Origin of the sequence: uncultured Pontibacter sp. (assembly GCF_947495565.1) — a bacterium.
Lineage (GTDB): Bacteria > Bacteroidota > Bacteroidia > Cytophagales > Hymenobacteraceae > Pontibacter.
The window spans coordinates 1-57671 of sequence record NZ_CANLZM010000002.1 but is presented as its reverse complement, the minus strand read 5'-3'; the positions used below and the strand labels follow the sequence as shown (position 1 = coordinate 57671).

The following is a 57671-nucleotide window of genomic DNA, read 5'->3' as shown; positions in this document are numbered from 1 at the left end:
TCGTCGAGTTTTTTAATGTACAGTAGGGGCATAAGCAATAATGTGCGGTTGCAGCGTTTTTAAAAGTATGGCACGGCTGTTTAGCTGTATTTGTTGTAAATTTAGGCTAAAATTAAAGAAACCAGAGTATAGGCAGCATGGCAAGCAAAGTACAAGTTGAGAAAAAGGCAACCCTTACGGGGCACCGCGACTGTGTGTATACGTTGGAGCAGGCAGCCGAGGAGCATCTTTTTTTCTCAGCCGCCGGCGATGGCATGGTGGTGGCCTGGAACCTTTCGGACCCGGAGAACGGTGATTTGGTGGCGCGGGTAAACTCCTCGGTGTACGCGCTGTGCTACCTACCGGAGCGGCACCTGCTGCTGATCGGCCAAAACACAGAGGGCGTACAGGTTATAGATTTAGAAAGCAAAAAGATACTGAAGTCTGTGCCACTCCCGAAGGTGCCCATTTTTGATATTGTTTATACTTCAGAGGCAAACAAAATATTTGTTGGGATGGGGAACGGAGGCGTGGCCGTGCTGAACGGGGAGAGTTTTGAGCTGCAGACTATCATTCAGAAAGCTGAAAAAAGCGCCCGTAGCATAGCTTATAACAAATATACCAGCGAACTGGCCGTTGGCTACAGCGACCATGCCATCCGGGTGTTTGATGCTGAAAGTATGAACCTGAAGTATGAACTTACCTCGCATACTAATTCTGTGTTCACCTTAGCCTACTCACCGGACGGAAAGCTGCTGCTGAGCGGTGGCCGCGATGCACATTTGCGGGTGTGGGAGGTAGGGCAGCAGTATGCAGAGCAGGGATACCTGATCGCGCACATGTACACCATCAACCATATAACTTACAGCCCGGGCGGTGCATATTTTGCCACCTGCAGCATGGATAAATCCATAAAAGTATGGGATGCGCAGACCTTTAAGTTGCTGAAAGTGATTGATAAAGTGCGCCATGCCAGCCACGGCACCTCGGTAAATAAATTATTTTGGTCGGCTCACCAGAATCAGTTAGTTTCGTGTAGCGATGACCGCACCATTTCGGTTTGGGATATAAATTTTTGAGTTATGAAGATTACACCGTTAGAGATCAGGCAAAAAACTTTTGAGAAGGCATTTAGAGGATTAGACAAGGATGAAGTAAATGCATTTTTGCTGACGCTCTCGCAGCAGTGGGAAAAGCTGCAGGATGAGAACAAAGACCTGCGCATGAAGTTGGACGCTGCACACCGCGAAACCCAAAAGCTGCGCGAGGTGGAGTCATCGCTTTACAAAACCCTTAAAACTGCCGAAGACACCGGCAACAGCATTTTGGAGCAGGCCAAGAAATCTGCTGAGCTTCAGGCCCGTGAGTCTGGCCTGAAAGCTGATGAGATGATGAGCAAGGCCCGCAACGAGGCCCGTCAGATGCTGGAGGAGGCGCAGCGCCAATCTGAGCGTGTAATTGCCGAAATGCAGCAGCACGTTAAGTCGCTGGACCAGGAGTGCCGCCAAATGGAGAACTACATGGATCACCTGGTACGCGACCTGCGCAACCTGGCCAACGAAACGCTGGAGAACGCCGACAAAGCAAAGGCAAAACCTAAAGCAGGCACACACAGTATTCTTTCAAAAGCAGCCAACACAGAAGTAACAAGTTCGGAGCTGCTCAAAAACTTGAAAGACATGGATAAGACATCAGACAACACTTCATATCAATTACCAGAGTCTACGGCAGCTAATGCGCCTGTGGCTGTGGTGCAGAACACAAATGGTTACGACCCGCTAGGCGATCCGGCACCGGACGTAACGCAGCCAAAACCAGAAGTACCGACTCCTATAGAGCCAACGGTGCCGAACGTGCCGTCGCCGGAGATAGAGCAGCCGTCGCCAGACTATCCGGGCCGCGTACCAGCGCCAGATATTGAGCAGCCTGTGCCGGAAATACAGCCCGTTCAGCCAGACACTCCGGAAATACAGCCCCCAATGACAGAGCCATCTCGTAATGCGTTTGCTGCCAATGGTGCTGCTGTTCAGCCAAAATCCGGTGGTTCTTTTTTTGACGAAATAGGCTAAGCGGCAGTGGGGCAAATTATGCTGGAGGGCATGGAGTTCTTTGCCTTCCACGGATACTACGACGAGGAGCAGAAGATCGGGAACAAGTATGGTATTGATTTGGAAATTAACACTGACCTGCGCCGCGCTGCCGAATCTGACAACCTACACGAAACCGTAAATTACGAGGTGCTTTATGCTTTAGTGCTGGAGGAAATGAAGATTCAGGCCCGTCTGCTGGAGCACCTTGGCCACCGCATCATCGACAAAGTATACGAGCGTTTTCCGTTTGTGCAGTCGGTGAAGGTGAACGTGTACAAGTATAATCCACCGCTTGGCGGCATCTGCAAATGGGCTAAAGTTAGTCTGCAGGAAGCAAGATAGAAATTTACTTATTGATGAAAAGCAGCTGGTTCAGGTTTGAGTCAGCTGCTTTTGTTTTAGGAGGAGTTTATACTTTAGCTGCTGGTGCAAGTATTTATATATGTGTCTTTTTATGGTGTTGAGTTTGCAACTCAACAGGCCTGAAGAGTTATACTTTAGCCGCTGTTCTCTGCAACTGGAAAGAAGCTATACTTGCTAGCTGCTGCTTATCCACGGCTTTACATCCTGCTCGTTACATCTCTAGCTTTGGCTCCCTCAAGGCGGGGGGAGGGGCCCTCTTTAAGGGAGGCCTCGCCTTCGGGCATCGCGCTGTGTACATTTCCTTTGCTCCTTCGTCGCAATTTCGCTGAAGCGAAACCAGAAATCTACAAGGCGCTCAACCCAAAGGCTGGGATCAGTTTTCGATAGCCGGTGCTGACGGAGCTTCAACAGAATTCCCCTCCTTGGACAAGGAGGGGCAGGGGTGGTTGGACCCGGCGCTGCAGGTACTCGCTCCCTTGTTTTGGGGGTAGGGGCCCTCGAGAAAAGGAGAGGGTTGGGGTGAGGTAAAACTTCCCGCCTTAGACAAGGAGGGGCTAGGGGTGGTTGGATGATCACTTACACCAACTTCAATAACTCTACTGCTGCCGCAAAGGCCGATTTGTTACCAGTTTTTACTTCTTCGGCTATACCTGGCAGTTGCTGTTTTACCTGCTCGTGGGCATAAAAATTGTCTTCTAAACCTTGGCGTATAGCTTCGTACATCCACTGCAGGTTTTGGTCGTGGCGCTTTTTCTCAAAGTAGCCGTTGCTTTTGGTGAGGTTCAGGTAATCGGCAATTGTCTGCCAAATAGTGTCGAGGCCGGTATTTTGTAGGGCGGAGCAGGTACTGACTTTAGGCATCCAGCCGGAGCCGGACAGCGGGTATAGGTGCAGCGCGTTTTGGTATTCGGCTCGAGCGGCTTTGGCCTTTACAATGTTTTCGCTGTCGGCTTTGGTGATAGCAATGGCATCAGCCATTTCCATGATGCCGCGTTTAATGCCTTGTAGTTCATCACCGGCACCAGCCAGCATCAGCAGCAGGAAGAAGTCCACCATGGCGTGCACTGCCGTCTCCGACTGGCCCACACCCACTGTTTCCACAAAGATGGCGTCAAAACCGGCGGCCTCGCAAAGTATAATGCTCTCACGGGTGCTGCGGCTCACGCCTCCCAAAGACTTGCCGGCAGGCGAAGGTCGAATGAAAGCCTGAGGATTGGTTGATAGAGAATCCATGCGGGTTTTATCGCCGAGAATGCTGCCGCCGGAGCGTTGGCTGGTTGGGTCTATGGCCAGTACGGCCAGTTTCTTACCCTGATTCCTAATTAAATAATTGCCGAAGGCCTCGATAAACGTACTCTTCCCAACCCCTGGTACACCGGTTATACCTATGCGCACCGAATTTCTGGCATGCGGCAGTACATTATTAATCACTTTCTGCGCCAGTTCCTGATCGGAGGCCAACCTGCTTTCCACCAGCGTAATAGCACGGCTCAGCATCACACGGTCGCCGGCTAAAATTCCTTCTACATATTTTTCAGGACTGAATCGTTTGGCCAAGGGAATTAAGGTTTGAGGTGAATAAATCATACTCTTTTACAAAAATAAGATTTATAGGTTGCCACGCCATCTTAAGTATAAATCATACTTATAAGTATAAAAAATAAGGCCAGCCTCTATGCAAAAAGCTAGCCTTGATTCCTAGTTATAAAATATACTTTACTTGCTGAGGCCCTGCGCAAAGTTTGGAAGGCCCAGGTCGCTTTTCTGCTTGCCTAGGTGAAAGCCATCATCTACATAGTTGGCTGCTTCACCTTTTGCATTTGGGTTATTGATGACGCCCAAGTAATAATTATCTTGGCGGGCTACGTAGATTTTACCGTCAGGCCCCACCTGCAGCGCCCCTACACGGCGGCTTTGCGATGTGCCAACCACCACCGCCGACTTAGCAATAGCCTCCGGTCCGCCAGCTTTCAAATCAAACTGAACCACCTGTGCCTTGCCGCCGCCTATACCGTTTGCCGTGCCGTAAAGTTTGGTGCCATCCGGTGAGAACACTGCACCGTAAGCTTCCTCAAAGCCTTTCAAAAGTATAGGATCAGATACCTTGCCGGTGCTGCGGTCGAAGTTTAGTATCTCAAAGTTACTTTCGGCATCCCAAAGCGCAGACACCAGTTTGCTGCCGTCCGGCGAAGCATTTAGGTAGCCGATAGCTTTTCGGTTAGGTCCGCCGTGCACAGTGCCCACCATGCTCAAAACGGGCTTTGTTTCCACCCCTTGCTCATTTACCAAAAAAGCCATGTACCCGTTGCTGTTCCAGCGATGCGCAATAACCCACCAATCTTTGTTGTTGCTGTGGCGCACGGCTTTTAACTTTTCGGTAGCCGGAGCAATCAGAAAGTTGTTTCTGGAGGTGATGTCTCCTTTGCCTTCCTGCTTTGCCATGTCTACCACAGTATAGCGAAGGCCATTGGACTGCGCCTGGATATCGGTGGTAAAGATATAATAGATGTTATCGCTGCCGGGCTTCGGAAGTATAAGTGCCGATTGTGTGGATGACTTGCCGCCCATCAGGCCATTGCCGTTGGGCATAACGCGGTGCTCTTGGTTCCATACGGTAATGCCGTTGGTGTAGAAAAGCAGGTTTCCCTCGGCGTCGGATATGGTGGCGCTGCCTTCTTCGGTAAATAACCTGCTGTTGGTGGCAGTAGCGGAGTCGCCTTTAAAAATAATGCCGGCACCTTTGCCAAAGTACCAATTATCACGCTCGCCCTGCGCCAGTGCTGCAAAGCTGCTGAGCGAAAGTATAGCGGCGGCGGCAAGGAGTCTTAATCTTCTCATAGGTTGATGGTTTGCTCTTGTTAATGATGTAATTGCAAACGTAGTGCCAAGTATAGAAGTAGCGGTTTATTCACTTTTAATTTAAGGTTGCTTAAAGAGAGGTTGTCATACTTTGGGCTTGCCTGAGCAGAATTGTTCTAAGCTTAGGAGAGGGTGCGGTTTCTTTTATGGTTATGCTGCTGCTGAAGAGCTACTTCAAAACAGAAAGAGGCGCTTAACTAGCGCCTCTTTCTGTTTTGAAGTCAATAAAAATGATCTGTGGTTTACCTCTGCAACTCTAGCTCCTGCAGCTCTGCCTCTAGGAGTTGCGGGTGCAATGAGAAAAGCTTCAGGAGCACACCGTTAGTCCACCCAAAGCCATCCTGGTTCGGGTACTCGCCACCGCCAGCCTGCAGGCTGATGTCCGTCACGTTATACTTCTCCATCAGCTTGCCTGTGTTGTGGAACACGGTCTCGTTTAACTCGACCCAGCGCTGCGCCACGGTATTGGCTAATTTATCATGCTTGTAGTTGCGTAGCGCCTGAATGCTCATCCACTGCAGCGGTGCCCATCCGTTTGGCGCGTCCCACTGCTGGCCGGTGCGGTGCAATGTCGTTACCAAACCACCCGGCTGCAGGAAATCTTCTTCCAGCTTCTGCGCCACGGCCTTAGCCTGTTTCTTATTAGCCATACAGAAGTAAAGCGGAAATACAGCCGCCAGCGAAGGAATATTAGTAGTAGTGCCTTTCACAAAATCATAATCATAGAAAAAGGCAGCCTCATCGCTCCAGTTATACTTCAGCAGCGCATCGCGGCGTGCTTTGGCGCGGCGCTCAAATTCCCTGGCTTCAGCTTTGTTGCCGTTTAATACGGCCATCTCCTGCAGCGTAAGTTCCACGTGGTAAAGCAGCGCGTTTAAATCTACAGGAATGATATCAGTGGTGTGGATAGTGCTGAGGTTCTGCGCATCGGCAAACCAGCGGCTGCTGAAATCCCAACCAGACTCAGCGGCAGCCCTAATATTGCGGTAAATCTCCTCAGGGTTTCTGCCTGACTCCTGTGCCAGCTCCACATCCTCGCGGTACGATTCTGGTCGCGGCTCCGGCTGGTCATCCCAGTAGCGGTTCAGAATACTGCCATCGGGCATGCGCACTACGCGGCGGTGCGTCGGGTTGGCGGCTGATACTTGATCGGCTCCGTCCATCCAGAAATCATACTCCTGCCGCAGGGTAGGGGCATAGGTTTTAAGCACCTCCCGGCCTTTCTGCTGTGCCAGTACCCGCAGCATAAGCGCGTAGAACGGTGGCTGTGAGCGGCTGAGGTAGTAGGTTCGGTTGCCGTTCGGAATATGGCCGGTGGTGTTAATCAGGTGCGTAAAATTATCAACCATACTTTGGATAAGCTCCGTTTCGCCGCTGGCCTGTAAGCCAAGCATGGTAAAGAAGCTATCCCAGTAATAAATCTCGCGGAAGCGGCCACCCGGCACAATATACTTCTTCGGCAGCGGAATCAGGGAGCCGCCGTCGGCGCCGGGTTCGCGCGTGAGTATAGGCCACAGGCGCTCAATATGCTGTGTTACCGACAGGCTGGTGTCGGTGGTGAAGCCGGAGGCCGGCTGCGGAGGCATCTGGAAATACTCCTTTACAAAAGCCTCTAAGCTGAAGCCCGGCTGGTTTTTCTGTTGCCTGTAAGCCTCCAGAATTTGTTTTGGAGGCGCCAGTGGCACAGCATCCGGAAAGGTTTTAGAGTCCGGGAAAACATGATGCAGCTGCACTTGCTCGAACAGCTCACCTAAATCCTGCTCCGGTCTGTAAAGCTCCTGCGCCCGTAGCGGCTGTATAACGAAGGTGAATGGTAGTAGTAGCAGAAGATAAAAAATTAGAGTGCTAAAAGTAATCCTCATGTCATGCTCTGTTTTTTTTGTAAGTGATTAAATACTCATACGTGTTTCAGAAGCAAGGTGGCAAGTATACTATTCGTAGGGGTAACGTACAAACGAAACCTGGCCCATGGCATCTTTTTCGTATTTGGCTACAGTATATTCTTGAAATCGTTCTTCAAAGTTCTGCTTGCCAGAATATAATTTTTTGGGTAAGGGATTAATATTCAAGAAGTAATATACTTTGGTGTTGCCATACTTAGTATGCGGCATAAAGTCGCCGTAGGCCTGCATCTGTGTCCAGAGCGTATCCTCTACACTAACGGCATAGATGCGGGTGATGGGGCCAGTATTATTCTCGTTTCGGTACATGGCTATCTCTTTAAAATTGCCCTTCAAATCGTTTACACTAGGTATAGACAGTGTGTCGTAGATGAACCAGCCGATGAGGGCAATGGCCAGGGCTATCAATATTGTTTTTATCTTCATAAGGGCTAAGGTAAATAGTTATGCTGATGAAAAACCAGCGCTGAAGTATAAAGTTTGGAAAAAGCCGCAGCTGTTCTATAAGTATGGCAATGCTCTGGCGCGGAGCTTAGCTCCGTGGCAAAGTATTGATGCGAATCTTAGATTCGCTTTTATCTGTAAGCACGGAAGTAACTTCCGCGCCATGAAACTCAAAAAGCATGCAACTTATCTTTGTAGTTCCTCGTGCTGCTTTTTATGAGCGAAAAGTACAAGGCAAAAGATACGGAGGGTATATACTTCGTCACCATATCTATAGTTCAGTGGGCTGATGTGCTTACGCGCCGCGACTACTGTGAAATTATCTGTACCAGCCTTGCTTACTGCCAAAAAGAGAAAAACCTGACCCTCTCATGGTGTATCATGACCAACCACCTGCATCTTATTTGCTCATCTCCGGTACTGGCAAACACTATAAGAGATTTCAAAAAGTATACTTCGAAGGAGCTATATAAATCGATCAAGCAAAACCCACAGGAAAGCAGAAAAAGATGGCTGTTATGGTTGATAAACTCAGCGGGAGAGCTAAGCAGCAGATACGAGAAGTATAAGTTTTGGCAGCCTGGGTATTACCCCATTTTACTGCACGATAACCAGATGATGGATCAGAAATTAGACTACCTGCACCTGAACCCTGTGAAAGCTGGTTTTGTGGAGGAGCCAGAGCATTGGTATTACAGCAGCGCCAGGGATTATGCCGGTGAAAAGGGAAAGTTAGACGTAGTGCTGATCGAGTAATACCTAGCGCGAAAGTTGCTTCCGTGCTAGCAGATAAAGGCGAGTCTTAGATTCGCTATTATTGCATGTCACGGAGCTAAGCTCCGCGCCGGTAGGAGATAAAAGTATAAGCCGCAGCTGAACAAATCAACTGCGGCTTATACTTTTATCTCCTAAACGCTCTAACTGCCTACCTCTTTAACTCCTTCAATCAGTTTCTCCAGGATGTTCTGTGCAGCTACCGAGATGATGGTACCAGGTCCGAACACACCCACGGCGCCAGCTTTAAAAAGGAAGTCGTAGTCCTGCGCAGGAATCACACCGCCCACAATCACTAGAATATCCCCCCGGTCGAGTTTACGGAGCTCCTCGATCAGTTGAGGTACCAGCGTTTTATGGCCGGCTGCCAGCGAGGAAACACCTACCACGTGCACGTCGTTTTCGGCGGCTTGCATGGCTACTTCGGCTGGGGTCTGGAACAGCGGCCCAATATCCACATCAAAACCGAGGTCGGCGAAGGAGGTGGCAATTACTTTGGAGCCGCGGTCGTGGCCGTCCTGGCCCATTTTGGCGACCATGATGCGTGGCCGGCGGCCTTCTAATTCCTCGAACTGATCGGCCATGGCTTTGGCGCGTTCGAAGTTTTCGTCATCGGATAGTTCTGCGGAATACACGCCTGATATTGCTCTTATTACTGCTTTATGTCTGCCAAATACTTTCTCCAACGCATCGGAAATCTCGCCTAAAGTAGCTCTGCGTCTGGCAGCTTCTACGGCCAGTTCCAGCAGGTTGCCCTCACCGGATTCAGCCGCATCGGTTAAAGCCTGTAATGCATTTAACACACTACCTTCATCACGGCTCTCTTTTATACTTGCCAGCCTGCGCAACTGCGACTCGCGCACTGCGGTATTGTCAATGTCCAGAATATCAATTTCCTGAATCTGGCTCGGCTTATACTTGTTCACACCCACAATCACATCTTTGCCAGAGTCGATGCGGGCCTGCTTACGGGCAGCGGCTTCCTCGATGCGCATTTTCGGCAGACCGGTTTCAATAGCCTTAGCCATACCGCCCAGTTCTTCCACCTCCTGCATCAGCGCCCAGGCTTTGTGCGCAATCTCGTGCGTCAGCGCCTCCACATAGTATGAGCCGCCCCACGGATCTACTACTCTGTTGATGTTGGTTTCTTGTTGCAGGTAAATCTGTGTGTTGCGGGCAATCCGAGCCGAGAAATCGGTTGGCAGGGCAATGGCCTCGTCCAAAGCATTCGTGTGCAAACTTTGCGTACCACCAAGCGCAGCGGCCAATGCTTCCACACAGGTGCGGGTTACGTTGTTGAACGGATCTTGCTCGGTTAGGCTCCAGCCGGATGTCTGGCAATGCGTGCGCAAGGCCAACGATTTCGGATTTTTCGGGTTGAACTGTTGGATGAGTTTGGCCCACAGCATACGTGCGGCGCGCATCTTAGCAATCTCCATAAAGTGGTTCATGCCGATGGCCCAGAAGAAGGATAATCGCGGCGCGAAATCATCTATGTCCATACCCGCTTTCAGGCCAGTGCGCACATACTCCAAACCGTCGGCCAAAGTATAGGCCAGCTCAATATCGGCGGTGGCGCCGGCCTCCTGCATGTGGTAGCCCGAGATGGAGATGGAGTTGAAGCGCGGCATGTTCTTGGAGGTATACTCGAAGATATCCGCGATGATTTTCATACTTGGCTCTGGCGGGTAGATGTAGGTGTTGCGCACCATAAACTCCTTCAGGATGTCGTTCTGAATCGTCCCGCTCAGCTGCTCCGGCTTCACGCCCTGTTCCTCGGCGGCCACAATATAAAAGGCCATGATCGGCAGCACAGCGCCGTTCATGGTCATGGAAACCGACATCTGGTCCAGCGGAATCTGGTCGAAAAGGATCTTCATGTCCTCTACCGAGTCGATGGCTACCCCGGCCTTGCCCACATCGCCTACCACGCGCGGGTGATCGGAGTCATAGCCGCGGTGCGTGGCCAGGTCAAACGCTACCGAGAGTCCTTTCTGTCCGCCCGCCAGGTTGCGGCGGTAAAAGGCGTTGCTCTCCTCGGCAGTAGAGAAACCGGCGTACTGGCGTATTGTCCAGGGCTTTTGCACATACATGGTGCTGTAGGGGCCGCGCAGGTATGGCGGCAAGCCAGCGGCAAACCCGGTGTGCTCAAAGTGCGCGGCATCCTCCGACGTGTAAAAGCTTTTTACGTCTATCTGCTCGGGTGTTTTCCAGGTGCTCGGCTGCAACGGGTCCTTAGGCGCTTTGTCAGAAGCGGTTACCTTGTTTATATCTATTTTAGAAAAGTCAGGCTTCATGTTTTAATTTTGAATGAGTGTTTGAGTGAATGAGTGAGTTTTTTCCCGTTCATCCGCTCATCAAAATCATTGTCTATTGTTCAGAATGAGTTGTTGGTGAAGTATAACTTTAGTTCATACACTCAATCACTCATTCGCTGATTCACTATTAATCTTAACTCGCGTGCTCCGATGTTACTACCCAGCGGCTGTTCAGCTTCTTCCATACTTGCGAGGATACACCGCCCATCAGCTGCTTACCATCCAGCGCTATTTTCCAGCGGAAAACAAAGTATACGGCCTCTTTGGATACCTGCTCAATGTGCAGCGGCTCATATGTGTAAACGCCCATTTTGCTGCGGTCTTTGAAATCCTGCAGAAACATGTCGTACACTTCCTGGTAGCCTTTGTCAGTGCCGTTTTTACTGATCCAAAGCATGTCCGGCGAGTTCCAGTAATAGGTCATCGCGGTTTCCAGGTCGCCGTTGTTCCAGGCAAAAATCTGCCCTTCCAGCGCCTTTTTTACTTCTTGTACGGCATCGCCTTTGGGCATGGCAAAAGCAGAAAGTGTAGTAGCAGTCATCAGCAGCAGGATAAAGTATAGCTTACGCATTATTGTCGTCATCTTGAGCCAGGCGTCGCTGCACCGCAGCTAACAAGTTCTTCATATCGCAGTCCTCGAAAATGAACTCATCGTAGCCATTGGCCATCATCTCTTCTTTCATGTGCTGCGGGTCATCGGCCAGTATGATGGTTGGCTTTGCATGATGGTTCCGTAACCTTGGGCCGAACTCGCGCACGTAATTTGCCTCCGACGACGACACCACCACCACTTCGGCAGCACTGCCCGTCAATTTGTCGGAAGCCTCTTCTACGGAGGCGAACTGCTGCTGCACTGTCTCGAAGCCGGCACAACTGAAGAACTCCTGCGCAAACGTAGCATTCACATGGCGTTCTTCTGTGTGGCCGATCACGGCAACGATAGCCTTCGGGCGGCGCTTGCGCTTACGTTGGTGCAATTCTGTAGCCATCCGCATTACCTCCGTAGGGTAGGCGGCGCGGGTGGTGTCGAAATCTGCGCTTTGGATTAACTCCTCCGGATCAAAATTTATACTTTCCTTCGGGTTCGGATACTTGTTGGTGCCCACCAGCACATCGCGGCCTGTGGCAATATTGCGGAACTTACGGCGGCTCACCTCCGTGATGCTGCCAAGTATAAACCCGCTGTCATAAGCCTTTTCAAAGCCGCCTTTTTGTTCTACTTCGTTAAATAGTGCCCAAGCTTTCTGAGCCAGCGCATTCGTGAGAGACTCCAGGTAATAAGACCCAGCGGCCGGGTCTACGGCTTTATCCAGGTACGCTTCCTCCTTCAGGATAGTAGACACGTTGCGGGCAATACGCTCTGAAAACTCGTCTGATTTCTTAAACGTGCTGTCGAACGGCAACACGGTCAGCGAATCGCAGCCAGCAATTACAGCGGCCATAGCCTCGGTGGTGGTGCGCAGCATGTTCACATAAGGGTCCAGGGTAGTTTGGTACCAGCTGGAGGTGGCGCTGTGGATGCGTAGTTTGGCGGCCAGTGCCGGTTCTGCCTTATAAGCCTCCACCACAGCGGCCCACAGCAGGCGCAGCGCCCGCAGCTTGGCAATCTCGAAAAAGTAGTTGGTGCCCGAAGCCATTACGAACTGCATGTTGCGCAGCACCGTCTCCAGCGGCTCGCCGGCAGTTGTGAGCTTGTCCAGGTAAGCTACGGCTGTATTTAAAGTATAGGCTATTTCTTGGGTAATGGAGGCGCCAATACTGCTAAAGCTGGTGCCGTTTACGGTGATGCCGTAAAAATCCGGACTATCCTTTGTCAGCTCCAGTACCTTGATTATCGCTCTGCTCTCTTCGTGGTCGATCTTGCTCTTGACAGAAACCGGATCAAAATTGATAAAGCCTTTCAGGTTCCGATGCGAAATTTGGTGCGCCTCCAGTTCCTGGTATAGCTTTAGCAACAAACAGTCTGGCTGCTCTTTAACAGCATAGCTGATCGCGTTCTTAGTCAGGTCGATTTTATTCACCAGATAAGCAGCATCAAAAAGCTCTGGGTTGTGCACTATAAAGTAGATTCCCTCTGCTCCCCTTTGTAAAGCGTCAGCGGCTTTTTCTATAGCATGTTTGCTATCGCCCTGCACTTCTATTTGCTGCACGTTCAGCCAGCCGTTGTTACCGGTTTTGTTGCCGCGCAGAAACGGGAAGTCGCCGGGCCTCTGCTGCACAAAGGGCAAATCGGCAATATCTTCTTTGGCATAGTATGGTTTTATGTCGATACCCTCGTAGGTATGCCAGGTAAGGCTCTCCAGAGGCGTTTCGCGCAGGTCCTTGCGTGCTTTTTGCTCCCAATCAGCCGTTGTGCCTGGCGTGAACTCGGCAAACAGGCGCTCTTGGTTTTGCTGCTCGTCAGTCATCATGCTTTTGTTGTAATTTTATGTAAAGATAGACTTTTATACCATACGATGTAAGGCAGATCCAGTGCTATATCTGATTTGTGCCATGCTTCAGTTCAAGCGTTCTTGGTAGGCTTGGTACATCCAGTAACCCACCAGCAGCCAGAGTATAACAATTACGCCGGCCATCACATAATTGGGCTGCCGCTCATGCATCTGCTCCCTGGCCTTGTGGCGGTGGTAGTCTAGCAGGGGCGGCGGAATCAGCTTAATGGAAAGCCAGATGCCCAGTGGCAGTAGCAGTAAATCATCCAGATAACCAATCAGCGGTATAAAGTCCGGAATCAGGTCGATGGGGCTGAAGGCGTACGCCACCGTAACCAGCACCATTACTTTTGCGGCAAAGGGCATGCGCGGGTCCTTGGAGGCAAGGTATAAAGTATAAATATCCTCTTTCAGTTTTCGTACAAGCTCTTTCCATTTCCGAAGCATGGTTGGTTGTACGGGAGATGAGGCACAAAGTAAGCAGGAAGTATAAAACTGAGAACAAGGCTTGGCGGGAGGTTTATACTTGCCAGAAGCAACAAGGGCAACCATAGCGGCTGCCCTTGTTGCTAGCTTTTATTTAGATAGCGAGTTATAGTAACTTACCAACTGCACCAGGTCTGGAGCGGATGTGAACTTAGTATTGTTCTTTTTAAGGAATGTCTGCATAGCTTGCTGCCTGTCTCCAAACAAAGCCAGGTTATGCTTTTTCTTTTTGGTGATCTCCAGAAGGTTGAGTTCACCTCCTTTTTTTATGTAAAATGACTCCTTCTTTACAATTCTATCACTTTTAGTACCCGCATTAAAGGCCACGTTATAGTTTGCGTTAATCGTTTCGGTGTCTAGCATCCGAAACAGGCTCATCCCTTCATCGCTGATGAGTACCTCAACAAAGCCTGTTGCGGGAGCTCCTGCTAGGGTTAAGCCAGCGTTGGCAGCATTTAGAAAAAGCCTCTCGCCGGCAGCTCGGTCATGTAGCTTAAAGGCATCTACTGTGGCGCTGTTAATAACTCGGAGCTGGTCGGGAGTTGGTTCTGGGGTATTTTCTGTATTGATGAGAAACTGGTTGTTTTCAATATCATACTTAAACCTTTCTGCCTCAAGCACACGGTTGAGCGTTATGAATAACTCACCGGAAGCCCAACTGTCTGTTAGGTAAACATTACCGATTACGGACGGAGTTACTACATCCAGGGCATCAGTGCGCACAGAGCGATACTGCCCAAGGCCGGTTCCTACATTAGTGGCAAGGTCGCCGATGTAGGCAGGCATGGAATTGCCCTTCCCTGAAAGTATAGACTGTGCATCGGCTCCGCCTGAAGCGAGGAGTAGCACAAAAGCAGGGGCAAAAAGTTTAATAGCTGTTTTGATCATAGGAGTAATTTAAGGTGAAGATGCTCTAAAAGTTATAACATTTTTACCTTTAGAGCAAACGGCTTCTTAACGATACGTGATTTTCTTTTTACCGTACCACCAGTTTGCCGCTGCCAACGGGTTTATAGCGGCTGTAGATAGTATAAAAGTATAAACCTGCGGAAAGTGAGGCAGGCCTGGTGAAAGTGTTCTTGCCCGGCTTTAGCCGCAGTACGCCTGCTTTCTTGCCGCCGGCATCGAGCAGGTGTAAGAACATGCCCGGCATGTCAGGTGCTTCTACTGCAAACTGATCGGCAACTGGGTTTGGGTAAAGTATAAAGCCGGCCCCTTTCAACTCATCTTCGGAGGCAGTTGGTTCAGCATCTCCAATGTATAGGTAAGTAAATTCCCAGTTGGTGCCAGCAAACAGATCGCCATTAGACCAATTGGCTTTCTCTGGAGCCATCGCCGACATAGCAACTATATAAGGCTGCTCCCGCACCAGTTCCTCCCCAGGAGTAAAAGAGATAGTAATAGCATGTCCATCGGCAGAGTCGCGGATTGCTATGCTGATAGGCAGCAGGTCCAGTGTATCAAGCTCACTGTAAAGCTTAGGTAGGGCAGGTGCGTTGCTATCCGGGTGTCGGCGCATAAAATACTCTAGCTTAAGCGGCTGACCCGGCATCACTTTTACGGAGCCGTCATCGTTCTGAGAGAGCTGGTTTTTGTTCAGCAGTTCCAGGTGCGGCTTTTTGTCCTTATCAACTATGGTTACTTCAAAGTCTGCAACACCTAAACCTTGCACAACGCCATCGCGGTACTCGATTGTTTGAATGGCTATGGTATACCTGCCCACTACGGCAGGTGCATCCCATATCAGTTCCCCGTATTCATCCAGGGTTAACCCCTCTGGCAAGGTATAGCCGGCAATATCCACCAGTTTACCTGCGGCATCCTCTTTTTTTGGGGCAACAAGCTGATAAATGATTCTATCGCCGTCGGCATCATAAGCTGCAAAATTATGCCGGAGAGGTTTGCCCACCACCCCCTCCAGTAAGGGTAAGCCAGCTAAGTTTATGCCATGCCGGTTGCTGCTCAGCGGGTTTACGTTAACTGTTGTATAAGTATAAAAACCTACTTGATCTGATGGGGCCGGGATATTAAGAATGCTGTTGTTTCTGTTTTCGCCAGCCCAAACTACAGTGTAGTGGTTGGGTATATTATAGGTGTAAGTCCAGTGGAAATGCTCGATATCATAATCCTTGTCATACTTAGCTACGGTGTTGCGTGGTACAATTACTGTATTTCCATCGCCCATGTGCATAACTGCTTCCGGGTCTTCAGCAGGAGAGGAGTGATTGGTATAGACTGTTAGCGTAAAGTTAAAATTTCTGGGATTCTGCGGATCAACGGTATAACTAATGTAGGCGCCTTTTATATGTGTGGCCTGCACAAGTATAGGCAGAAGAAGCAGCAGCGATAAAACGCTGATAAGCAGTTTGGTTTTCATAGAGGAGGAGTTAAGCAGGTACAGCTACAATATACATCATTACTAGCCAATAAGTTAATGTTTTATTGATTTAATTATAATTTGCTATACCCGCAATTTTCCTTTGCCGCTCCTCCTCAGAACCTATACAACTTGGTTGGTGTTGGGGAGGCTGGTAACTTTAGGCCCAAATCCTGATCACTCTTATGAAAATCAATTTCCCTAAAGCGATAGCAGTATTGGCGCTCTCGCTAAGTATGGTTGGCTGCCAGCGCCCGTGGGTAGCCTCGCCTGCGCTGGTTAACACCGATGTGCCGGTAGACCAATCCATAACTCCGGACCCAGAACTGGAGGCGCAGATCGCGCCTTACCGCAAAGAAGTAACCGTAAAAATGTCGGAAGTGGTGGGCACCGCGCCTGTGGCCCTGAGCAAAGGAGATTACGAGTCGGCGTTGGGCAATTTTGTCGTGGACCTGCAGCTGGAGCAGTCGGCCCCGCTATACAATAAACCCATTAACCTATCGCTGGCCACCAACGGCGGCCTGCGCGTGCCGCTGCCGCAGGGCGAGATAACCACAGGCCATGTGTTTGAGCTAATGCCCTTCGAGAATGAGCTGGTGGTGCTGACGCTGAAAGGCGAGACAGTGCAGCAGCTGTTTACTTATGCGGCAGATCGTAAAAACGCACTTATTGGCAACGCTACCTATACCGTGCAAAACGGCAAGGCCACTAATATCAAAATAAGCGGAAAGTCATTCGACCCAAGTCAGACTTATACTTTAGTAACCTCTAACTACCTGGCCGGCGGCGGCGATGACCTGAAGATGTTGCAAGATGCCATAAAGTATGAAAATGTAGGCCTGCTGCTCCGTGAGGCTATTCTGCAGCAAATACGCCAGCTAAATGCCGCAGGCAAACCTGTAACAGCCGAAACAGGAAACAGAGTAACCATCCTCCCTTAACAAGACTTTTAAAATGAGAAGAAGAGATTTTCTTAAAACTACAGCAGTAGGGGCGGCTGGTATTAGCCTGCTGGGCGTACCGTTCTCGGCGGAGGCGGCGCAAAGTATAAACCTTACCATCCTGCACACCAACGACCAGCATTCGCGCATCGACCCTATTCCGGATGATGGGCGCAAATATGGGGGGATGGGCGGTATGGCCCGCCGAGCCAGCCTGATCGAGCAGATCCGTAAAGAGGAGCCAAACGTGCTGCTGCTCGACTGCGGAGATATCTGGCAGGGCACGCCATACTTTAACTTTTTTGGCGGAGAGCTGGAGTATAAACTTATGAGCCAGATGAAGTATGACGCTGCCACGCTCGGCAACCATGACTTCGACAACGGCCTGAAGGGATTGGAGAAAATGCTGCCGCACGCTCAGTTCCCGTTTTTGAGTGCCAACTACGACTTCAGCAAAACCATACTTAAAAACCAGTTTGCACCATACAAAATTTTTGAGAAGCAAGGTATAAAAGTAGGTGTGTTTGGCCTAGGCATTGAGCTGGCGGGGCTGGTGAGCCAGAACAACTACGCCCAAACCGTATACTTAGACCCTGTAGCCACGGCCCGCGAAATGGTGCAGGAGCTGCGCGAGAACCAAAAGTGTAATTTAGTGGTGTGTCTTTCACACTTGGGTTACAAATATGACGACGGCAAGATAGATGATGTAACACTGGCACGGCAAGTGGATGGCATCGACCTGCTCCTGGGTGGCCACACGCATACCTTTCTGGATCAGCCGGAGGTAGTGCGCCATGCGTCAGGCCACGAAACGCTTGTAAATCAGGTAGGTTGGTCTGGTATTTTCCTGGGCCGCCTCGACTTTAGCTTCAGCAAAAAAACACTGCAAAAAACTGACGTGAGAACGGCGGTTGTGCCTGTAAACAGACCTGTAACAACTTCGTGAAAAAATAATTTTTTGTTTACAGATTATTGAGCAAATTTGTAACCCCCTGCCAATAAAAGGAGCCGTTTGTTACACCAATCATATCTTATGTAGTTTTGGAAAACTGGATGATCAAAGACTGTTCAACTGTATGGCATAACTGCCTCCAGGTGATAAAGGAAAATATTGGCGAACAAAGCTTTAAGACTTGGTTCGAGCCAATAAAGCCTGTATCCCTGCGCGACAGCGTACTTACCATACAAGTGCCCAGCCAGTTCTTTTACGAGTGGCTGGAGGAGCACTATGTGCAGCTTCTGAAAAAGGTCATCTATCAGGAACTTGGCAGCGAGGGGCGTTTAGAGTATTCTATCATTGTGGATAGGGGCAACGAGTCCAATAAGCCGCAAACGGTAAATATCCCTACTAAAAAGATACCGCAGGCGGTTGTTAACTCTTATAGGCCGGAGCAGAACTTCATTAAGAGCCCGTTTGAGTCGAAGACGATTGACCGCAACTTCCTGAACTCGCAGCTGAACCCGGCTTATACTTTTGAGAACTACATTGAGGGAGATTGCAACCGTTTGGCGCGCTCGGCAGGTTATGCTGTGGCCAACAAACCGGGAACAACCTCTTTTAACCCGCTCATGATCTATGGTGGCGTGGGCCTTGGCAAAACACACTTGGTGCAGGCCATCGGCAACAACATCAAGAACAGCAACCCTGAGAAGTTTGTGCTGTACGTTTCTTCTGAGAAATTCGTGAACCAGTTCATCGAGTCTCTCAAAACAAACAACGTCCAGGATTTCGCCAACTTCTATTTGCTGGTTGATATCCTGATTATTGACGACGTGCAGTTTTTGAGCGGTAAGGAAAAAACGCAGGAGATGTTCTTCCACATCTTTAACCACCTGCACCAATCTGGCAAGCAGATCGTGATGACCTCGGACTGTCCGCCACGCGACTTGAAAGGCTTAGAGGAGCGCTTGTTGTCGCGCTTTAAGTGGGGCCTCACCGCCGACCTGCAAAGCCCGGACTTCGAGACGCGAATGGCCATCATACATAAAAAGATGCAGAGCGACGGCATCGACATTCCGGATAACGTGGTGGAGTACCTGGCTTACAGCGTGGACACCAACGTGCGTGAACTGGAAGGCGTGCTGATCTCTTTAATCGCACAGTCATCGCTTAACCGCAAAGAGATTGACCTGGAGCTTGCCAAGCAGGCCCTGAAGCATATTATTGAGGATGTAGAAACAGAGGTAAACCTCGACTTCATCCAGAAAACCGTGGCCGAGTACTTCCAGGTAAGCCTGGACTCGCTCAAAGCTAAAACCCGTAAGAAGGAAATTGTAACGGCGCGCCAGGTAGCTATGTACTTTGCCAAGGAGTTTACCAGCCACTCACTTAAGTCTATCGGTTACCACTTCGGCGGCCGCGATCACAGTACGGTAATCCACTCGGTACAAACTGTGTCTGATCTGATCGATACGGACAAGAAATTCAAGGCCAGTATTCAGGAGCTTCAGAAAAAATTTAAATCTAAAGCAGGTTAAGCTGCAAAGTATAATATCAGTAATATAAAAAAGCGGCGGCCATACTTTGCAAAGTATGGCCGCCGCTTTTTTATACTTTAAAATGCTGTTGTTTATACATTGTTGCCAACATTATCTGTCAGCTCAAACTGGTGCATTTCTGATAAATCCCGAATCTTGTTCTTAATCCGGTCAAGATCACGTTTCTTACGCACCTGCTTCAGGTCCAGGTATACTTGCTGTCCATCGTGCAGGGTAACGCGCAGCGCCAGCGGCGTAATGTGCACAGCGGCAATGTCAGGTATCTGGATGAGGTGCTTGGTGCGAAATACCCCGAATTTCTGAACAATATACTGCGGCGTAACCTCAATGTAAGACTGCACCCCAAAAATGGATGTGTTTTGCAGTACCACATAAAACAGGAAAGCAACCGCCAGGCCTAGAAAGGCATAATATAAGTAGTTCTGCTCATACGTACGGTCTGCCGAGAATACAAGCATAGCGGCCCAGGCCAACCAAAACAGTGTAAGTATAATTTGCACTGTAAAAGAGAGTTTCGCATTACGCGTGGGGCTTAGCTGCACAATCAACGTCGATCGGGCACTACTACCAGATACTGCCATTACTATAAGATTTCGTGAAACATAATGAGCCGGGCACAGCTCACCGCAATATAATAAATTTATTCCTTAAGCGTGGCCTGCAGCGTGATTTCGGGTACTGCATTTAGCGCTTTAGATACAGGGCAGCCCTTTTTTGCATCCTGCGCCAGCTGCTGCAGCTTCTCATTGTCCAGGCCGTCGGCTTTAACTTCCGTGTTCAGCTCAATTTTAAGTATAGTTGGCGCTCCGTCCTGCTCACCTAACGTCACAACGGCTTTCGTTTCCACATACTCGGGCGTAATATCTGCCTTCTCTATCAACGCACTCAGGAACATAGAAAAACAACCGGAATGTGCAGCTCCGATCAGCTCTTCAGGTGATGTGCCGCTGTTGCTGTCGCCGAAACGAGAAGCGTAAGAGTATTTAGAGGTGAAAGCCCCGTTGCCGGCTTTTACTTCACCCTCACCGCCTTTAAGGCCTTTGTTCCAACGTGCTTCTGCTTTGTGTTTTCTCATAGTTTATAAATGTTGTAGTCCAAATTGTTTATGTATAACTAATACTGAGATTAATAGTTAAGGTTGGTACGGCAGAATTTGTAAGGAAACGCGTTTAAGTTGGCGGCAGGTGTGGCATTGCTGCATTATCTGGTTATCTTTACTTTCTACTAAAACTGATTGTATGGGTGTTAGAGCGTTGTTGAGTAAGCCTTTTGCGGCTTATGTGCACCGGAAAAATCAAAGTTGGATAGAGCATCCGGCAGAGGCACAGCAAGCTGTTTTCAAGAATATTATAACTAAAGCGCAGCAGACAAAATTTGGCCGTGACCATGGCTTTGGCACTATAAAAACGCACGCCGATTTTGTGCAGGCAGTACCCGTACGCGATTACGAGGGGCTGCTGCCATACTTCAATCTTGTAAAGCAAGGTGAAAGCGATGTGTTATGGCCCGGCAAGCCGCTGTACCTGGCCAAAACCTCCGGCACTACTTCCGGCACCAAGTATATCCCCATCTCTTCTGATTCTATCTCTAACCACATAAACGGTGCCCGCGATGCGCTTTTGGCGTATGTGCACGAAACAGGCAAATCCGCTTTTCTGGATGGCAAGATGATTTTCCTGTCGGGGAGCCCTGAGTTAGAAGAAGTTGGCGGTATAAATACTGGCCGTTTATCAGGCATTGCCAACCACCACGTGCCGGGCTATCTGCGCACCAACCAGCTGCCCAGCTACCGCACCAACTGCATCGAAGATTGGGAAACCAAGCTCGACCAGATTATAGAAGAGACGATAGACCAAAACATGACGCTGATCTCGGGCATTCCGCCTTGGGTGCAGATGTATTTCGATAAGCTCATCCGGCAGACGGGCAAGCAGGTGAAAGACATTTTCCCAAACTTCGGGCTGTTTGTGTACGGTGGCGTTAACTTTGAGCCTTACCGCAAAAAACTATTCGAATCAGTTGGGAAGCAGATAGATTCTGTGGAGACTTTTCCGGCCTCAGAAGGCTTTTTTGCCTATCAGAACAGTCAGGTAGATCCGGGGCTGCTGCTGCTGCTGAACTCCGGTATTTTCTACGAATTTATACCCGCCGAAGAGTACTACAACGAAAACCCCACCCGCCTGACCATTAGCCAGGTAGAGCCGGGCGTAAACTATGCGCTGGTAATTAGCAGTAACGCCGGCCTCTGGAGCTACTCCATCGGCGATACAGTAAAGTTTGTTTCTGTGAAACCTTACAAATTAGTGGTAAGCGGGCGCATCAAGCATTTTATTTCGGCGTTCGGGGAGCACGTGATAGGTGAGGAGGTGGAGAAAGCCATGAAACTGACCATGCAGAAATTTAAGGAGGTGGAGCTGGTTGAGTTTACAGTGGCACCATTTGTGAGTCAGGACCAGGGCCAGTCGTACCACGAGTGGCTGGTGGAGTTTTCGCAGAAGCCGATTAACCACGACGCCTTTGCCGAAGAGCTGGACAAGCAATTGCGTAAGCTTAATTCTTATTACGATGACCTTATAACAGGCAATATCCTGAAGAAGTTAAAACTCACGGCGCTTCCGAAGCGGGCCTTTCAGCAGTATATGAAGTCGCAGGGCAAACTGGGCGGACAGAATAAAGTACCAAGGCTAAGCAACGACAGGAAACTGGCGGAAGGACTCTTAGGAGTTACGAATTAAGAATTACGAATGAGTAAGAACATAATCGTAACAAAGTCATTTGCCTTTGCCGTTCGCATTGTAAAGCTATATGAGTACTTGAAAAAGGGAAAACAAGAATTTGTGCTGGCAAAGCAAGTGTTGAGGAGTGGCACCTCTATTGGTGCGAATGTAGAAGAGGCTGTTGCAGGGCAATCGGCAGCTGATTTTATTCATAAGCTAAGTATAGCTAGGAAAGAGTCTAGAGAAACCAGTTACTGGCTCATGCTTTTTATGAGACAGGCTATATAGCCGAAACTCAATTTGTAAGTATACATGCCGATTGTGGGGAGATAATTAAAATATTGAACAGCATCATCATTACGAGTAAAGCGAAGCTTGATGGAAATTCAATTCGTAATTCGTAATTCTTAATTCGTAATTAAATGAAGAGAATCGCCATACTTGGCTCCACTGGCTCCATCGGCACACAGGCCCTGGAGGTAATTAAAGCAAATCCGGAAGCATTTGAGCTGGAGGTGATCACCGCCCACAGCAACGCCGACCTCCTTATACAGCAGGCGCTGGAGTTTAAACCGAATGTAGTTGTTATCGCCCGCGAAGACCTATATGAACAGGTGGCGCAGGCGCTGCAGCAGGAGGATATTAAAGTATATGCCGGCAGCAAAGCCCTGTGTTCGGTAGTAGAAATGGGCACTGTAGACATGGTGCTGACCGCCATGGTGGGCTACGCCGGCCTGCTGCCAACCATACATGCCATCAAAGCGGGCAAGCAGATTGCGCTGGCCAACAAAGAAACATTGGTAGTGGCCGGACAGCTCATTACCAGTCTTGCCAAAGAGTATGGCGTAAACATTTACCCCGTAGACTCAGAGCACAGCGCTATTTTCCAGTGCCTGGCCGGGGAGTTCCACAACCCGATTGAGAAAATCATACTTACCGCGTCCGGTGGGCCGTTCAGAGGAAAGACCGCAGCAGAACTGGCCGCTGTCACCAAGGCGCAGGCCCTCAAGCACCCGAACTGGGACATGGGAGCAAAAATCACCATCGACTCCGCATCTTTGATGAACAAAGGGCTTGAAGTGATTGAAGCGAAATGGCTGTTTGGGTTAAGAAATGAGCAGATCGAGGTGGTGGTGCATCCGCAGTCAATCATCCATTCGTTGGTGCAGTTTGAGGATGGCTCCATCAAGGCGCAGCTCGGCCTGCCCGACATGAAGCTCCCGATACAATACGCCTTAGGGTATCCGGAGCGTCTCAAGTCTGATTTTCCGCGCTTCAGTTTCCTGGATTACCCGCAGCTTACCTTTGAGCAGCCCGACCTGAAGACTTTCCGTAACCTGCAGCTGGCTTTTGATGCCATGGAGCGAGGAGGCAACATGCCTTGCATTTTAAACGCTGCTAACGAGGTGGCCGTCAGTGCTTTTCTACGCGATGAGGTTGGGTTTCTGCAGATGCCCGACATCATCGAAAGCTGTATGGCAAAAGTTGCGTATATTGCGAATCCTTCTTACGAAGACTATGTTACTACAGATGAAGAAGCCCGTAAACAGGCTGCAGCATTCTTAAACAAATAAACTATACTTTCTGTTGCCTTTGCCAGCAGCACTATTAACTCAGAAATTTTTCTTTTTAGATGGATATATTGATCATGGTGGGCCAGCTCATACTGGGCCTCACAATTTTAGTAGGTTTACACGAGCTGGGGCACATGCTAACGGCCAAGTGGTTCGGAATGCGGGTGGAAAAGTATGCAATCGGCTTTCCGCCAAAGGTTTTCGGGAAGAAATTCGGAGAGACAGAATACATGCTGGGCCTGATTCCGTTGGGCGGTTTCGTGAAAATTTCCGGTATGGTGGACGAGTCGATGGATACGGAGGCGCTGAAAGAGGAGCCGAAGCCGTGGGAGTTCCGTGCAAAACCAGCCTGGCAGCGCCTGATCGTGATGATGGGCGGCATTATTGTAAACGTAATTACGGGTATTGTTATTTTTATCGCCTTAACTTATACTTATGGGGAGCAGTACATTCCTGCTAATGAAGTAAAGTATGGCGTGGTAGCCAATGAGTTGGGCCAGGAAATTGGTTTTCAGACAGGCGATAAAGTAGTGGCCGTAAACGGAAAAGAACTGGAGCGCTTTGAGGATGTACGCTCAATGGATGCTTTACTGGGCACCAATTCCTACTATACCGTGGAGCGCAATGGCCAGCTGGTAGACCTGAAAGTGCCTGTAGACCTGATGGATAAACTGGCGGACGACAAAAATCAGGTGTTTTTTGTTGAGCCGCGCCTGCCGTTTAAAGTTGGCCAGGTGGTAAAAGGCAGTGCCGCAGCCAAAGCCGGTCTGCAGCCAGATGACTATATTACCATGGTGAACGGCGAGAGCGTGAAGTTTTTTCATGAGTTTCAGGAATCTCTGAAAGCCAATGCAGGCAAGGCGATCACTATGACTGTGGAACGCAACGACAAGCTCGTAAAGCTGAAGGCAGAGGTTGGCGAAGACGGAACTGTCGGTTTTCAGCCGGTGCCGTTGCTGCAGACAGCCACCAAACAATACAGCTTAGTAGAATCCATCCCGATGGGTACAGATCAGGCCTTTAGCGTGATTACAGCTAACCTGAAAGGTTTCGGCAAAATATTCCGTGGCGAGGTGTCGGCTTCTAAATCGCTGAGCGGCCCGATTGGTATTGCCCAGATTTTCGGCGATACGTTTAACTGGTATAAGTTCTGGAGCATTACAGGTATGCTCTCGATGGTACTGGCCTTTATGAACTTCCTGCCGATCCCGGCACTGGACGGTGGCCATGTGGTGTTTCTGACCTATGAGATGATCAGTGGCCGCAAGCCGTCTGATAACTTTTTGGAAAATGCTCAGAAAGTGGGTATGGTTTTATTGTTAGGCTTAATGGCATTTGCTATCTTTAACGATGTATTTAAGATAATCTTCTAACCAAGATTTTTCGCATGAATTCCATCGTAAAAGCAACCCTGACAAACTTAATCTTTATTTTAGTACTTGCATTTAACCAAGCTGAGGCTTCAACTTCAGTTTGGCCTGAAAATATAAACCTGAACGCTGTCGCTGCACCAAGCGACAGCGTGTACCAGGTACAGCAGGGCGATACGTACTACAGCCTTTCGCGCCGCTTTAATGTGCCGCTGGACTCTTTGCAGCGCTGGAACAAGAACATCCTGCAAATCGGGCAGACGTTGTACCTTATTAATCCTAATAAGAAAAAGCAGTTAGCTTCCACAAAGGCTTCGGCTGCCAAACCAGCTCCGGTAGCAAAGGCTGCGCCAGCTAAAACACCTGCAGCAACAGCTTCTACGGCTGCAAAACCTACTCCGGAAAAAGCTGCTGCTACACACAAAACCGTAGAAAGTACTTCTGCTTTTCCGGCTCCGGAGCCTAAACCGGCAGCTTATAAAACCAAGAGCCGCATTCTGGTAGTGCCTTTCGATCCGCATTTATACTTTTCAGACGCCGATTACGAGATTGCGCGTCAGTCTCGGATACCGCGCCAAAACGTGCGGCACGTATTCAGAGGAAGGTTAAATGCGATGCTGGCTCCGCAAGGCTATGAAACCATTCATTTGCTAGGCGGTGTGTACCGCGATAGTGTGAGCGAATTGAGCCGTTTGTATAAGTCTCTGAACTATGCTTACTCCGATAACAAACAGTCTAGGTACAACCACCAGCCAACTGTGAAGGAGGATAAAGGTGGCATGCTGAACTGGGTGAAAGATCAGAAAGATAAACTAAGTATAAAAGGAGAGCCAGCCGTGCTGCCCGTAGCACAAGATCCTAACAAGCATTTTGGAGTTACTGTTAAAGACCCGGACTTTTTTAGCTATTTCAACAACCAGTACGGCATTGATTACTACGTTTTCATTAATCAGTTTGAGGTGCAAACTATCTATGAAAACTGCCTGGACCGTGCCGCCCAAAATTACCAGCGCGACTTTACCGTGCACTACAGCATCTACGACAGTAAAGGAGAGCTTATTTCCGGTAACAAGGTTAAAGTACCCTACGAGTCTAACATCAACGATGTGCAGCGCATTGTAAGCGACAGTATGCCAAACATGGCCAAACGCGTACTTTCAGACCTGCCTACTGCTAAGAAGTAAACAAGCTAGCTGCAGGAAACTGGTACTACATTTGCTGGCGTTTACCTATTTACAACTTAACTCTACATGAAGTATAAATTCCTGCCTTTTTTGCTGCTGTTGTTTGTAGCCGCATTTGTACAGCCTGTTGCCGCGCATGATTACCATGCCAGCATTGCCGATGTACGCTTTAACCCTCGCACGCAAAGTCTGGAGGTTGCCGTAAAGGTTTTTATGGATGATCTGGAGGATGCGCTTTCCCAAAGAAACAAAACCAAAGTAGTATACAGCCATACTTCGGAGCAGGTTAAAAAGTACCTGAGCGATTATCTGGCAACCAACCTGGTGCTGGAGGTAGAAAAAGGAAAGCCTTTGAAGCAAAAGTTCTTAGGCTCCGAAGAAGATGCTGATGTAGTTTGGATGTACCTGGAGGTGCCGGTACAGCAAGAGGCGTTGCGACAGCTTTACGTGAAGAACGCAGTACTTACCGAGCTGTTTTCCGACCAAATGAATATTGTAAATATTAACTACAAAGGCAAAACAGAAAGCGTACTGCTGCAGCGTGGCGAGACACAGAAAAAGATAGCGCTATAGTATAATTAGAGCAAGAGTATAAAGAAAGGCTGAGTTTCCGGTGAGGAGGCTCAGCCTTTTTTACTTAATAAAAGTTGTTAGATATAAACACCAGTACAACTAGTAGAGCAAGAAGTATAATTGTGCCGATGAATATGTTATACATGGCATTTTTACTCTTTCTGGAGAATTTCCAGCCTTTTCTGGCGTCATAAAACTCGCCGTACCTTCTGTATTTGCTGCCGGTAAGCTGCCTGTGCAGGGCATAGTATAGCCAACGGGTAGAAGCGCCCAAATGCTCCAACAGCAGCGAGCCTTCTATAACGTCATCTAACATGGCTGTTGTAGTGTAAGGTTTAAAGCGGACTCTTATACTTTGTGCTTAGGTAATGTAGGAAGATTTGCTCCTAATTTCTGGGCTTGATAATGATAAACTCTACGCGGCGGTTAATGCGGCGGTCTTCTTCGGTTACTTCCTGGCGGATAGGTTTGCTGCTGCCGTAGCCAATAGCGTCAATGCGGTCGCTGCCGATGTTTACCTTGCGCTCTATGTAACGCTTAATGGCATCTGCACGGTCCTGGGAGAGGGTGAGGTTAAAGTCAGGGTCTCCGGCGCTGTCGGTGTGGCCGGCAATTTCCAGGCGGTGCATCGGGTGGTCGATCATAAAGTACGCTACCTCGTCCAGTATCGGCTCCATCTCCTGGGTAATATCAGACTGCATCGGCTCAAACTCAATGTTCTCAAACACCATCGGTATACTATAATCAATCACCGACGTCATAAAGTCTATGGATGTATCGCCTCTGAGTTCCAGTTCCCGCTCAATTGTAAAGAAGTCGGGGCTTTGGATCAGGATCATGTAACGGGTATTATCGATCAGGTTAAACTCAAAAGAGCCGTCTGGCCGAACATACTTGCTGGAAATCTCCACGCCATTGTCAAGATCAATAACGGAGACAACCGCCGACATGGGTTTGTTAGTTACTGAATCTGTGAGGGTGCCTTCCACTTTTGTTACAGCCAAAGGATGTGCCTCCATAGGAAGCGGAAAGGAGTAGAGGTCCAGGTTTTTTATGTCGTTGGCCTCCGAGCGGGCATAATATAGGTTTTTAGAACCAGCGTCTATGGTAAAATAATACTCGCTGCCACGGCCATTTACCAGCGGGCCTATATTGCGCGGCTCCTGCCAATGCCCTTGCACCAGGTACGTTTTGTAGATATCAAAATCGCCAAAGTTGTTGAGCTGGCCACGCGAGCTAAAGTATAAAACCTGGAATTTAGGATGCAGGAAAGGGCTTACCTCACTTTCGCGGGTGTTAATGACCGGGCCCATGTTCTGGGCCGGAGCCCAACTGCCAGATTTGGTTTTGTGGGTAAAGTAGATATCCGAAAGGCCAAAGCCGCCCAAGCGGTCAGAGGCAAAGTATAGCGTGTCTTCCTGCCGTGATAAGGTTGGCTGAGAATCCCAGGCAGGGCTGTTTACATTAGCTCCCAGGTTTTTTATCTCGCCCCAACTGCCGTCTTCCTGGCGCGTGGCCACGTAAATATCGCAGTTGCCGTAGCTATTTGGGGCTTCGCAGCGGGCAAAGTATAGCGTTTTTCCGTCGTGGCTCAGGCAGGCCGATCCCTCATTATAAATGCTGTTGATAGGCTTACCAAACGATTGTGCCTCTTCCCAAAAGCCATTGTTCTGCTTGCTGTAAAACAGGTCTTCATTGGCCCGGCTCTGCAGGCCGCCCACATTGCGCTTGGATGTAAAGATGAGTACCTCGTTCTCGTCGTTCAGGGTCGGGCCGTAGTCTGCGTAAGGCGAGTTAATGGCATTGCCCATGTTCACGTACACGCCCTTCGGCGGCTTAAACGTGGCAATAGATTTACGGTACTCCACCAACTCATAGTAATAGTTTAGCGGTACGTAGTAGTTTTTGGTGTTCTGCTCAAGCGAGTCGTAATAAGACATCACCTTTCTTACATCCGCGCGGTGGTGTTTAAGTACAAGGCGGTAAAGTGCTTTGGCTTTTTCTTGGTTGCCCTGGCGCTCCAGCAGCTGGCCCAACCGCCAGAGTAACTGCGTGTCTTTGTAGAAGTTCTGAACACCGAAGTTATGCACGTACTCCTCCAGCAGCGGCAGAACCTTGCCGTATTGCTTACGTTTCTCGAGCCTATGTATAAGAGATAGCTTCTTACGGTCGTGATAGTAAGAGAATTTGTTTAAATTGGGAAAATCAAGGTGAAATTCAGGGTCTGGCTGAAGCTTACTGACTTGAAGGTTAGCCTCGGACAGATCTTTGGGGTCTACGTGTTTAATTTGCTGTGCCTGTAACAGAGTAGGTTGCAGGAACGTGAGCAGTAAAAATACCAACAGGAACAAGCGTTTCATCAGCGATGCAATTTTGCCCAACGCTCAAAGATATTAATTTTGCGCTATATTATTGTAAATGTGTTTTCGGTTAGTGCTATTTTTTTGTGGGATAATGGGTACAAACCCTAAACCGGACAAATCAACAGCCCAATAGCCTTGGCACAAGACTTGAACAATAACAGCGAGGTAGGAAAACCGGGGGAGAAACGGTGTTTTTCTGCCAAAATGGCACTGAACTAAAATATGAACCAAACATTTAAGCATTTTCTGCAAAACCTGCTTCTTAGCAGCGCTTCAGACGAAGACAGCTTGGAGCTGATACCTGTAATTACTGCCGAGATAGAAGACGACATGAAACCTGTTGACCTGCCGGACGAACTTCCGATACTGGCAGTGCGCAATACGGTGTTGTTTCCGGGTGTGGTGCTGCCAATTACGGTAAGCCGCAAAAAGTCTGTGAAACTGGTGCGAAAATCGCACAGCGGCGGCAAAATTATTGGGGTAGTGGCGCAGAAGAATACTATATCCGATGATCCAACGGCCGAAGACCTATACCACGTAGGTACTGTGGCAAAAATACTGAAGATGCTGGTACTGCCTGATGGCAACACAACCATCATTATTCAGGGGCAAAGCCGCTTTCAGATAGATGAGGTAACGCAGGAGGATCCGTACCTGGCGGCTAAAGTTAGCCTATGCGAGGAAACTCCGATGGACAAGAAGAGCAAAGAGGTGAAGGCACTGGTGCAGTCGTTGAAAGATGCGGCCGCTAAAATGCTGAAGCTGAACCCTGAAATACCGCAGGAGGCACAGGTGGCGCTGGATAATATTGATAGCCCAAGCTTTTTAACTCACTTCCTGTCGAGCAACCTGAATGTTGAGGTGGCCCAGAAGCAGGAGCTGCTGGAGGTAAACGACGGCAAAGAGCGCGGCACACAGCTGCTGGAGTTCATGCTGCGCGAGATCCAACTGCTGGAACTGAAGCAGGAAATCCATTCCAAAGTACACACCGATATAGACCAGCAGCAGCGCGACTACTTTCTGCGACAGCAGATAAAAGTGCTGCAGGATGAACTGGGGCAGGAGGGGCCGGACCAGGAGATAGAGCGATTCCGGGAGCGTGCCAAGAAAAAGAAATGGCCGGAAGCTGTTGCCCTGCACTTTAAAAAAGAGATTGATAAGCTGGGGCGTTTAAATCCACAGGCAGCCGAGTATCCGGTGGCGGTAAGCTACCTGGAGTTTCTGCTGGACCTGCCCTGGAACGAGCATACCAAAGATAACTTTAACCTGAAGCGCACCAAAAAGATACTGGACGCAGACCATTACGGCCTAGAAAAGGTAAAAGAGCGCATTCTGGAATACTTGGCCGTACTTAAGCTGAAAAACGATATGAAGGCACCGATTCTGTGCCTTTACGGACCTCCGGGCGTGGGTAAAACCTCGTTGGGCCGTTCTATTGCCAAAGCTTTGGGCCGCAAGTATGTACGCATGTCCTTGGGCGGGGTGCGCGATGAGGCAGAGATCCGTGGCCACCGCCGCACATATGTAGGCGCCATGCCAGGCAAAATCATCAGCCAAATCAAGAAAACAGGCTCTTCTAACCCGGTAATCATTCTTGATGAGATTGATAAGCTGGCTTCTGATTTCCGTGGCGACCCGTCTTCAGCTTTGCTGGAGGTGCTGGACCCGGAGCAGAACCATACGTTTATGGATAACTACCTGGATGTGGAGTACGATCTATCCAAGGTGTTATTCATCGCGACGGCTAACTCACTAGAAACCATACAAGCAGCCTTGCGCGACCGTATGGAGATCATTGAGCTGACCGGTTATACTTTAGAGGAGAAAACCGAGATTGCCAAGCGCCATTTAGTACCCAAGCAGATAGCCGATCATGGGCTGGAGCCGGACGATGTAAAGGTGCCAAAAGCGACTATTCAGAAGGTGATAGAAGACTATACCCGCGAATCAGGCGTTAGAAACCTGGAGCGCAAGATTGGGCAACTGGTGCGTAACACGGCCAAGCAAAAGGCGATGGAGGAGGAGTTTGCCAAATCCATCAAACCGGATGAAGTAACCAAGATTCTGGGCTCTGAGATTTTTGACAAAGAAATCTACCAGGATATTGATACTGCTGGCGTGGTAACCGGCTTGGCCTGGACATCAGTTGGCGGAGATATTCTGTTCATCGAAAGTATACTTAGCCGCGGCAAAGGCAAGCTTACACTGTCGGGCCAGTTAGGCGATGTGATGAAGGAGTCGGCTATGACGGCCATTTCATACTTAAAAGCACACGCCGAGCTGCTGGATATAGATTACCGCCTGTTCGACCAGTACGACCTGCACATACATTTTCCGGAAGGCGCCGTGCCGAAAGACGGTCCATCGGCGGGTATAGCCATTTTTACCTCCATTGCCTCTGTGTTTACGCAGCGCAAGGTACGGGCAAGGCTGGCGATGACAGGTGAGATTACGCTTCGTGGCAAAGTATTGCCGGTGGGAGGTATAAAAGAGAAGATTCTGGCGGCCAAGCGTGCCGGTATCACAGATATCATACTTAGCCAAAAAAATAAAAAGGATATCAACGAGATTCCGGAGCAGTATATTAAAGGCGTTACTATACATTATGTAGACCGTGTGGACGAGGTGGTGAAAATCGCTCTTCTGAAGGAGACGGTGAAGCATCCGCTGAAGCTGACGGTGCGGGAAGAGAAAGTTGAGAACGAATAACTGTTGATTGCTACTAATTGTTGAGTGGTTAAAATTATTTGGTACTGTGGAGACGCAATATTTTGGGGCTTTTACACTTGCTGAGCAGCAATAAATCAACCATTCACTCAATCACTCATTCGCTCATTCAAAATTGGAATCCCCATGAAAACCGCTGCCCTCATACTTTGCACGCTGCTGGGCCTTGCGCTCACGGCACAGGCGCAGGTGGGCGGCCAGCGGGGATTTCCTTTCCTGGAATTACCAGCCAGCGCTAAGCAGGCGGCTTTAGGCGGAGTAAACGTGACGGCAGGAGGCCATGACGTAAACATGGTATCAGCTAACCCAGCTTTGTTAAACCAGGAGATGGACCAGCAGGTGAGTGTGAGCTACGTCGGCTATTTGGCTGATATCAGGCAGAGCCATGCTGCGTACGCCTTCAACTCTAACAAACTGGGGCGCTGGGCGGCAAGTATAAACTACCTCAGTTACGGGGATTTTGTGCAGCGCGATGCCACAGGTACGGAGCAGGGTGCTTTCAACGTAAATGATTATACTTTGGCGATTACCCATGCCCGTGAAGTAGAGGCTTTTACGATTGGCGCAACTGCAAAAGTAGCTGTGTCAAGTATAGCCGGCAACCAGGCAGTAGGTATTTTGGCAGATGCGGGCGCTGTTTTTAAGCATCCGGAGAAAGATTTTACGGTTGGCTTAGCCTTCAAAAACGTTGGTTACCAGGTAAAGCCATTCGATAGCGGAGAGCGGCAGCAGATGCCCTGGGATGCTCAATTGGGCATTAGCTATAAGCCGGAGCACATGCCTGTTAGGCTCTCGCTCACAGCACACCGCCTGTACCAGTTCGATATTGTGTACCTAGACCCTAACGCGCCGGGAAAGCTGGATGAAAACGGCAACGAAGTGAAGGAGGAGAAGCAACTGGGCGATAAAATAGCACGGCACTTTGTGGCAGGAGCCGAGTTTGTGTTCAGCAAAAACTTTCAGCTGCGGGCCGGTTACAACCACCTGCGCCGCAAAGAACTTCGTTTAGACAGTAAAGCAGGAGGGGCGGGATTTTCTTTGGGAGCCATGCTGCGGGTTAGGAGCTTTGAGCTGAACTACGGGAGTGCCTTTTTTCATCCGTCTGGTGCCACACATTACATCACCATTGCCACTAATACCGGCTCGTTCCTTAAAAAGAAGAGCAGTTAATAACCAAACGGCACTATGGCTTGTATTAGCAATAGGCCGGGTTTGATTTATAAACACAAGAAGAAGACATGTTAGATAATATTGCATCGTTAACGCCAGCCCAGATTGTAGCAGAGCTGGATAAATATATCATTGGGCAGAAAGACGCCAAGCGAAACGTGGCCATTGCGCTGCGTAACCGTTGGCGCCGCATGAACGCCGATAAAAGCATCCAAAGTGATATTGTACCAAACAATATCCTGATGATCGGGGCGACAGGTGTGGGTAAGACAGAGATCGCCCGCCGACTAGCCAAGATCGCCGATGCGCCTTTTACCAAGGTAGAGGCCTCAAAATTTACAGAAGTTGGCTATGTGGGCCGCGACGTAGAAAGTATGGTTCGCGACCTGGTGGAGCAGTCGGTGAACATGGTGAAGCAGAAGAAAAAGGAGGAGGTGAAGCAGAAAGCCGCCGAAGTGGTGGAAGACATCATACTTGACGCGCTGATCCCGCCGATTCAGGGGCGTTCTACGCCATCGTTCTCTACTACGGCGGACCCGAATGCCATGCCGGACAACGACTTTGAACTGAACGAGCGCACCCGCGAGAAATTCCGTGAGAAGATACGTAACGGGGAGTTGGAAGACCGCAAAATCGAAATCAAGGTACAGCAAAGCTCCATGCCGGGCATGGGCGTGATGGGGCCGGGTATGGATGAGGCTTCCATGATGAACATCCAGGAGATGATCAGCGGCATGATGCCTAAGAAGACCAAAAAGCGCAAAGTTAGCATTGCGGAGGCGCGAAAAATCTTATTGGAAGAAGAGGCTTCTAAGCTGATTGATATGGATGAGGTGAAGGAGGAAGCCATTTTTAAGGCAGAAAACTCAGGCGTCATCTTTATCGATGAGATTGACAAAGTAGCGAGCTCCAGCAAAAAAGGCAGCGGTCCGGACGTGAGCCGCGAAGGTGTGCAGCGCGACCTGCTCCCGATTGTGGAAGGTTCCACGGTGAACACCAAGTATGGCATCATCAATACCGACCATATTCTGTTTATTGCCGCCGGTGCGTTTCATGTGGCTAAGCCATCCGATCTGATTCCAGAGCTTCAGGGCCGTTTCCCAATCCGCGTGGAACTGGACAGCCTGACCAAAGACGACTTCTACCAGATCCTGAAATTCCCGAAAAATGCGCTTACCAAGCAGTATGAGGCGCTGCTGTCGGCAGAAGAGGTGGAACTGAGTTTTAACGACGAATCCCTGGACGAAATCGCTTCTATTGCCTACGAGGTAAATACTGAGGTGGAAAATATCGGTGCCCGCCGCCTGCACACGGTCATGAGTCGCCTGCTAAACGATATTCTGTTTGATGTGCCGGACAAGATCGGAGCCAATGCCCACATCCTGGTTACCCGCGAAATGGTGCAGGAGAAGCTGTCTGGCATGGTGAAAAACCGTGACCTGAGCCAGTATATACTATAGTTAGAAAGTTAGAAAGTTTGCCTGGTGCGGAAGTCACTTCCGTGCCAAAGTATAAAAGCAGGTCTGCGACTTGCATGAGGAATAAAAAGCCAGTGTTTCTGCTAAAGCAGAGGTGCTGGCTTTTTGTTTTGGCTGTGGTTTTATACTTTAAACAAGTATAAAGAATGGCTGCAACTACCAAGCGCAATGTTGGGTCAGGGATGAAGTTGTTGTATTTATGATCAGCAATAACAGTTACAGCAATGTAAAAGATGAATCATGTCAACTAACCTTTCCAGCGTATGTATCCGTAATCCTAACTCCCAACCTTTTAACTTCCTGACTTTTTAACTTTCTAACTATGAACATCTATATCATCACCGGAGCCAGCAAAGGCATAGGCAAGGCGTTAGCCGAGGAACTGCTGAAGGACGAGAATAACCATGTAGTGGGCGTATCGCGCACCTGCAGCATCAAACACCCGAACTACCGCCACCAGCCCCTCGATTTTTCTGACATTGAGGCTGTAGAACATAACCTGCAGAAAGTTTTCCTGCCTTACAAAGATGCCGAAAAGCTGGTGCTGATTAATAACGCAGGTGTGCTCGGAGACATCGGCTACGTGGGCGAGGGAATGCCTAATGAGCGGTTTGAGTTTGTATTTGATGTGAATGTGATTGTGCCAGCCATGCTGATGAACACTTTCTTAGAAGTATACAAGGAGCAGCAGGCGCAGAAGGTAGTCGTAAATATTAGCTCGGGTGCAGGCAAGTACCCCGTAGATGGTTGGGCCAGCTACTGCGCATCCAAAGCCGCCATGGATATGCTGTCGCATACAGTGCAGCTGGAGCAGGACAAGCGCGGCACCGGAGTAAGAGTGTATGCACTGTCGCCGGGGGTAGTGGATACGCACATGCAGGAACAGATCAGGGAAAGTGACGCTAGCCGTTTTAGCACCGTAGAAAAATTTCGGGATTATAAAGCCGATAACGAATTAGCCTCGGCAGAAGAAGTAAGCATAAAGATTGTCAATTTCCTGAACAGCATCAACAAGTTTACAGAAGTGGTAGTGTCTGTGCGAGATATGTAGTTCTGGTAAAATTCTTATTTTGAGCTGCTTACTTTCAATATACGCTTCGTATCCATCCGTTTTCTGCTAAATAGGTATGTAATGACATAGGGTTTTTATATATTTTGCTAATTGTCTGAAGATATGCATATTTGGTACAGTTATGTGTTCACTCGCTAAAAATGTACCTGCCTGTGAGAGATCCGATTTGCCCGATATGCTTTTAAACACCTTAAAACAAAACCTAACCAAGAACTAAATCTTGCCATGACGAACTATCAAGTTAAAACCTACGACGAGTACCAGGATGCTTACAAGCGCAGCGTAGAAGACCCGGAAGGTTTTTGGGCTGATATAGCTGATACTTTTACCTGGCGCAAGAAGTGGGAAAAAACACTGGAGTGGAATTTTGACGAGCCGAGCGTAAAGTGGTTTCAGGGCGGCAAGCTCAATATCACTGAAAATTGCCTGGACCGCCACCTGAAAACCCGTGGCAATAAACTGGCCCTGATCTGGGAGCCAAATGACCCGAAAGAAAGATTTGTACGCTATACTTACCGCGAGCTGCACGAGAAGGTATGCCAGTTCGCTAACGTGCTCAAGAAAAACGGAGCCAAGAAAGGCGACCGCATCTGCATTTATATGCCCATGATTCCGGAGCTGTCGGTTGCGGTACTGGCTTGTGCGCGTATCGGTGCCATTCACTCCGTGGTGTTTGCCGGTTTCTCCGCCGTAGCCATGGCCGACAGGATAAACGATGCCCGGTGCAGCATGGTGCTTACCTCCGATGGACTGAATCGCGGAACTAAACAAATACCCGTAAAACGCGTGGTAGACGAGGCTTTGGAAAACTGTACTTCCGTAGAGAAAGTGATTGTGATAGAGCGCCTGGGCTGGGCAGTGAACATGGTGGAAGGCCGTGATGTGTGGTATCATGAGGAGGTGCAGACTGTGAGCAAAGATTGCCCAGCCGAGGAAATGGACGCCGAAGATATGCTGTTTATACTTTATACTTCAGGCTCCACGGGCAAGCCGAAAGGCGTGGTACATACCTGCGGCGGCTACATGGTGTATGCCCAATACAGCTTCTGCAACGTGTTTCAGTACCAGGAAAGCGATGTATACTGGTGTACGGCAGACATCGGCTGGATAACGGGCCATACATACCTGCTCTACGGCCCGCTGCTGAGTGGCGCAACCACGCTGATGTTTGAAGGCGTACCGACCTATCCGGATAACGGCCGTTTCTGGCAGGTGGTGGATAAGTTTGGCGTGACCATCTTCTATACTGCCCCAACCGCTATTCGCGCGCTCATGGCCGGAGATCTTGATGATGTGCTCTCTTATAGCCTGGATTCGCTCCGCGTGTTGGGCTCTGTAGGAGAACCTATAAATGAAGAAGCTTGGCATTGGTACCATACACACGTTGGCAAGGAAGACTGCCCGGTGGTGGATACGTGGTGGCAAACCGAAACCGGAGGCATCATGATTTCCACGCTGGCTGATGTAACTCCGATGAAGCCAAGCCACGCCGGCCTTCCGCTGCCGGGCGTACAACCGATACTGGTAGACAGCGACGGAAATGAAATTAAAGAGAACGGTGTGGAGGGGTACCTGTGCGTAAAGTTCCCGTGGCCAGGTATGATACGCACGACTTATGGCGACCACGAACGTGCCCGCCTCAGCTACTTCTCTACATATAAAGGTTTATACTTTACCGGAGATGGCGCCAAGCGCGACGAGAACGGTCTATATCGTATTATTGGCCGTGTAGATGACGTCATAAATGTATCGGGACACCGTTTCGGTACAGCAGAAATAGAGGAAGCCATCAATCACAACGAGCATGTGGTAGAGTCTGCCGTGGTGGGTTACCCGCACGATGTCAAGGGCCAGGGCATTTACGCCTTCGTTATCATTAAAGACAAACCGGAGAAAGAAGAATACCTGCGCGCTGAGATCATCGAGACGGTGGTGGAGAAAATCGGTAAAATCGCAAAACCGGACAAGATCCAAATCGTGAGCGGCCTGCCAAAAACGCGCTCCGGCAAAATCATGCGTCGCATCCTGCGCAAAGTAGCCGAAGGAGATACGTCTAACCTCGGCGATACTTCTACACTACTCGATCCGGAGGTGGTAGAAGAGATAAAGGCTGGTGCTCTATAAATTATAAAATTAGTTTAGCTGAATTTTTAAACCCCTGTAGCCGCTGCTACAGGGGTTTTTGTTGCTGGTTTCAGCCATATCTGGCTTTCAGCGCGTTCTTATTTGTCAGAATCAGAATTTTCAGGATGCATGGATGAACAGGATTTTCGCAGTGCCTGGTCCAACCACCCCTAACCTCTCAGAGCTACGCTCGCTAGTTTCGAACTCTCGTTCTCACTAGTCTAAGGAGGGGAATTCTGTAGAAGCTCCGTCAGCAGTGTCTATTGAAAACTGATCCCAGTCTTTCCGTGGGGGTAGGGGCCCTCGACAAAGAGCGCCTTGTGAGATTCCGGTGCCCGTGAGGGCATTGCGACCGAAGGGTAGCAAAGGAAGGGAACACAGCGCGATGCGGGAAGACGAGGCCTCCCGGCCTGGAGGGAGCCAAAGCCAGAAGTGAAACAAATAGGTTGTAAAGCCGTGGATGAACTAACGATTAGAAAGGATAGCTTGTGTCCAATTGAAGAAAGCAGCGGCTAAAGTATAACTCTTCAGGCCAGTTGAGTTGCAAACTCAACTTCATTTTAAGACACGAGTTGAAAACTCGCGCCAGCGGGGAGGAGCAAGAAGTATTTTCCCAAACACAATGGGAGGCGGCAAGAGATGCTTTGTTTCAAACCATTTTACCTCATTCTCAAAAACCTTACTTTAAATATATTCCTGCCCTTGCTGGTGTTTTCACCAACAAGCAAATCACTCGTCTTACAACCCAAAAAAACTATCTTTGCAGCAGAAACAAGTACAAGCTATGATCGACGAGACGCATAACCCCTGGACCACCCTATCCAGCAAGCCGGTTTACCAAAACCCCTGGATAAAAGTACGAGAAGACAAGGTGCTGAACCCTGGCGGCGGCGAAGGCATTTACGGTGTGGTAAGCATGAAAAACAAAGCTATCGGCATTATCCCCATAGATGACGAGGGTTATACTTACCTCATCGGGCAGTACCGCTACCCGCTCAACGAGTACAGCTGGGAAATACCAATGGGCGGAGGCCTCATAGAAAACGACATTTTAGAATCCGCGAAGCGTGAGCTGCAAGAGGAAACAGGCTTTACCGCCGCCCGCTGGACCAACATCTGCCGCCTGCATACTTCCAACTCCGTAACCGACGAAGAAGGTTTTGTTTTTCTGGCGGAGGAACTAACCGCCGGCGAAACTGCTTTTGAAGAAACGGAGGAACTGCACATCAAGAAAGTGCCTTTTAAAGAGGCGGTGCGCATGGCCATGAACAACGAGATAACCGATGCCATCAGCGTGGCCGGTATCCTGAAGGCCGCTTTTCTGCTGCAGGAGCAGGGCAGGATGTAAGCAACATGTCAGACAATGAGCTGGCGCAAGCATGAACGCTAGCGCTATAGCAGCATTACAAGGAGGCACGGGACGAGGAGCAGTTGTAGTTTTTATGCTTCAGCAAAGTATAAAAGCTGTATATTACTGCGTTATACGGGCAGCCAAGGCAATGGCAAACTAAGGGATTATACTTACATTTGGATACATGAAAGCCATAAAGTACATATCACAGCGGCTCTATACTACCTGGTGTGTTACCTGGTTTGTTCTCCCTTTTGTGGTGACGTATCCGCTGCAGGCCGTGCTGATGCGCCGGGTGCAGTGGTACAGGCAGTTGCACGGCGTTAACAGGTTCTGGTCCTCCACGTCGCTACGCATGTTCCTGACGCCGCTGCAGGTGGAGTGGCGCATGAAGTTTAACCCGAAGCAGCGTTATATTTTTACCGCTAACCATAGTTCCTATCTTGATATTCCGGTGATGCTGCATGCCATTCCCGGATTTCTTAACTTTGTGGGCAAGGCCGACCTGTGCAAGGTGCCGCTGTGGGGCAAGGTATACGAAAAGCTATACATTTCCGTGGACCGCAAAAACGCCATCAGCAGTGCCAAAAGCTATATTAAGTCGGCAAAGACACTGGAGCAGGGGCGTAGCCTGGCTATATTTCCGGAGGGCACTATTCCTAAAACAGCTGGCGAGCAGCTAATGGCATTTAAGGACGGCCCTTTTAAACTGGCCATTGAGAAGCAGGTGCCGGTAGTGCCGGTAACCATGCCTTACAACCAGCACTTCCTGCCCGACCTGGACGGTAAACTGAAAGTGCGTTGGCACCCGCTCAAGATTGTAATTCACGAACCGATCGAGACGAAGGGGCTAACACTGCAGGACCTGCCGCAGCTGAAGGAGCAGGTTTTCAATATCATACAAACAGAAATTACGAAACATACTCAAGTACATGTCAACAAATATTCAAACCATCCGCAAAATAGCGCATTTAGCAAGGCTGGAGTTTAACGAGGAGAAGGAGCAGGAGGTGCTGCAGGACCTGAACAAGATCCTGAACTGGGTAGACCAGCTGAGTCAGCTCGATACGGAGCAAGTGGCCCCGCTTATTCACATGTCTGAGGAGGTGAACGTGCTGCGCGAAGACGAGCCGCGCAATACCGTTTCGCACGATCAGGCACTGCTGAATGCCCCTAAAAAAGACTCCGACTACTTCCGTGTACCAAAGGTGCTGGAATAAGCTCTGGACATAAGTGCAAGGAACGGTCTTGTTTTTTAGCTGCGAAAGATACTTTTATCCGGTGGCAAAGCAGCAGGAAGTATAAATCAAGTATCTTGTGTCTTATGTCCTGATACTAGTGTCGCGAAAAATATATGAGTAAAATTAAGTTTTGGCAAGGATGGGATACGAACACCAGGTATCCCTATCTTTTTTTACTGCTGTTAGGCGTGCTGGCGCTGCTGCTGGGGGTATATCATTACTTCTCCGGCGAAGCCACGGCCATTGCCTGGGATAAAATAACCGATCTGCAGGTGGTACCGGTTCCGGTAAACGAGGTGCCGGGGCTGCTGGAAAGTTTTACCCTTTCAGCAGACGGTTACCTGCTTTTTGAGCAGTACGATGTAGCCCTTCCTGCCGTAAACACGGTGGCCGCCAGCCTTCTGCTGTTTATTTTAGGCGTTTGCCTGGCCTTTTATGCAGCCGCTATCAGTACCATGCGGCAGCTGCCATACTTTGGCGGCGTTCTGCTGCTGATGCTCTTCCTGGCTACTTTCAACTTTGATTTGCTGGATATATTTGGCGGGGCGGGGCAGACCATGCTGCTGGTAAGTATTGTGCTCTTCGCATTAAGCAGTTATGCTTTTCAGGCCTTCTTCCCGAATACCGGCCTAGGGCTGCGTGTGGTGGCCATGCTGGGCGTGGTGGCTGTGCTGGGCCTGCTAATGTATACGGAAGCCGACTTTACCCCAGCATTGATCACGCTGCACCTGGTGAGCTATAGCTCGATTGGGTTATTGGCTGCCACTGTGCTTTTTATGCTTTGGGTGAGCTATGAAAACGTAAACGCACTGCTCTGGATCAACACTCAGGCCAAAACACCGGAGCGGCGCTTCAGTATGTGGCAGTTCCTGCTCATCAGTATTTTATACTTGCTGAGCCTATTGCTTATGTACCTGCAGCACATGGGCTATATCAGCATCGAGGTTTTACCGCTCAACGCATACCTTATACTTCTGCTGTCTACGGTGGCGGGTTTTTGGGGCATGCGCCAGCGCCAGGCATACTATGGACATCTGTTTTCGTTCCGGCCTACGGGCGCAGTGCTTTATCTGGTATTTGCCACCATGGCGTTCCTGAGCATTGGCTATGCTTTTGCTACCGCCAACGATTCGCTTACGCTGCTTTATCAGAACCTCATTGTGTATACGCACCTGGCCTTCGGTTTTGGGTTTTTGATGTATGTGATGATTAATTTCGGCAGATTGTTAGAGCAACGCCTGCGGGTGTACAAGGTGGTGTATGAGCCTAAAACCTTCTCGCTGTTCTCATTCTTCATCATGAGCCTGGTTATTTGTGTGGTGCTGATTATGCGCACGCAGTACCGTTCATACTTTCAGGCGCAGGCCGGTTACTACAGCTACATAGGCGACCTGTACCGCGCTTCCGGCAACGATATTCTGGCAAAGCGCTTCTACGAGGAGAGCGATATGTACGATGACGGCAACGTAAAAGCCAATTATAGTCTGGCAGCCATGTACCGGCAAGAGGACCAGCGGAACCAGGAAATCCTGCTGCTGAAGGAGGCCTTGGAGCGTCGCCCGAGCCCAAAACTGTACGTACGCCTGGCTAACCTCTACGACGAAAAACAGTATTTCTTTGAGAAGCTGTATGTACTGCAGCAGGGGGCGGAGCAGTTCCCGGAAAGCGCTGAGATTTACAATAATCTGGCTCTGCTCTATACCCAAACCAGCGTACAGGATAGCACCGAATATTACTTTAACCTGGCCAACGAGCATGGGCGCAACAACGATGTAGTACGCAGCAACCGCTTGGCCTACTACACCCGACAGGCAATGCTGGAGCCTGCAAAAGCTGTGCTGGAGGAGTCCAGAAAGAGTAAGTACATAACGCTGCGCAGCAACCAGGCCGTGCTGCGCCAATTGCTGGGCATGGATCCGCAGGACAACGAAAGTTTTATGCCAGACTCCCTGAAGCAGGTAGAAGACTTTACCCTGTTCTACAACCAAACCATCAGCAGCTTGGATAATGGCGATACCACTCGTCTGAAACTTATCAATAGCTACCTTAATGTGCAGGGCAATCAGTTGTTTTATAGTGATTTGCTGTACCTGAAGGGTTTGGTGCACCATTACAACGGCTTGCCACGTGAGGGAAGGCGCGTAGTCGAGAACCTGGCACTGCAGATGGAAAACCAAAGCGGATACTACTATAACTCGTTGGGGCTGTGGATGCTGGAGGAGAAAAACTTCCGTGCCGCCGCCGCCTACTTTAAAGAAGCAAAAGACAGAGGCTACACGCAGGCATACTTGTCGCATGGCTATGCACTAGCCATGGCGCATCAGCCGGAGGCGGCAGTAGCAGCGCTGGAAGAGGTAGCGTATACCGAAAATGAGGCTGCCGTGGCTGTTGCCCAGGAACTGGCCATGCTGCTCCGGCAGGATGTAGAGACAGTGCTACGCGAAGGTACGGACAAAGACAAACTGCAGTACTTGCTGAGCTACCTGCCAACCTTAACGCTGGAGCACGTGAATATGCTGGTAAATACGGTGCAGGAAAAAGACCTGAAGCGGCATGCAGTAGTAACCCGAGTGGAGTATCTGCTAAATCAGAAGCGCTGGAAAGCAGCCTACGATGCCATACAGGAAGCAAGCGCCATGCAGCGGCCCGAAGGTGCCCTACGCTCCACCTTAAACCTGCAGCAGCTGAAGCTTTGGCTCAATACCGAGAAGTATGATCTGCTGCTCAATAAGATGGACCGTTTATACTTGACTGACCGGGACAAGCGCATGCGTTTATACTTTAAAGCTCGTGTAGCTGAAGCCAGGGGGCGCAGCGAGGAGGCGGCGGCGCGCTATGAGCAAGCTGTTAAAATGCTGACCTATGATGAAGAAACACTGCTGGCTGCCGCTGATTTCTTCAGGAAGTATAAACCCGGCGACGAGAAAGCTTATAACATATTGCTGAGCGGCATCACCTATAATCCGTATGCTGTGCAGCTGCATAAAGCCTACGCACTGGAAAGTATAGAGCAAGGCTTATATTCTTATGCAAATCAGGCTTCTGAAACGCTGCAAAATTTGCTTCCTCCCTCAGAATATGCTACATTTATAGAGATATTAGAACAAAAACGCCAGGAAGTGGAGGCCCGTGCCGAAAACTGGCAACTATGAAATAAAGCCGTATGAGCACCATCATCGAAACCCACGACATCTCGAAGGTATACCGCATGGGTACTGAGACTATCAATGCCCTTAAATCGGTATCCATCAGCATCAACAGAGGAGAGTATGTGGCCTTTATGGGGCCATCCGGCTCGGGAAAATCTACGTTTATGAATATTATCGGCTGCCTCGATACACCAACCGGCGGCACCTATATTCTGAACGGGCAGGATGTAAGCAACATGTCAGACAACGAGCTGGCGGAGGTGCGGAACAAGGAGATCGGCTTCGTGTTCCAGACCTTTAACCTGCTGCCAAGGCAGTCTTCGCTGGAAAACGTGGCCCTGCCGCTTATTTATGCCGGCTACAACAAAAGCCAGCGCGAGGAGAAGGCGCAGCAGGCGCTGGAAAGCGTAGGCCTGGGTACCCGCGGCAAGCACAAACCAAACGAGCTTTCGGGTGGTCAGCGCCAGCGTGTGGCCATTGCCCGTGCTCTTATAAACAATCCCAGCATCATACTTGCCGACGAACCGACAGGTAACCTCGACACCAAAACCTCTTATGAGATTATGGAGCTGTTCGAGAACCTGCACTCCAAAGGCAACACCATTATTATGGTAACGCACGAAGAGGATATCGCCAAGTACGCGCACCGCATCGTGCGCCTCCGCGATGGCCTGGTAGAATCAGATACAGTAAACCCGGACATAACCACAGCCTCCAGACTACAGGCAGAACATCAGTAATGAAGATATACACCAAAACAGGCGATAAAGGCACCACCGCACTGATTGGTGGCACCAGAGTCTCTAAAGCAAATCTGCGAATAGAAGTATACGGCACTGTAGACGAGCTGAACTCCTACATAGGCCTGGTGCGTGACCAGGAGGTGAACAAAAGCAGGCTGGATATCCTGAAGGAAATCCAGGACAGGCTGTTTACCGTCGGCTCTACGCTGGCCACAGACCCAGCTAAAAATACCAAAATGGCAACGCCAGACCTGCACGAGGAGGATATCATACTTCTGGAGCAGGAAATAGATATGTACACGGCTGAAGTGCCTCCATTGCGGGCGTTTGTGTTGCCGGGCGGGCATCAGTCTGTGTCGTTCTGCCATGTGGCCCGCTGCGTTTGCCGACGTGCCGAGCGCTTGGCCATTAGTCTGCAGGAAGTTTCGCCGGTGGATGACCTGGTCATAAAATATCTTAACAGGCTTTCTGACTATCTATTTGCCCTGTGCCGTATTATGACACAGGAGCTGGGAACTGAGGAGGTAACCTGGAAACCGAGAATGTAGCACCATACCATACAACCTAAACGGAATTAAAAAACAACACTTAACTATGTCCTTAGATATGCTAACTATACCGGCACAGTGCGTGGCAGAATCGCGTATTGCAGAGCTGGACTTTAACAACATTGAGTTCGGGAAGATCTTCTCAGACCACATGCTGGTAGCCGATTACAAAGACAATGAGTGGCAATCGCCGCAAATATTACCCTACGGTAACATGACGATGAGTCCTGCAACCTCAGCCCTACACTATGGCCAGTCTATTTTTGAAGGTATGAAAGCCTACAAAGATGCCAATGGGGATATTTTATTGTTCCGCCCGCTGGAAAACTTCAGGCGACTGAACAAATCTGGTGAGCGTATGTGCATGCCGGCCATTACCGAGGATATCTTTATGAAAGGGCTGGAGCAGCTGCTGCGCTTAGATGCCGCCTGGGTGCCGCCAACGGCTGGTTGTGCCTTATACATTCGTCCGTTTATGTTTGCTACCGACGATTTTATTGGCGTGCGTCCATCGGCCAGCTATCGTTTCACCATCTTTACATGCCCGGTAGGCGCCTACTACGGCCAACCGCTTAAGGTTGCTATTGAGCCGGATTATGTACGCTCAGCAGAGGGTGGAGCCGGTTTTGCGAAAGCTGCCGGTAACTATGGCGCGGCCTTATTGCCTGCCCGTAAAATGCAGGAGCGGGGCTACCACCAACTGATCTGGACCGATGCAAAAGAGCATAAGTATATTGAGGAGTCAGGTACCATGAACCTAATGTTTGTGATAGACGGAAAACTCATAACGCCGCCTGTAAGCACCACTATACTTGCTGGCATAACCAGAGACAGTGTGCTGCAGCTGGCTAAGGATTTAGGCTACACAGTAGAAGAGCGAAAGGTGTCTATAGATGAACTGGTGGAGGCCCATAAGGCAGGTAAACTGCAGGAAGCCTTCGGTACAGGTACAGCAGCCACTATTGCGCAAATTGCCACCATACACTATAACGGCGAAGACATGGACTTGCCGGCAGTAGAGGATCGCGAGATTTCAAACCACATCTCTACGGAGTTAGATAAGATTAAAACAGGCGAGACGCCGGACACGCACAACTGGGTGCACCGTATACGGCTGTAGCGTAACCTGAAAGTATAGAATGCTGAAGTATAAGCGACTGAGTTTATACTTCAGCATTTTGTTGTTTAAAAAGAAGTATAACCACAACACGCTAATGACAACTGAGCAAGTAAAAGAGTTGAAGGCCAGAGTAGAGGCCTTGAGGAGGTATCTTTGACTACGATGCCAAGAAAGAGCAGATAAAAGAAACGGAAGTACAGACTACTGCCCCTAATTTTTGGGATGACCCGAAAGAAGCAGAAAAGATACTGAAAGAAATCAAGTCAATCAAAGTATGGACAGACCACTACGAAGAAGTAGACAAGGCGGTCTCAGACTTTGAGGTGCTGTTTGATTTCTACAAAGAAGGCGATGTGTCGGAGGAGGACATACAGCAGGAGTATAAAAAAGCGGAAGGGGCTGTAGAAGGGCTGGAGTTTAAGCGCATGCTGAGCGGAGAGGAAGATCAGCTCAGCGCTATTCTGGAGATCAACCCAGGTGCAGGCGGCACCGAAAGTCAGGACTGGGCCGAAATGCTGATGCGCATGTACATCATGTGGGCTGAGTCGCATGGGTTTAACGTGAAGCAGCTGAACTACCAGGCAGGAGATGGAGCAGGCATACGCTCTGCCACGCTGGAGATTACCGGAGATTTTGCCTATGGTTACCTGAAGTCTGAGATAGGAGTGCACCGCCTGGTTCGCATTTCCCCGTTCGATTCAGGTGGCCGCCGCCATACTTCGTTTGCCTCTGTGTTTTCCTATCCTGTAGTGGAAGATACCATCAACATTGAGGTAAACATGGCCGATATAGAGTGGGATACTTTCCGCTCAGGAGGTGCAGGCGGGCAGAACGTAAACAAGGTGGAGACGGCTGTGCGCCTGAAGCATAAGCCAACTGGGATTGTAATAGAGTGCCAGATAGAGCGTTCACAGCTGATGAACAAGGAACACGCTATCCGAATGCTCCGATCCAGGTTATACCAGATAGAAATGGAAAAGCGCAATGCCGAACGCGACCGTATTGAAAGCACAAAGAAAAGAATTGACTTTGGCTCACAGATCCGCAACTATGTACTTCATCCTTACAAACTTATAAAAGATGTGCGTACAGGTGTGGAGCGAACAGATGTGCAAAATGTATTGGATGGAGATTTGGATGAATATATCAAAGCTTATCTCATGCAGGCATAAGTAAAAAGCCGCAGCAAAAAATAAAAAAGGCGCCCAACTTGGGTGCCTTTTTTATTTTTTGAAAAGCAGTACTAAAAAATTTAAATATAAGAGCATTTTAAATTTGGTTTATCCTTTATTGTTGTTAAAACATTGGTTTGCAGTATGATGGTAAAAAGTCCATTTAAGCAACAAATAAAGGGTTTTTCTGGTCTTGCTCTAGTCGTGATATAATGCATTAAATTTATTGTAGGCATCTAAGAAGCTATTTTATAGTGTTTTAACATTGAACAAGATTATTTAGTACCTATTGTTTTTAATATAATTACTGCATATTATTGGGCCTGAATAGATGTCTATTACTGTTATATAGTTGTTTTAGGCCAGCAGCTGATCAGTATAGGTAACTATCACCCCAAAAGTAGAAGCGGGCTTTCAAAGGCTCGTCATACTTGAAAATCTCACTACTTAAATTTTTCGTGTCGCAGGGTGGTTTAGCTAAAACCATCCTGAAATAAGTGCAAAAATTAAAATTCATAGAAATATGAGCATGGCAGAGCCTTGTCCAAATTTCAGAGTAAGTGCAAAAATTTAAAACCAACCAATTCTATTCACCTTAATTTCAAACAACAAATGAGAAAACTATTACTGATGAGTTTTGTGATGGTGCTGGCGCTGCTGCAGCAGGCCTATGCCCAGAGCAGAACTGTGTCTGGTACGGTTACCGACCAGAGCACATCGCAAGGACTGCCTGGGGTTGCAGTAATTGTGAAAGGCACCACAGTGGGCACAACCACTGGAGCTGATGGCACTTACACAATTAATGTACCAGCAAACGGCAATACCTTAGTGTTCCGTTTTATCGGTTACCAGACTGCTGAGAAGGCTATCGGCAACGCTAGTACAATTAATACCGCCTTAGCAACTGACCAGAAACTTCTGGATGAAGTAGTGGTGGTAGGTTACGGTACGCAGCAGAAGAAAGACGTTACCAGTTCTATTGCCTCTGTAAAGGGATCTGACATTGCTAACCTTGCTACACCATCGTTCGATCAGCAGCTTGCAGGTCGTGCTTCAGGTGTACAGATCACGCAGCCATCAGGTATCCTGGGCGCTCCTCCAAAAATCAACATCCGTGGTGTTAACTCCATCTCCTCAAGCACACAGCCCCTTATCGTAATTGATGGTGTTCCTGCTGCTGTTTCTGGCAACGTTGGTGCTTTTACGCCTTCTAACGCACTGGCCGACATCAACCCGAACGATATCGAGTCATTCGAAATTCTGAAAGATGGTGCTGCTACTGCTGTTTACGGTTCTCGTGCAGCAAACGGTGTTATCCTTATAACAACTAAGAAAGGTAAGTCTGGCCAGGCTAAGTTTTCTTATGACGGATGGGCTGGTACTGCCAAGGCTATCGAACTGCATGACCTGCTTAACGCGCAGCAGTTTGTTGATATCACAAACGAAAAGTATGACAATATTGGTCAAACATCGCCTGCAGTGCTAGGTGAGTTCGATACTGACTGGAACGATGAAGTTTTCCGTACTGCTTTCCAGCACAGCCACGCTTTCTCTGCTAGCGGTGGTTCTGAGAGAAACACTTACTACTTCTCATTAGGTTATTCTAACCAAGAGGGTATCGGCCGTGCAAACAGCCTGGAGCGTTACTCTGTACGTACTAACCTGACTTCTAAAGTAACTAAGTTCCTGGATTTTGGTTTGCAGGCTGGTTTAACTAACCAGATCAACCAAGGCCCACTTACAGGCTCTAACAGCTTGTCTGGTAACATCTTCAGTGTTATCCGTATGCACCCTAACGTGCCGGTATTTGACCCTACTCACCCAACAGGCTATAACGTTGACCTTGTTAACAACAGAGCATTAGGACGTGGTCCAAACACTGCCACTATTGCAAACGGTATTCCAAACATCCGTTTTGTACTAGACAACAACGTTCGTAAATCTACTACTTACCGTGGTTTAGGTAACGTATACCTGGATTTCAAACTTGTTGACAACCTGCGTTTCAAAACATTGTTAGGTGTAGACTTAACTATGGTTGATGACTTCTTGTTCAACGATCCTCGCCATGGCGACGGTCAGGGTTCAAACGGGTTAGTTTCACAGGCTTACAATCCAATCAAAGCGTGGAACTGGCAGAACATCCTGAGCTATAACAAGACTTTCGGCGATGTGCATAACTTCGACGCGACATTGGTTCAGGAATACAACAAGTACAGAAGCAGCTGGTTCCAGGCACAAGGCACTGGCCTGTCTGACCGTTTCTTCAATGAAAACCTTGTAAGCGGTACTTTTGCTAACCAGTTTGCAGACGGTGGCATCGGTGAAAATGGCCTGTCTTCTTACCTGGGTCGTTTCAACTACAACTATGCTAGCAAGTACTACTTCGGCGCCTCTATGCGTGCTGACGGTTTGTCAAAGCTTTCTCCTGACAACAAGTGGGGTTATTTCCCAGGCGTATCAGCTGCTTGGAGAGTTTCTGAGGAAGAGTTCTTCAAGAATTCTTCTGCCCTTAGCGTTATTTCTGACTTAAGAATACGTGGTAGCTACGCAGAGGTGGGTAACATCAACATCCCAGGTGGTAACTACCCTTACCTTGGTGCATTCGGTTCTGCACAGTACGGTTCAATGAACGGTATCGCTTTCAGCAACACGGGTAACCCGGATCTGAGATGGGAAGCACAGAAAATCACTGACTTTGGTATGGACATTGGCTTGTTTGACGGCCGTCTGAACCTGGAACTTGCTTACTGGATGAAAGACAACTCTGACATCGTACTTTCTGCTCCAACTCCTCCATCTTTGGGTGTGCCTAACAACTCCATCACTAGAAACGTTGGCCGTGTTGTAAACAACGGTATCGAGTTCTCGATCTCTGGCAACATCATCGACAAGTCTAACTTCAGCTGGAACTCTAACTTCAACTTCTCTACCCAGAACAACGAAGTGAAAGAGCTAGTTAGTGGCAACGACATCGTGTTTGAGTACACTATTCACCGCGAAGGTGAGTCTATCAACTCGCTGTACGGCTACCAGTACGAAGGTGTAAACCAGGCAAACGGTAACCCACTCTACCGTAAGGCTGATGGCTCTCTAGTACAAGGTAACATTTCTGGTAACGGCGGTTCTTCCCGTGTTTACTACGGATACGATCCTGCTAACCCAAGTGCACTTGGCGAGAGATCTTCGCTTACATCTGCTGACAAAACTATCTTAGGAACTACATTGCCTAAATGGTTTGGTGGTTTAGATAACAACTTTAAGTATGGCAACTTTGATGCGAACATCTTTGTGCGCTTCTCAGGTGGTAACAAGATCATGAACCGTACGCGTCAGGACCTGTTAACAATGGCATTTGAGAACAACGGCACAGAGGTTCTTGATAGATGGCAGAGCCCAGAAAACCCAGGCGACGGCCAAACTCCAAAGTTGGCTGCCGGTGCAGAGTATAGCAACTTCATCAACACAAACGGCGAAACTTCTTCTCGTTTTGTTGAGGATGGCGACTTCCTGAAAGTGAGCAACCTGTCTATTGGTTATACACTGCCTAAAGCAATTACTGAGCGTGCCAGCATCGATCGTCTGAGAGTATATGCGCAGCTGCAGAATGCTTTTGTGTTCACCAAGTACACAGGCCTAGATCCTGAAACTTACACCAGCATCTCAGGCACTAACAGCAACTTAGGTGTTGACTGGAATGGTCAGCCTCAGCAGCGTGTGTTCACTGTTGGTCTAAACCTTGGTTTCTAATTTTTAAATTTTCCGACAATGAAAAATAGATCATTTATAAAAAATAAACTGAAGTTAGCCCTTTTGGCCCCAGCGGTTTGCTTTTCGCTGATGCTGACTTCTTGCGACAAAGAGGTGACGGAACTCGCCCCTTATGATCGTCTTACCGAAGAAAGTGCTTTTACAACGCCTGAGCGTGTTGAGCTTGCCGTAGCTGGTGTTTATGACGCCGCTCAAAGTGGTTTTTACGCCGGTGGTGCTGTGCGTGGCTATCCGTTTGGTGCCGCTCACATAGAGCAGGGTGATGCCCGTGGCGAAGATATGCTGAACCTGGAGGCGTTCTATGCCATTACTTACGGTTCTTCCTACAATGCTGCTTCTGCCAACAACGTTTATCACTTTGAGACGCTATATGCCGTTGTAAACAAGGCAAATATCGTTATAGAAGGTGTTGAAAAAGCCGTTGCAGACGGTTTGATTACGGCTGAGGTAGGTAACGCTTACATTGGCGAGGCCCGCTTCCTGCGCGCTTTATCTCACCATGAACTGTTAATACACTTCGCACGCCCTTATAACCATACAGCTGATGCGTCGCACATGGGTGTGCCTTACAGAACACTGCCTGTAAACACTCCTGCCCGTGTAGAAGAAGCTCGCCAGCAAGGCAGAGACTCTGTAAAAGACGGCTATGCTAAGGTGCTGGAAGACCTGAACTACGCTGAGGAGTTCTTACCTGCAACACGTGCCAAGCAAATTTCAAGAGCTACAAAAGGTGCTGCTATTGCTCTGAAGACAAGAGTTAAGCTGCACATGCGCGATTGGGCAGGTGTAATTACAGAAGGGAACAAGCTAATTTCAGGTACTGATACTTATATAAGCCCTATTGGTGGTTATAAGCTTACAGCTTCTCCTGAAACTCCTTTTGCTAACAACGCAACAAACACAGAGTCTATTTTCTCTTTTGAGAATACCTCTAATGACAACGCCAGTGTAAACGGTTCACTGGGCCAGATGTATAACGCCGGTACTGGTGGGCGTGCGCTGGTTTCAATCAGCCCTATTATCTGGAATGCCACTTTCTGGCCAGCTGATGATGCTCGTCGTAACATCACGGTTAGCAATGCAAGAGCTATTTATTCTAACAAGTACAGAGATGCCGCAACGCAGTCTGACTGGTCTCCGATTATGCGCTATTCTGAAGTACTGCTGAACGTAGCAGAGGCTGAGTCTAGAGCAGGAGATAGTGGAAGAGCGCTTATGCTGCTGAATGCAGTACGCGGTAGATCTACAAGCCAGACTTATTCAAACATTTCTGGTGATGCTCTGACACAAGCTATCGTTAACGAGCGTCGTATCGAGTTCTTGGGCGAAGGTATCCGTTGGAAAGACATCCATCGTTTAGCTAAAGAAGGTAAATTCGGTCCTGCAGGAATTCCTGCCAAGGTGGCATCTGCCAACCTGAAGCGTGAAGACTTTGTAGCTGCCAGCGGTAGTGTTAGAGATGCATCAATTGCGATTCCGGCTATTCCTTATGAAGATTTCCGCTTCATCTGGCCAATCCCGATTTCTGAGATCAATGCTAACCCAGTGCTAGCTGCTCAGCAGAACCCTGGATACTAGTTTAATTTAAGATTAACATTGAAGCCCGCCAGTCGTTTGACCGGCGGGCTTTTCTTTTTATACTTGCGCCTATACTTTATACTTATGCTTTTACCTAACCACAGCGGCTATACTTTGGAGGCTGGCGTAGACGAAGTAGGGCGCGGTTGCCTGGCAGGGCCGGTGGTGGCCGCCGCTGTTATCCTGCCTCCTGGTTACCAGCACCCGCTACTCAACGACTCTAAGAAACTTACAAAGAAAACGCGTGAGATGCTGCGCGAAGAAATAACGCAGAACGCAGTAGCTTGGGCTATTGGAGAGGCCTCGCCGAAAGAAATCGACAAAGTTAATATTCTAAACGCCACTTACCTGGCCATGCACCGCGCACTGGAGGCATTGCAGCAGCAGCCAGAGTACCTTTTGGTAGACGGTAACAGGTTTAAGCCTTATAGCCAGGTGCCCTTTAGCTGTATGGTTAAAGGTGATGGGAGATTCCTGTCGATAGCGGCGGCCTCTGTGCTGGCAAAAACCTACCGGGATGAGCTGATGTGTAAACTGGCGACGGAAAATCCATACTATGGCTGGGAGCAGAACGCAGGTTATCCAACCAAGGCGCATCGGGCCGGAATCGCTGCACACGGAGCCACAATGCACCACCGGAAGTCATTTGCACTGCTGCCACGGCAGCTAAACCTGCTTTAACCATGCATCAGCAACACTTGCTGCTCTGCTGTTAAATATTCCCAAAGTATAAAGGCGCTGTATCCGCGGATACAGCGCCTTTATACTTTGTAGGTTTAGGGCTACTTAAGCTTGATCAAGTCAAGGAAAAGGCTGAAGCTGTCTAATGAAGAGTCGCTGCGCTCAAAGCTATCGAAGGAGAGTGGCTTTACGATGTAACCCGATACGTTCAGGCGCTGGGCAGCCATGCGGTCTGATTCCTCGTTAGAGGTTGTCATGATAAACACCGGGATGTGGCTGAACTCCGGATCGCGGCGCAGTTCTGTCAGAAACTCAAGCCCATTCATTTTGGGCATGTTGATGTCCAGAAGTATAACGCTGGGCGATGGGGAAATCTTTGGCGCTTCTTGGCCGCGAAGCATGTTTAGTGCCTCTTTGCCGTTTCGCGCCTCAAAAATCGGGTGAGTGATACCGATTTTCTTCAGCTCCCGCTCTACATTCATAGTGTCCAGGTAATCATCCTCCACTAGCAGGATATTTACTATTTCTTTCTCGCTCATTATACTAAATTGCTTCTGATCGAATTTAACAAAGCTATAAAAATTTTTCATCTTTACCGGTATGTTTAGGCCAGGTAAAGGTAAAAGTTGAGCCTAGGCCCGGTTCGGAATTTACCCAAATAGTGCCACCGCGGAGCTCCACAATTTTCTTGACGATGCTCAGCCCGACACCAGTACTTTCCAGCGCATCCCGTTCCTGAAGCGTCTGGAAAATAACAAAAATGCGGGAATGGTACTCCGGATCTATACCCGGCCCATCATCTGCCACAGCAAACACATGAAACTCGTCTGTCTCATGGTACTGAACGGTTATGGTTCCTTTATCTTTATCGTGGTACTTGATGGCATTGCTGATCAAGTTGCTGAACACCTGCTGCAGCTGTACACGAACGGTATACAGAGTTGGTAAATTGTCCTGCACATCAATTTTAAAACCATTTGGCGGCGAGAGCAGGTCAACTGTTTCCGAAAGCAGCTCATTCACATTAACGTCTTCCTCCACCTGGCTGGTCCGGCCAATGCGCGCGAGGGCAAGTATACCGTTAATCAGGTTCTCCATCCGGTGTACGCGTATGCGCATCATAATGAGGTACTCCTGCACATTTGGCGGAAGCTGGTTTCCCATATCTTCCTCCACCCACCGAGAGGCCACCTCAATGCCCCGCAATGGCGCCTTCAGGTCATGCGACACGACGTAAGCAAACTGGTCAAGCTCTTTGTTTTTGAGGTCCAGTTCGGTAAAAGTCTCATCAATGGTGTTAGACATACGATTAAGTGAGTGAGAAAGTCTACTCAATTCGTCATTACTTGTATCTACAATCTGCGTCTTGTACTCACCTTGCGATATCTGTTCGGCCAGCGTTACCATTTTTAGGATTCGCTGGGTAATGAGGCGGGTAATGTAGTATGCCCAGCTAAGGCCAAGTATAACAGACAGAATAGTAAGTATGGTGGAGAGGTGGCGGGTGTTGTTGATACTGTTGCTGAGGCGCTGGTTACGTTCCTCGCGTACTTTATACTCAAATGCGTTAAACTCGCGGAAGGCATTTCTGACAGTATCGATAATGGCCTTTTCACCGAGAACCAGGTTTTCCAGCTGTAAGTCCAGTTCCCGTTCTGTCATCAACGAATCCTGGTGGCCGCGTTTCATTTTAATAAGCGGCTCGGCGTATTCTTTCTCAAACCGCTGTTGCAGCATGATAATCTCATCCAGTTTTATTTTCTGGTTTGGAGAGTTGGAAACAAAGTTTTTGGTTTCCTGCATCAGTGCAGGCATTTGGTCGCGGGCCTGAAAGTATGGCTTCAGGAAGGTTTCGTTCCCGTTTAGCAGGAAGCCGCGCAAACCTGTTTCCATATCAATAATATTTCTTTGCAGAGAGGCTGAATTGCGTACCACAATCTGTGACCTTGAGACCCACTGCGAGTTTTCGATAACAGCTTCTGAAAGACGGAAGTTAACGATAGCCACGGCAGTAAAGAGCACTGATATTAGCAGAAATCCGGCAAATAATTTTACAGAAAGTTTCATGTACAAGGAGTGAGGCTATACTTTAATCCGCAATTTTGGCGGCGGGCAAGCTAAAAAGCAGGTGTAGCTGTGCTGGAGTATCGTAAAATCAGGCAGGTACCGGTGCTTCGTAAGGCTGCAGCTGCAGTGCGAAGCATGAGGAAAGGGGTAAGCATATATTTCCGTTGGCTATTATTATGGTTTTCGCTCATACGCATGTAGCAAGTATAGGTTGCGGCTGCAGCAGGAAAATTTAGAGTGTTGAGGCGGCAGCGGCGGGGGATAAATTTAGGATGCGCCCGAAATTTACTTATTTTTGCTTTAAATTAAGAACAGTTAAAACTGACATGGAACTTAAGAAAATCGCTCTGAACGATGTGCACGAGGCGCTGGGCGCTAAGATGGTGCCTTTTGCCGGCTACAACATGCCTGTACGTTATTCATCTGATATAGAAGAACATAAAACTGTGCGTGAAGCTGTCGGTATTTTTGACGTATCGCACATGGGAGAGTTTATGCTGCGCGGCCCAAAAGCCCTGGACCTGATCCAGCGTGTAACCTCCAACGACGCCTCTAAACTGGCTGACGGAAAAATTCAGTATTCCTGCCTGCCGAACGAGGCCGGTGGCATTGTGGATGACCTGCTGGTGTACCGCCTTTCAGAAGAAGAGTACATGCTGGTGGTGAACGCCTCTAACATAGAAAAAGACTGGAACTGGGTAAGCAAGTATAACACTGAGGGCGTGGAGATGGAGAACATTTCTGACGAGATGTCGCTGTTTGCAGTGCAAGGGCCGAAGACGGCGGAAGCCCTGCAGTCGCTGACCAAGATCGACCTGGCTACCATGGTTTACTATACTTTTGATAAAGGTGAGTTTGCCGGCGTGCCAGACGTAATTGTTTCTGCTACAGGTTATACTGGTTCGGGTGGTTTTGAAATCTACGTGAAGAACAAGGATGCCAAAAAGGTGTTCGATGCCATTATGGAGGCAGGCAAGGATTTCGGTATCAAGCCAATTGGCCTGGGCGCACGCGACACGCTGCGTCTGGAGATGGGTTTCTGCCTTTACGGCAACGATATTGATGATACAACCTCCCCGATTGAGGCTGGTTTAGGCTGGATCACGAAGTTTGACAAAGACTTTACCAACGCTGATAACCTGAAGGCGCAAAAGGAGCAGGGCGTGAGCCGCAAGCTGGTTGCTTTTGAAATGCTGGAGAAAGCCATCCCACGCTCGCATTACGAGATTGTAAATGCAGCCGGTGAGAAAATAGGAGAGGTAACTTCAGGCACTATGTCGCCGTCTCTTGGCAAAGGCATCGGTATGGGATACGTTGCCAAAGAGTACAGCAAGGCTGGCTCTGATATCCTTATCCGCATCCGTAACAAAGACATGAAAGCACAGGTAGTGAAGCTGCCTTTCGTGAAGAAGTAAAATCTACTTGTTAAATGGCTGAATGGTTAAGTTGTTGGGTCTGTTTCCAGGCAGTTTAACCATTTAGCCATTCAACAATTTAACAATCAATAAGTAAAAGATGCCAAGTATAGATGTGTGCTTCAGCCCGGAGCTGCTGCACTTGTATGAGCTGAAGGGAAAGGCAGTGGTGGCAGTGGATATTCTGCGGGCTACCTCAACTATGGTAACTGCGTTTGCTGAGGGAGCTGCCCGTATTTTTCCGGTAATGGAACTGGAGGAGTGCCGTGCACACGCAGAGAGCGGCTGCCTGACAGCGGCTGAGCGAAACGGTGTAAAAGCGGAGGGCTTCGACTTAGGGAACTCCCCGTTCGGTTATATGGATGGGAAGGTGCAGGGCCGCAATATAGCCATCACCACAACAAACGGTACCCGTGCCATTCGGATGTCTGAGGCTGCCGAAGAGATTGTGGTGGGCGCTTTTCTGAACCTGCAAACGGTCGCTGATCACTTAACAGAATTGGGTTTGGATGTGCTGGTAGTTTGCGCCGGCTGGAAAGGACAGTTTAACCTGGAGGATACGCTGTTTGCCGGAGCGCTGGTAGAGCGCCTGCAAAAAACCTTCGCCTCTGAGAACGATAGTTCTTTGGCCGCTTTATACTTGTACCAGACCGCTAAAGCCGACTTGGTAACTTTTCTGCGGCAGTCATCACATGTGCGCAGGCTGGAGCACCTCGAAATACACAAAGATATTGAGTTTTGCCTTCGCCACGATGTATATAACGTGCTGCCCGTGTGGCGCCACAATATGCTAGTGGACCTTAAAGTTAGAGAGTTAAAGGGTTAGAAAGTTATAAAGTTTCAGAGTTGGACTTTCAAAGTACAAAACGGCAGCGGCTGGCATTAATCATAATGCCAGCCGCTGCCGTTTTGTACGGTGCTGTAAGTATAATGCTAATTCTTTAGAGGCTGTTTTGATTTTATTTTGATAATTTTTTAAGCATCAAGTGAATCATAGCCACTCGTATCATTGTCTCAGAT

The 57671-nt window shown here is 49.0% G+C and carries 49 protein-coding genes (1 of these 49 running past the window's edge); 32 read left to right on the top strand and 17 right to left on the bottom strand.

Annotation, left to right across the window (positions count from 1 at the left end):
* Positions 1-32, bottom strand: the 5' end (the start) of a protein-coding gene (locus Q1B04_RS02415; RefSeq protein WP_299755107.1) for a 4'-phosphopantetheinyl transferase family protein. The gene continues 619 nt to the left of window position 1, outside the view; the window shows 32 of its 651 coding nt (coding positions 1-32); it begins with the start codon at positions 30-32; its stop codon lies off the left edge, out of view.
* Positions 33-137: 105 nt separating this feature from the next.
* On the opposite strand from Q1B04_RS02415, the gene Q1B04_RS02410 reads away from it, so the two are divergent.
* From Q1B04_RS02410 to folB, 3 genes are read left to right on the top strand one after another with little or no spacing between them, the layout of a single operon-like run.
* On the top strand, positions 138-1058 hold the full coding sequence (locus Q1B04_RS02410; RefSeq protein ID WP_299755105.1) for a WD40 repeat domain-containing protein: 921 nt from the start codon (positions 138-140) through the stop codon (positions 1056-1058).
* 3 nt (positions 1059-1061) lie between these two features.
* Positions 1062-2048, top strand: coding sequence for a DivIVA domain-containing protein (locus tag Q1B04_RS02405; RefSeq protein ID WP_299755103.1), 987 nt, complete (start codon positions 1062-1064; stop codon positions 2046-2048).
* A 6-nt stretch (positions 2049-2054) separates the two neighbouring features.
* Complete coding sequence (gene folB / locus Q1B04_RS02400; protein WP_299755101.1) at positions 2055-2411, top strand: dihydroneopterin aldolase; 357 nt, start codon at positions 2055-2057, stop codon at positions 2409-2411.
* Between the two features lie 597 nt (positions 2412-3008).
* On the opposite strand, the gene meaB is transcribed toward folB, so the two are convergent.
* From meaB to Q1B04_RS02380, 4 genes are all read right to left on the bottom strand, one after another.
* Complete coding sequence (meaB, locus tag Q1B04_RS02395) at positions 3009-3989, bottom strand: methylmalonyl Co-A mutase-associated GTPase MeaB (RefSeq protein WP_299755099.1); 981 nt, start codon at positions 3987-3989, stop codon at positions 3009-3011.
* Between the two features lie 159 nt (positions 3990-4148).
* Positions 4149-5270 carry a hypothetical protein gene (locus tag Q1B04_RS02390; protein WP_299755097.1) on the bottom strand — a complete coding sequence of 374 codons (1122 nt, stop codon included), beginning with the start codon at positions 5268-5270 and terminating at the stop codon, positions 4149-4151.
* Positions 5271-5533: 263 nt separating this feature from the next.
* Positions 5534-7153, bottom strand: a complete 1620-nt coding sequence (gene treF, locus Q1B04_RS02385) for an alpha,alpha-trehalase TreF (protein ID WP_299755095.1) — start codon at positions 7151-7153, stop codon at positions 5534-5536.
* 69 nt (positions 7154-7222) lie between these two features.
* Positions 7223-7618, bottom strand: coding sequence for a hypothetical protein (locus tag Q1B04_RS02380; protein ID WP_299755092.1), 396 nt, complete (start codon positions 7616-7618; stop codon positions 7223-7225).
* A gap of 234 nt (positions 7619-7852) precedes the next feature.
* Between Q1B04_RS02380 and Q1B04_RS02375 the strand changes: the two genes are divergently transcribed.
* On the top strand, positions 7853-8392 hold the full coding sequence (locus tag Q1B04_RS02375) for a transposase (protein WP_299755089.1): 540 nt from the start codon (positions 7853-7855) through the stop codon (positions 8390-8392).
* A gap of 161 nt (positions 8393-8553) precedes the next feature.
* On the opposite strand, the gene scpA is transcribed toward Q1B04_RS02375, so the two are convergent.
* The 6 genes from scpA to Q1B04_RS02345 all read right to left on the bottom strand — a co-directional run bounded on the left by scpA (position 8554) and on the right by Q1B04_RS02345 (position 16023).
* Complete coding sequence (gene scpA / locus Q1B04_RS02370) at positions 8554-10707, bottom strand: methylmalonyl-CoA mutase (protein WP_299755086.1); 2154 nt, start codon at positions 10705-10707, stop codon at positions 8554-8556.
* Positions 10708-10861: 154 nt separating this feature from the next.
* Positions 10862-11311: a nuclear transport factor 2 family protein gene (locus Q1B04_RS02365; RefSeq protein WP_299755084.1), complete on the bottom strand. Its 450-nt coding sequence runs from the start codon at positions 11309-11311 to the stop codon at positions 10862-10864.
* Positions 11292-13139 (bottom strand): methylmalonyl-CoA mutase family protein, encoded by a 1848-nt coding sequence (locus Q1B04_RS02360; RefSeq protein ID WP_299755081.1) that lies wholly within the window; start codon positions 13137-13139, stop codon positions 11292-11294. Before Q1B04_RS02360 ends, Q1B04_RS02365 begins: the two co-directional genes overlap by 20 nt.
* Before the next feature lie 87 nt (positions 13140-13226).
* On the bottom strand, positions 13227-13607 hold the full coding sequence (locus Q1B04_RS02355) for a DUF1232 domain-containing protein (protein ID WP_299755079.1): 381 nt from the start codon (positions 13605-13607) through the stop codon (positions 13227-13229).
* Between the two features lie 129 nt (positions 13608-13736).
* Positions 13737-14534, bottom strand: a complete 798-nt coding sequence (locus tag Q1B04_RS02350) for a hypothetical protein (RefSeq protein ID WP_299755076.1) — start codon at positions 14532-14534, stop codon at positions 13737-13739.
* An 88-nt stretch (positions 14535-14622) separates the two neighbouring features.
* Positions 14623-16023, bottom strand: a complete 1401-nt coding sequence (locus tag Q1B04_RS02345; RefSeq protein ID WP_299755074.1) for a T9SS C-terminal target domain-containing protein — start codon at positions 16021-16023, stop codon at positions 14623-14625.
* Between the two features lie 185 nt (positions 16024-16208).
* Between Q1B04_RS02345 and Q1B04_RS02340 the strand changes: the two genes are divergently transcribed.
* The 3 genes from Q1B04_RS02340 to dnaA all read left to right on the top strand — a co-directional run bounded on the left by Q1B04_RS02340 (position 16209) and on the right by dnaA (position 19442).
* Positions 16209-16964 carry a 5'-nucleotidase C-terminal domain-containing protein gene (locus Q1B04_RS02340; RefSeq protein WP_299755071.1) on the top strand — a complete coding sequence of 252 codons (756 nt, stop codon included), beginning with the start codon at positions 16209-16211 and terminating at the stop codon, positions 16962-16964.
* 13 nt (positions 16965-16977) lie between these two features.
* Complete coding sequence (locus tag Q1B04_RS02335) at positions 16978-17910, top strand: metallophosphoesterase (RefSeq protein ID WP_299755068.1); 933 nt, start codon at positions 16978-16980, stop codon at positions 17908-17910.
* 107 nt (positions 17911-18017) lie between these two features.
* Positions 18018-19442, top strand: coding sequence for a chromosomal replication initiator protein DnaA (gene dnaA / locus Q1B04_RS02330; RefSeq protein ID WP_299755066.1), 1425 nt, complete (start codon positions 18018-18020; stop codon positions 19440-19442).
* 92 nt (positions 19443-19534) lie between these two features.
* Here dnaA and Q1B04_RS02325 read toward each other — a convergent pair whose 3' ends face one another.
* Positions 19535-20044, bottom strand: a complete 510-nt coding sequence (locus Q1B04_RS02325) for a hypothetical protein (RefSeq protein WP_299755063.1) — start codon at positions 20042-20044, stop codon at positions 19535-19537.
* A 59-nt stretch (positions 20045-20103) separates the two neighbouring features.
* Positions 20104-20538 (bottom strand): OsmC family peroxiredoxin, encoded by a 435-nt coding sequence (locus tag Q1B04_RS02320; RefSeq protein WP_299755060.1) that lies wholly within the window; start codon positions 20536-20538, stop codon positions 20104-20106.
* Between the two features lie 163 nt (positions 20539-20701).
* Here Q1B04_RS02320 and Q1B04_RS02315 point away from each other — a divergent pair, with 163 nt between their 5' ends.
* The 6 genes from Q1B04_RS02315 to Q1B04_RS02290 all read left to right on the top strand — a co-directional run bounded on the left by Q1B04_RS02315 (position 20702) and on the right by Q1B04_RS02290 (position 26881).
* Positions 20702-22198, top strand: a complete 1497-nt coding sequence (locus Q1B04_RS02315; protein WP_299755058.1) for a GH3 auxin-responsive promoter family protein — start codon at positions 20702-20704, stop codon at positions 22196-22198.
* 9 nt (positions 22199-22207) lie between these two features.
* The gene (locus tag Q1B04_RS02310) at positions 22208-22468 is read left to right on the top strand and encodes a four helix bundle protein (RefSeq protein ID WP_366524600.1); all 261 of its coding nucleotides are present in this window, start codon (positions 22208-22210) and stop codon (positions 22466-22468) included.
* Between the two features lie 134 nt (positions 22469-22602).
* Positions 22603-23754, top strand: coding sequence for a 1-deoxy-D-xylulose-5-phosphate reductoisomerase (locus Q1B04_RS02305; protein ID WP_299755055.1), 1152 nt, complete (start codon positions 22603-22605; stop codon positions 23752-23754).
* A 59-nt stretch (positions 23755-23813) separates the two neighbouring features.
* Positions 23814-25127: an RIP metalloprotease RseP gene (gene rseP, locus Q1B04_RS02300; RefSeq protein ID WP_299755052.1), complete on the top strand. Its 1314-nt coding sequence runs from the start codon at positions 23814-23816 to the stop codon at positions 25125-25127.
* 14 nt (positions 25128-25141) lie between these two features.
* A complete protein-coding gene (locus Q1B04_RS02295) occupies positions 25142-26308 on the top strand; it encodes a LysM domain-containing protein (RefSeq protein ID WP_299755049.1) in 1167 nt (388 codons plus the stop codon).
* Between the two features lie 66 nt (positions 26309-26374).
* The gene (locus Q1B04_RS02290; RefSeq protein WP_299755047.1) at positions 26375-26881 is read left to right on the top strand and encodes a DUF6702 family protein; all 507 of its coding nucleotides are present in this window, start codon (positions 26375-26377) and stop codon (positions 26879-26881) included.
* 64 nt (positions 26882-26945) lie between these two features.
* Here Q1B04_RS02290 and Q1B04_RS02285 read toward each other — a convergent pair whose 3' ends face one another.
* Positions 26946-27197 (bottom strand): hypothetical protein, encoded by a 252-nt coding sequence (locus Q1B04_RS02285; protein ID WP_299755045.1) that lies wholly within the window; start codon positions 27195-27197, stop codon positions 26946-26948.
* Between the two features lie 70 nt (positions 27198-27267).
* Positions 27268-29241, bottom strand: a complete 1974-nt coding sequence (locus tag Q1B04_RS02280) for an OmpA family protein (RefSeq protein WP_299755043.1) — start codon at positions 29239-29241, stop codon at positions 27268-27270.
* 225 nt (positions 29242-29466) lie between these two features.
* Here Q1B04_RS02280 and lon point away from each other — a divergent pair, with 225 nt between their 5' ends.
* The 17 genes from lon to Q1B04_RS02195 all read left to right on the top strand — a co-directional run bounded on the left by lon (position 29467) and on the right by Q1B04_RS02195 (position 53169).
* Positions 29467-31953, top strand: a complete 2487-nt coding sequence (gene lon, locus Q1B04_RS02275) for an endopeptidase La (protein WP_299755040.1) — start codon at positions 29467-29469, stop codon at positions 31951-31953.
* A gap of 144 nt (positions 31954-32097) precedes the next feature.
* Positions 32098-33141, top strand: coding sequence for a type IX secretion system protein PorQ (gene porQ, locus Q1B04_RS02270; RefSeq protein ID WP_299755037.1), 1044 nt, complete (start codon positions 32098-32100; stop codon positions 33139-33141).
* Positions 33142-33209: 68 nt separating this feature from the next.
* Positions 33210-34601 (top strand): ATP-dependent protease ATPase subunit HslU, encoded by a 1392-nt coding sequence (gene hslU / locus Q1B04_RS02265; protein WP_299755034.1) that lies wholly within the window; start codon positions 33210-33212, stop codon positions 34599-34601.
* 340 nt (positions 34602-34941) lie between these two features.
* Positions 34942-35670 (top strand): SDR family NAD(P)-dependent oxidoreductase, encoded by a 729-nt coding sequence (locus Q1B04_RS02260; RefSeq protein WP_299755032.1) that lies wholly within the window; start codon positions 34942-34944, stop codon positions 35668-35670.
* Between the two features lie 246 nt (positions 35671-35916).
* Positions 35917-37815, top strand: a complete 1899-nt coding sequence (gene acs / locus Q1B04_RS02255; protein WP_299755030.1) for an acetate--CoA ligase — start codon at positions 35917-35919, stop codon at positions 37813-37815.
* Positions 37816-38387: 572 nt separating this feature from the next.
* The gene (locus tag Q1B04_RS02250; protein ID WP_299755027.1) at positions 38388-38603 is read left to right on the top strand and encodes a hypothetical protein; all 216 of its coding nucleotides are present in this window, start codon (positions 38388-38390) and stop codon (positions 38601-38603) included.
* Positions 38600-39163: an NUDIX hydrolase gene (locus Q1B04_RS02245; RefSeq protein ID WP_299755025.1), complete on the top strand. Its 564-nt coding sequence runs from the start codon at positions 38600-38602 to the stop codon at positions 39161-39163. Before Q1B04_RS02250 ends, Q1B04_RS02245 begins: the two co-directional genes overlap by 4 nt.
* 187 nt (positions 39164-39350) lie before the next feature.
* Positions 39351-40157, top strand: coding sequence for a lysophospholipid acyltransferase family protein (locus Q1B04_RS02240; RefSeq protein WP_299755023.1), 807 nt, complete (start codon positions 39351-39353; stop codon positions 40155-40157).
* On the top strand, positions 40099-40386 hold the full coding sequence (gatC, locus tag Q1B04_RS02235) for an Asp-tRNA(Asn)/Glu-tRNA(Gln) amidotransferase subunit GatC (RefSeq protein WP_299755020.1): 288 nt from the start codon (positions 40099-40101) through the stop codon (positions 40384-40386). Before Q1B04_RS02240 ends, gatC begins: the two co-directional genes overlap by 59 nt.
* 134 nt (positions 40387-40520) lie before the next feature.
* Entirely contained in the window at positions 40521-43559 is a 3039-nt protein-coding gene (locus Q1B04_RS02230; protein ID WP_299755018.1) for a hypothetical protein, read from the top strand.
* Positions 43560-43570: 11 nt separating this feature from the next.
* Positions 43571-44296 (top strand): ABC transporter ATP-binding protein, encoded by a 726-nt coding sequence (locus Q1B04_RS02225; RefSeq protein ID WP_299755015.1) that lies wholly within the window; start codon positions 43571-43573, stop codon positions 44294-44296.
* Positions 44296-44847 (top strand): cob(I)yrinic acid a,c-diamide adenosyltransferase, encoded by a 552-nt coding sequence (locus Q1B04_RS02220; RefSeq protein ID WP_299755012.1) that lies wholly within the window; start codon positions 44296-44298, stop codon positions 44845-44847. The genes Q1B04_RS02225 and Q1B04_RS02220 overlap by 1 nt, the downstream gene beginning before the upstream one ends.
* A 46-nt stretch (positions 44848-44893) precedes the next feature.
* Positions 44894-45967, top strand: coding sequence for a branched-chain amino acid aminotransferase (locus Q1B04_RS02215; protein WP_299755009.1), 1074 nt, complete (start codon positions 44894-44896; stop codon positions 45965-45967).
* A gap of 94 nt (positions 45968-46061) precedes the next feature.
* A protein-coding gene (gene prfB / locus Q1B04_RS02210) for a peptide chain release factor 2 (protein ID WP_299756183.1) occupies positions 46062-47139 on the top strand; the annotation gives its coding sequence in 2 pieces (ribosomal slippage) (positions 46062-46121 and positions 46123-47139; 1077 coding nt in all).
* Positions 47140-47751: 612 nt separating this feature from the next.
* Entirely contained in the window at positions 47752-50889 is a 3138-nt protein-coding gene (locus Q1B04_RS02205) for a TonB-dependent receptor (RefSeq protein ID WP_299755006.1), read from the top strand.
* Positions 50890-50907: 18 nt separating this feature from the next.
* The gene (locus Q1B04_RS02200; protein ID WP_299755004.1) at positions 50908-52488 is read left to right on the top strand and encodes a RagB/SusD family nutrient uptake outer membrane protein; all 1581 of its coding nucleotides are present in this window, start codon (positions 50908-50910) and stop codon (positions 52486-52488) included.
* 84 nt (positions 52489-52572) lie between these two features.
* Positions 52573-53169 carry a ribonuclease HII gene (locus Q1B04_RS02195; RefSeq protein ID WP_299755001.1) on the top strand — a complete coding sequence of 199 codons (597 nt, stop codon included), beginning with the start codon at positions 52573-52575 and terminating at the stop codon, positions 53167-53169.
* Positions 53170-53270: 101 nt separating this feature from the next.
* Here Q1B04_RS02195 and Q1B04_RS02190 read toward each other — a convergent pair whose 3' ends face one another.
* Positions 53271-53759 carry a response regulator gene (locus Q1B04_RS02190; protein WP_366524596.1) on the bottom strand — a complete coding sequence of 163 codons (489 nt, stop codon included), beginning with the start codon at positions 53757-53759 and terminating at the stop codon, positions 53271-53273.
* Complete coding sequence (locus Q1B04_RS02185; protein ID WP_299754999.1) at positions 53743-55236, bottom strand: ATP-binding protein; 1494 nt, start codon at positions 55234-55236, stop codon at positions 53743-53745. Before Q1B04_RS02185 ends, Q1B04_RS02190 begins: the two co-directional genes overlap by 17 nt.
* A 326-nt stretch (positions 55237-55562) precedes the next feature.
* Between Q1B04_RS02185 and gcvT the strand changes: the two genes are divergently transcribed.
* The gene (gcvT, locus tag Q1B04_RS02180) at positions 55563-56651 is read left to right on the top strand and encodes a glycine cleavage system aminomethyltransferase GcvT (protein WP_299754997.1); all 1089 of its coding nucleotides are present in this window, start codon (positions 55563-55565) and stop codon (positions 56649-56651) included.
* Between the two features lie 100 nt (positions 56652-56751).
* Complete coding sequence (locus Q1B04_RS02175) at positions 56752-57477, top strand: 2-phosphosulfolactate phosphatase (protein WP_299754994.1); 726 nt, start codon at positions 56752-56754, stop codon at positions 57475-57477.
* Positions 57478-57671: the final 194 nt, after the last annotated feature.

Coding starts and splice junctions, on each gene's coding strand:
- gcvT (WP_299754997.1), top strand. CDS start 55,563: ATGGAACTTAAGAAAATCGCTCTGAACGATGTGCACGAGGCGCTGGGC.
- Q1B04_RS02310 (WP_366524600.1), top strand. CDS start 22,208: ATGAGTAAGAACATAATCGTAACAAAGTCATTTGCCTTTGCCGTTCGC.
- Q1B04_RS02325 (WP_299755063.1), bottom strand. CDS start 20,044: ATGGCAGTATCTGGTAGTAGTGCCCGATCGACGTTGATTGTGCAGCTA.
- Q1B04_RS02230 (WP_299755018.1), top strand. CDS start 40,521: ATGAGTAAAATTAAGTTTTGGCAAGGATGGGATACGAACACCAGGTAT.
- lon (WP_299755040.1), top strand. CDS start 29,467: ATGAACCAAACATTTAAGCATTTTCTGCAAAACCTGCTTCTTAGCAGC.
- Q1B04_RS02405 (WP_299755103.1), top strand. CDS start 1,062: ATGAAGATTACACCGTTAGAGATCAGGCAAAAAACTTTTGAGAAGGCA.
- Q1B04_RS02175 (WP_299754994.1), top strand. CDS start 56,752: ATGCCAAGTATAGATGTGTGCTTCAGCCCGGAGCTGCTGCACTTGTAT.
- Q1B04_RS02390 (WP_299755097.1), bottom strand. CDS start 5,270: ATGAGAAGATTAAGACTCCTTGCCGCCGCCGCTATACTTTCGCTCAGC.
- gatC (WP_299755020.1), top strand. CDS start 40,099: ATGTCAACAAATATTCAAACCATCCGCAAAATAGCGCATTTAGCAAGG.
- Q1B04_RS02295 (WP_299755049.1), top strand. CDS start 25,142: ATGAATTCCATCGTAAAAGCAACCCTGACAAACTTAATCTTTATTTTA.
- Q1B04_RS02365 (WP_299755084.1), bottom strand. CDS start 11,311: ATGACGACAATAATGCGTAAGCTATACTTTATCCTGCTGCTGATGACT.
- Q1B04_RS02315 (WP_299755058.1), top strand. CDS start 20,702: ATGGGTGTTAGAGCGTTGTTGAGTAAGCCTTTTGCGGCTTATGTGCAC.
- Q1B04_RS02200 (WP_299755004.1), top strand. CDS start 50,908: ATGAAAAATAGATCATTTATAAAAAATAAACTGAAGTTAGCCCTTTTG.
- porQ (WP_299755037.1), top strand. CDS start 32,098: ATGAAAACCGCTGCCCTCATACTTTGCACGCTGCTGGGCCTTGCGCTC.
- Q1B04_RS02285 (WP_299755045.1), bottom strand. CDS start 27,197: ATGTTAGATGACGTTATAGAAGGCTCGCTGCTGTTGGAGCATTTGGGC.
- Q1B04_RS02215 (WP_299755009.1), top strand. CDS start 44,894: ATGTCCTTAGATATGCTAACTATACCGGCACAGTGCGTGGCAGAATCG.
- rseP (WP_299755052.1), top strand. CDS start 23,814: ATGGATATATTGATCATGGTGGGCCAGCTCATACTGGGCCTCACAATT.
- Q1B04_RS02220 (WP_299755012.1), top strand. CDS start 44,296: ATGAAGATATACACCAAAACAGGCGATAAAGGCACCACCGCACTGATT.
- Q1B04_RS02190 (WP_366524596.1), bottom strand. CDS start 53,759: ATGAAAAATTTTTATAGCTTTGTTAAATTCGATCAGAAGCAATTTAGT.
- Q1B04_RS02320 (WP_299755060.1), bottom strand. CDS start 20,538: ATGAGAAAACACAAAGCAGAAGCACGTTGGAACAAAGGCCTTAAAGGC.
- Q1B04_RS02245 (WP_299755025.1), top strand. CDS start 38,600: ATGATCGACGAGACGCATAACCCCTGGACCACCCTATCCAGCAAGCCG.
- Q1B04_RS02260 (WP_299755032.1), top strand. CDS start 34,942: ATGAACATCTATATCATCACCGGAGCCAGCAAAGGCATAGGCAAGGCG.
- Q1B04_RS02225 (WP_299755015.1), top strand. CDS start 43,571: ATGAGCACCATCATCGAAACCCACGACATCTCGAAGGTATACCGCATG.
- acs (WP_299755030.1), top strand. CDS start 35,917: ATGACGAACTATCAAGTTAAAACCTACGACGAGTACCAGGATGCTTAC.
- Q1B04_RS02280 (WP_299755043.1), bottom strand. CDS start 29,241: ATGAAACGCTTGTTCCTGTTGGTATTTTTACTGCTCACGTTCCTGCAA.
- Q1B04_RS02375 (WP_299755089.1), top strand. CDS start 7,853: ATGAGCGAAAAGTACAAGGCAAAAGATACGGAGGGTATATACTTCGTC.
- dnaA (WP_299755066.1), top strand. CDS start 18,018: ATGATCAAAGACTGTTCAACTGTATGGCATAACTGCCTCCAGGTGATA.
- Q1B04_RS02240 (WP_299755023.1), top strand. CDS start 39,351: ATGAAAGCCATAAAGTACATATCACAGCGGCTCTATACTACCTGGTGT.
- Q1B04_RS02185 (WP_299754999.1), bottom strand. CDS start 55,236: ATGAAACTTTCTGTAAAATTATTTGCCGGATTTCTGCTAATATCAGTG.
- Q1B04_RS02410 (WP_299755105.1), top strand. CDS start 138: ATGGCAAGCAAAGTACAAGTTGAGAAAAAGGCAACCCTTACGGGGCAC.
- scpA (WP_299755086.1), bottom strand. CDS start 10,707: ATGAAGCCTGACTTTTCTAAAATAGATATAAACAAGGTAACCGCTTCT.
- Q1B04_RS02340 (WP_299755071.1), top strand. CDS start 16,209: ATGAAAATCAATTTCCCTAAAGCGATAGCAGTATTGGCGCTCTCGCTA.
- Q1B04_RS02345 (WP_299755074.1), bottom strand. CDS start 16,023: ATGAAAACCAAACTGCTTATCAGCGTTTTATCGCTGCTGCTTCTTCTG.
- Q1B04_RS02335 (WP_299755068.1), top strand. CDS start 16,978: ATGAGAAGAAGAGATTTTCTTAAAACTACAGCAGTAGGGGCGGCTGGT.
- Q1B04_RS02205 (WP_299755006.1), top strand. CDS start 47,752: ATGAGAAAACTATTACTGATGAGTTTTGTGATGGTGCTGGCGCTGCTG.
- Q1B04_RS02360 (WP_299755081.1), bottom strand. CDS start 13,139: ATGATGACTGACGAGCAGCAAAACCAAGAGCGCCTGTTTGCCGAGTTC.
- hslU (WP_299755034.1), top strand. CDS start 33,210: ATGTTAGATAATATTGCATCGTTAACGCCAGCCCAGATTGTAGCAGAG.
- Q1B04_RS02290 (WP_299755047.1), top strand. CDS start 26,375: ATGAAGTATAAATTCCTGCCTTTTTTGCTGCTGTTGTTTGTAGCCGCA.
- Q1B04_RS02380 (WP_299755092.1), bottom strand. CDS start 7,618: ATGAAGATAAAAACAATATTGATAGCCCTGGCCATTGCCCTCATCGGC.
- treF (WP_299755095.1), bottom strand. CDS start 7,153: ATGAGGATTACTTTTAGCACTCTAATTTTTTATCTTCTGCTACTACTA.
- Q1B04_RS02350 (WP_299755076.1), bottom strand. CDS start 14,534: ATGATCAAAACAGCTATTAAACTTTTTGCCCCTGCTTTTGTGCTACTC.
- Q1B04_RS02305 (WP_299755055.1), top strand. CDS start 22,603: ATGAAGAGAATCGCCATACTTGGCTCCACTGGCTCCATCGGCACACAG.
- Q1B04_RS02355 (WP_299755079.1), bottom strand. CDS start 13,607: ATGCTTCGGAAATGGAAAGAGCTTGTACGAAAACTGAAAGAGGATATT.
- Q1B04_RS02195 (WP_299755001.1), top strand. CDS start 52,573: ATGCTTTTACCTAACCACAGCGGCTATACTTTGGAGGCTGGCGTAGAC.